The organism is Bacillus sp. 7_6_55CFAA_CT2 (assembly GCF_000238655.1).
In the GTDB taxonomy this organism is placed as follows: Bacteria; Bacillota; Bacilli; order Bacillales; family Bacillaceae_G; genus Bacillus_A; species Bacillus_A cereus.
Genome location: NZ_JH414708.1, coordinates 587629 through 642182 on the forward strand (window position 1 = coordinate 587629; position 54554 = coordinate 642182).

The window sequence follows — 54554 nt, forward strand, 5'->3', positions numbered from 1 at the left end:
AATTATTATTGGCTTCTTTTTATATGAGAAATTAAATTGTTAGTTTATAATTACAAGATTTACATCCATCTAATAGACTATCATTTCGAGTTAATTCCATGTTAGGGAATAGGATTTCAAAAATTCCTTTCATCATATCTCCGTGCATGTTACAAATTTCAGTTGGATGATGAACAGCAACTTCTTTAAATGGACAATTGTGTACATCATAGAAAATTTTTGTTCCATCTGCACTTAATTCAAATGCAGGTGATAAGCCAGCTGTTGAGAAAGCTTCTTTTGCAATTTGAACTTTTTGTTCCACTGTTAAAGCATCTTCACTCACATTTAAACGTTGCATATGTTGTTGCATTAATTCAGCTCCGAATTGTTTTCCTGTTTCGTATAGCGCTTTCTCACCAGCAGCGCCAAGGCTAAGTAAAGAATTAAATGCGATTCTTGCTAACAATTGATAATCACGGAATGGAAATTGTAATTGGATAACATCTTCAGATAAGACATACAATCTGCTCGGTCGTCCGCCTTTTCCAGTTTTCTTCGTTTCCGATTTTAGCATATGAACATCTTCTAATTTAGATAAATGTAAACGCGCTACGTTTGGATGAATGTCAAACTCATCTGCAATTTCTTGTACCGTTACGTAACTATGTTTTTGCGAAATATATTTATAAATGTAATAACGAGTTGGGTCAGATAATACACCTGTAATTTTTAAAGCTTGTTCCATGAGGATCTCCACCTTTATCACTTTATCCAAGATAATAACATTATAATACAGATAAACATGAGTATAGGTAATTTCAGACAATAATTCGGAAATTGTTCATAATTTCACAAACATATTTTTCCTTTTTCCTCTATTGAAAATACAAAAGTCCAAATTTTTATTGCGAATGTTTTCATGCTATATACATAGTGAGGAGGGAAAAGTAATGAATGGGATTGAAATTTTTGCGAATACAATTTTAAAAGAAGCGTGTAGGGTACAAGCGTCAGATTTACATATTGTGCCCCGGCAGAAGGATGTAGCAGTGCAACTACGTATAGGAAAAGATTTAATGACGAGACAGTGTATTGAAAAGGAGTTTGGAGAAAAACTTGTCTCACATTTCAAATTTTTAGCATCTATGGACATAGGAGAGAAACGGAAGCCACAGAATGGTTCGTTGTATTTGCAAATTGATGGACAAGAAGTGTATTTACGCCTTTCAACACTTCCAACAGTATATCAAGAAAGTCTCGTTATTCGCCTTCATTTACAAGCATCTGTTCAGCCCTTATCACATCTTTCGTTATTTCCAAGTACGGCAGCAAAACTACTCTCGTTTTTACGCTATTCACAGGGGCTACTCGTATTTACTGGACCGACTGGATCTGGGAAGACGACGACAATGTATGCATTATTAGAAGTAATTAGAAAAAAGAAAACACGTCGCATCATTACACTTGAAGATCCGGTTGAAAAAAGAAGTGACGATGTATTACAAATTCAAATAAATGAAAAAGCGGGTCTCACATATGAAATAGGATTAAAGGCTATTTTACGTCATGATCCAGATATTATTTTAGTCGGTGAAATCCGGGATGAGGAAACAGCAAAAATAGCTATAAGGGCAAGTTTGACAGGACATTTAGTAATGACAACGCTGCATACGAATGATGCGAAAGGAGCAATCATTCGTTTCATGGATTATGGTATAACGAGGCAAGAGATTGAACAGTCTTTATTGGCTGTAGCTGCACAGCGACTTGTCGAATTGAAGTGTCCGTTTTGCAGAGGAAAGTGCTCAACTTTATGTAAATCAATGAGGCAAGTAAGGCAAGCAAGCATTTATGAGCTACTATATGGACATGAGTTAAAACAAGCACTTAAAGAAGCAGATGGAGAATGTGTTACTTACAAACATGAGACTTTAGAATCGTCAATACGAAAAGGATATGCTTTAGGTTTTTTAGAAGAAGATGTTTATGTTTAAGAAAACTTGGAGTTTAAGTGATCAAGTAGTATTGTTGAAACGTTTAGGAGAATTATTAGAAAAAGGCTACTCTCTTTTACAAGCATTAGAATTTTTACAGTTTCAATTACCTGTAGAAAAGAAAGTACAATTGCAGCGCATGATTGAGGGGTTAAAAGATGGGAAAAGTCTACACGATTCTTTTCATCAGTTAAAGTTTCATCAGGACATGTTAAGTTATCTATTTTATGCCGAGCAACATGGTGATATTTCTTTTGCTTTGCAACAAGGAAGTGCACTTCTTTATAAGAAAGATAAGTATAGGAAAGACATGATGAAAATAATGCAGTATCCTATGTTCTTGATGTTTTTTCTACTAATCATGCTTTTTATTTTTAACCTCATTTTATTACCTCAGGTTGAAATGGTTTATAGTTCGTTCGGTTCTAATACACCACTACTTACAGAACAAATTTTAAGTGCAATAAAACTGCTACCATACATTATTTTAACCGCTATTTTAACTGTTATTATTGGATGTAGTTTATACATGTTGTATTTTAGGAAACTTCCACATATTAGACAGGTAAAAATCATGCTTCGTATTCCTCTCATCAAAACATTTCTTATTTTAAAGCATTCACATTATTTTGCTACTCAGTTGAGTGGTTTATTAAATGGTGGACTATCAGTATGCGAAGCTTTAACAATAATGATGGAGCAAAGATATCATCCGTTCTTTCAATATGAAGCGAATCGGATTGAAAGACAATTAATTGGAGGAGAACAGTTACAATCTATCATTGCTAAAAGTGGGTATTACGAGAAAGAACTTTCTTATGTTATTACGCATGGACAAGCAAATGGAAATTTAGGGATTGAATTAGGTGACTATAGCGATCTTATTATGGAAAAGATGGAACGAAAAATTAAACATATGTTAGTTATCATTCAGCCTATTTTATTTACATGTATTGGGGGAATCGTTGTCCTTATGTATTTAGCGATGATTATGCCGATGTTTCAAATGATGAATTCTATTTAGGGGGCATTTGTATGCAGAATGAGGAAGGATTTACTCTGTTAGAGATGCTATTAGTAATGGTTGTCATAACTATATTATTACTATTAATTATTCCAAATGTAGTTACACAGCGTTCATCGGTCCAAGGAAAAGGGTGTGCAGCTTACGTGAAATCTATAGAAGCGCAAATACAAGTATATCAATTACAACATAATAAAATTCCATCGTTAAAAGAACTGGCAGATGAAAAGTATATTACAACTGATAAGTGTCCGAATGGCGAATCTATTCATATATCAGATGATGGCACAGTATCAATTAGGGCATTGTGAAACAACAAGGGTTTACTTTTTTAGAAATGTTACTTGTTTTATTTGTTATTTCTGTATTAAGTATAGTTACGTATTTTAGTGTTCATTCCTTATACGAGCGACAAAAAGTTGAACAATTTTTGAGACAGTTTTCAAATGATATTTTGTATATGCAGCAATTAGCGATAAACCATCAAAAGCACTACACATTACGTTGGCATAAAGATAGAAATATGTATGCTATAAAAGAGTCAGGTACAAAGTATTATATCGTCAAGCGAGAGTATGAAGAAGATATACAAATTGATTTGCATACGTTTCCAAATCCGATGACATATAACCCAAGTGGAAATATTAATAGAGGTGGTACGATTATAATTTCGTATAGAAATTATAAATATGAAATTGTATTTCAGCTTGGAAGAGGGAGATTTACGTATCGTGAAATGTCAAAAAGGATCCATAATGGCTGAAATGATTGTATCGTTAAGTGTTTTAATGATGGCTGTATCGTTACTACTACCGCAAACAGTATTAGTTATGCAAGAAAGAAAAAATATACAAATTCGTTATAAGGCAACTGGATTATTAAAAAAAGAAGCAGCTATATATATGTATGGAAATGAAGAAAAGACGAATAATAGAAAAGAATATAAATGAAATTGTATATTACACATATTGGGGAGGCAATGAAGTTTGTACCATGTGGAAAGATGTGAAAGACAGAATGATGGAACAATGCTTTTATGTAGGAGAAAAAATAAATTAGAATTTGGTTTTTCATTAATAGAAATGATTGTATGTCTGTTTCTATTATCAATATTTTTTTTGCTCTTTCCCCGCCTACATTTCATTGAAATGGAAAATAAACAGTCGAAAGGGTTAAATGATTGGGAGTGGGATGTGTATTTAGGGCAAATGCAATTGGAGTTTCGTGAAGTATCATTTGGAGAACAGCTAGCATTTGAAAATGGAGGAAGTATTTTACAATTCCGATCGCGTAATGGGAGTGAAGTATCGTATGAAAAAGAGAATAGTCGTCTTATAAGAAAGGTAAATAGGCGCGGGAGGGAAGTTGTTTTACAAAATATTGGAACGGTTTCTTACAAACTAACACCTCATGTACTCATTATAAATGTGAAAGATACTAGTGGGAAAATATATGAAGGTGTAGTTATGCGATATAGCGAAATAGGAATAAACGTATGAGAAAGCAAAAGGGATTTACAATGCCTGGAACGATTATCTTTCTTATTTTATTAACTTCTTTTTTTATATACGAAACAAATATGTTGTTTACAGATAAAAATTTTTATATAGGAATAGAACAAAAATTTTTATTGGATGAATTACTTAACCGATCTATTACAGATATAAAAAAAGACTTACAGCAAAAAGAAAAAGAAGGTGCATTTTTCTTTCAGTATGAAAAGGGAGAAGCGAGTGGAAATTATGTCTTTGAAAATGATTTAATTCTCGTTGCTTTGCAGTGTACACTCAAACAGGAAGCTTTCTATACGGTGAGTTTTCGGTATAGAAAAAAGGATGGGAAAATAGTCGATTGGATAGAAGGATAATATGTAAAATATATATAGATAAACCAGGATTTCCTATTGTAAATTGAATTGATTTTTTAGAAGAAATGGATAAATATAATGATTAAAAGTTTAAATTTTCTCAAAAAAGAGAAAGGTAGAAAGAATATGATATATTCATGCTATCCAATCATTATTTTTAGGGAGAATAGGGAAATGACAAACAACAATCAAATAGGTGAAAATAAGGAACAAACTATTTTTGATCATAAAGGAAATACGATTATGACAGAAGATAGAGAAATACACATTATTTCAAAATTCGAAGAACCTCTTATTGTCGTATTAGCAAATGTACTAAGTGATGAAGAGTGTGATGAATTGATTGAAATGTCTAAAAATAAAATGGAGCGTTCTAAAATTGGTTCATCACGTGATGTAAATGATATTCGAACAAGTAGCGGTGCATTTTTGGAAGACAATGAACTTACTTCAAAGATTGAAAAACGAATTTCATCTATCATGAATGTTCCGGTGGCGCACGGAGAAGGATTGCACATTTTAAATTATGAAGTGGATCAACAATATAAAGCACACTATGATTATTTTGCGGAACATAGTAGATCAGCTGCTAACAATCGTATTAGTACGCTTGTAATGTATTTAAATGATGTAGAAGAAGGCGGGGAAACGTACTTCCCGAAATTAAATCTTTCTGTACACCCTAGAAAGGGAATGGCAGTATACTTTGAGTATTTTTATCAAGATCAATCACTAAACGAGCTTACGTTACACGGAGGGGCACCTGTAACGAAAGGCGAGAAATGGATTGCAACGCAGTGGGTGAGAAGAGGTACTTATAAGTAAAAGCGAGTGTTACGTTTTGTTCTTTATAGTATAAGAACAAAACGTTTTTTTATTAAACAAAGTAGCATCTTTCGTTATAATAACAATTAATAAATGACGATTGAGAGGACAAGAAATGAAATCTATATACATAACCGGCTACATGGGAGCTGGGAAAACAACAATTGGAAAAGCATTAAGTAAAGAACTTCATATGGATGTTGTAGATACTGATCAAAAAATCGAAGAGAAGCAAGAGAAGGCAATTCGTGATATTTTTGCCGAAGAAGGTGAAATGGCTTTTCGCGAATATGAAAGTGAAATGTTACGTTCACTACCGAGTCGTAATGTAATCATTACAACTGGTGGCGGCATCATTGAACGAGAGGAAAACCGAAAGTGGATGAAGGAAAATGGCACCATCGTGTATTTATATTGTGATCCACATGTAATTGCAGAAAGGCTTCGTGAAGATACGACACGTCCACTATTTCAAAAGAAAGATATAGATGCATTCGTAAAGAAATTTGAATCACGCCGAGCTTATTATGAAGAGGCTCACATTCATATCGATACGACAAATAAGTCTGTAAGGCAAATTATGAATGAATTAAAGGAAAAGATTAATGTATAAAAAAGTGGACATACTAATCAAGTAGAGGTGATGATAATATGTCTACTAATGATTATGTTCGCTTTGTGACGCAGCAGTTTGTGTCGTATATGGATGCTCCAAAAGAAGATCGAAAACAAAAGAAAGAACAACGCCGTGCTGAAAAAGAGCCATTTATGAATAAGTGGTTTGGTGTTATGCCGCTGAGTGCTGCTTTGTTTTACCGAAATGTAAAAAGTAAAAGAAAAAAATCAAGTTAAATTTTAGTCATATGTTTAGCAAACCAAAAATCCCCTAGTGTCGTATTACACTAGGGGATTTTTATTTACTGCACGGATTCTTGTTCTTCCGTAACGGCATGTATTTTATTGTTCACCCATACGAACCCTATTCCGATACAAATAGAAATGCCCCAGCCGACAGCGGTCATAATCGCTCTCATTTCACCATAGCCATCTACACCAAAAACAGAGATGAAATAAATTTTTAAAAAGCTTTTTAATATAAATTGCAGCCCGAAAAATAGCGTTAAATATTGCAGTGCTGGATATATACGACTATCACGATAAAGCTCACGACTTTTATCGCGATCATGGCCTTGCAGTGCGGCAATATCCGCAGCGAAATATAACATAAGTGGTTTCTTTATAAAAATTGTACATATGACGATAATACCGAGTACGATGTGATAATATGCATCATTCCACAACATTCGTTCAGCTGACCCAGATAATAAATCTACCGTTGTATTAGAAATGAGTGTAATTAAAATAAAGAACCCTGTCACGTTAAACTGTTTTTCTTTTTTAAAGGTATACAGTGTATAAATAATCCCCGGAACAGAGGAAAGTAACATCGCGTAATAAGGATCGATATAAGGTTTTGCAAATTTCCAAATGAGGAATGGGATTACGAGATAAAAGACAAGATCTAATATAGCTTTTTTATTTTGATTCATACAAAGCCTCCTTAAGTCATACATATATTTTATAATATAATTTCTGAAAATTGTATAAGGTTTAATGGGAAAAGAAAAAATATATCAATTTTCGAGGGGGGAGTAGATTGAAAAAAATTGCCCCTAGCGTAGTAAGTTTTTTTAGTATATAATAAAGGAAACGCTTTCATTTTTAATTTGTTCACAAAATGGACGGAAAATCACATATTTACTATCGATATGTTGCTTTATAATGAAACTAATTAAATATACATGCATACAATATTGTGAAATAAATAACATAAATAATCTATATAAATGTAAACGTTATCAAAAGAGAGAGGTGGAGACAATGAGTAAATTTTTCTTCAATCATAATCCAGCAACAGTAGAGGATGGAAGGCTTGTTAAATATGCTGAAATTATTTATGGAGAAGGTGGCCGTTCTGTATTAGAAAATTTAATGGTGAAGGCATCTATCAGATTGCGTGATCGTTATCCGAATAAATCTGACGAGCAGATCTCGAACCTAGTAAATAAAGGCATCCATGATATGTTTCAAAAATATGTGAGCGAGTAAGAGTGGCCAATGGCTGCTCTTATTTTTTTGTATAAGGATTGTAACTCTAGCTGAAAATAAACATGTATTCTGAAAAACGTAAAAAGGAGTGGGAAAGATGAGCAATGGAATTGGACGTTCGAAAGAAAATCTTCCAACTGATGCAAATCATGTGAGCGCGAAGGATCGTGCGTATCAAAAACGCATGGCAAAGCAAAAACAACAAGAGCGTAATGAGGATAGAGAATAACTCGAAATAAAGCTCCTTCTAAAGCAGAAGGAGCTTTATTTTGATAGAAAATGATTCGCGGTAACATAAAAGAGTCCACCGTTAATAATTTGCACTGTAATACGTGGTTCATACTGTTCTTGCAGAGCTTGTTTTTCAATTTCATAGCTCTCAGGAAGTTCGTCACTTTCTTCATAAAAACGGTTTAAAAGGTCTAAATCATGATTCCAACGCACTCTTGCTTCTTTTGCCCACGTATGGTCATCTTCTGCAATTATATTTTTTAAAGCGTCTTCTATGCGTTGTAAACCACTTTGAGGTTTAATGATAGGCGAGAGCGTAAAACAAAAATCAGGTATTTTTGGTGTAAGTTTAATGTTTGTTAATGTTTCATGAAAGTTTGCCATCATTGTTCCAGAAATGAGATGAATACCAATCGAGTGAAGGATGTCTTTTTTTCGATCACATTGATAGGAAACTTTTATATTAATACCGAGCCAAGGGTGGAGCGGTGTATGTGTTGTCCCATTATGTCTTACATCCTCATATAAACGTATGTATGAGCCTAATTCTTTTGTCGTTTGGAAAATTTGATGTAGACGTGGTGAACCGTAGTGAATAAGCTCACCATCATTTTCTTCATTTTCTGGATTTGTAATAAGAGTAAGGCGCATCGGATTCGGTACGCCTCCTGTTTTCTCAAGATAGTGCCAATAAAAAGGGCGATTCATTAATAATTTATCCATCTCAATTGTTAACTGTACATCTAATAAATGAGGAGAACGTTCTAAAATTTCACAGTTATTCGCCTCAAAGAAATTGTATAAGTAATTATGAATTTCATGTTGCTGCATAGCCTTGCACCTCAGCTTCATTTCGTTTCGCAAAGTCGATAATAGATGTTAAGTTTTCCATCTTAATTCTAATTTCACCTTCGCTTTTTGATTGCGCGAAAATTTCTTGAATGTGCGCGTCGATGTTTTTCATATTAATTCTCGTTAAAATTTCATCGAGTTCACCAATAACACGCTCGAATAAGTTGATTTTTTCATATAACAGTTTCAGAATATGTTCTTCAACAGTATGCTTTGTAGCTAAGTTATAAATATGAACATCATTTTTTTGACCGAGACGGTGAATACGTCCGATTCTTTGCTCAAGACGCATTGGATTCCATGGCAAATCATAATTGATCATATGGCTACAAAACTGTAAGTTAATCCCTTCACCACCAGCTTCAGTTGCAATTAATACTTGTGCGTGGTTTTGGAAAAGCTCCTTCATCCAATCTTTCTTCCCGCGTTTAAATCCGCCGCGGAATGGGACAGAAGAAATACCGTGTTGTTGTAAAAACCATTGTAAGTACATCTGTGATGCTCGGTATTCCGTGAAAATGACGACTTTATCGTCAATTTCTTTTATAAGCTCAAGAGCTTTATTTGCTTTTGAGTTGAAAGGAATATGATTAATTTTGTCCATTAGCACATCGATATGTGGATCTTTTATATAATGTTCATTTTCTTTCTGTCTTTTTTCTACATGCTTTTTCAATGAATAGTAAACAGCCTCACGACTACTACACGCTTCCCGTTTTAAAGTTAACGATGAGAAAGCAGATGTGAAGGCGTCTTGTCCTCGCCAATTTTCGATATCATTATATAGAGCTTGTTCTTGTTCATTAAACTCAACAAAAATTGTACGTACATGTCTCTTCGGCCAATCGATACCGGTATTATGTCGTCTATTTCGCACCATTACTTTGTTAATGAGAGCTTTTAAGTCTTCATCTGATTCGGCTGAACGATTTTTGGAAGCGTAATATTCTTCAAAGTTGGATTGATTGCCTAGATGTCCTGGCTTTAATAAAGAAACAAGGTTAAAAATTTCATCAATCTTATTTTGAACAGGAGTAGCGGTTAGTAATAAACAAAACTTCTTTTTTAATCGTTGTGCAAATTCATAGTTTTTTGTTTTATTATTTTTCAGTTTATGTGCTTCATCGATAATAATAAGGTCATATTCTAAGTTCAACACGATATCGCGATGTGGTGAACGTTTCGCAGTATCAATTGACGATACGATTACGTCAGCTTGTTCCCATGAGTAGCTTTTCTTTTGTGCTACAGCGGGAATGAAAAACTTTGTATTCAGTTCGTATGCCCATTGTGATACGAGAGAAGCTGGGACAAGTATAAGTACCTTTTTCACAAGCCCGCGGACCATGTATTCTTTCAAAATAAGTCCAGCTTCGATTGTTTTTCCAAGGCCTACTTCATCTGCTAGAATCGCTTTACCGTTCATTTGTTCAATCACATTTTGAGCGACTTCTAATTGATGCGGAAGCGGTGTGAAATGGGATAAATGTTTCGGTGCTTGTAGTCCATCAAAAGTAGGAACAAGTAACGATTTTTCTGTTTCATAAGCTAAGTGATATAAATCCCAGTTTGTCCAAGGACCATCTTCGTCAATTCTATTTAAAAAATTGTTTTGCCATGTCCGATCTACGGAAATATCGACATTCATTACAACTCTCCCACCTTTTATAAACTAAAGTAATTATTTTTTAATGTATGATGATTTGCCTTAAAAGAAGGCATAATTATCGTTATTAAAGGCTATATGATAGACAATAATAAAGTATTAAATCTCAAAAGCTGTATTTATTGTGTTTTAACATAAAAAATTCTAAATTATTTTTTATGCTAGAATATTGATGAAATATAGCGAATGATGTTAGGATAATGGTGTGAAATGTGTGGAATCTTTCGTATTTTATCCAAGAAAGTGATTTTTTATTTACGCTTTCATAAAAAAATATAATGAGATTCCGTATATCCTATCTTTTCAGAATGAAAATGTTTAGAAAAGGGAAGCAACTTTTATTGATTTGTCAAAGCATAAGGGGGAGAGAGCATGATTACATTACAACGTACACCGTTATTTGATGTATACGCGAAGTATGGTGGAAAAACAATCGACTTCGGTGGTTGGGAATTACCAGTTCAATTTTCAAGCATTAAAGAAGAACACGAAGCTGTACGTACAGCTGCAGGTTTGTTCGATGTGTCTCATATGGGAGAAGTTGAAGTAAAAGGTGTAGATAGTTTAGCATTTTTACAACGTGTTGTTACAAATGACGTATCTACCTTAAAGGTAGGGGGCGCACAATATACAGCTATGTGCTACGAAAATGGTGGTACAGTAGATGATTTATTAATCTACAAACGTGGTGAAGAAGACTATTTATTAGTAATCAATGCATCAAATATCGAGAAAGATTACGAATGGTTAGCAAGTCATGTAATTGGCGATGCGACAGTAGTCAATGTTTCTAGTGAAGTTGCACAGCTTGCAATTCAAGGACCAAAAGCAGAAGGCATTTTACAAAAAGTTGTGTCAGAAGATTTGAAAGAAATTAAGTTCTTTAAATTTAAAAACGATATTCTTGTAGATGGAATTCCAGCACTTGTATCTCGTACAGGTTACACAGGTGAAGATGGATTCGAAATTTACTGTAAGAGTGAAGATGCTGCAAAACTTTGGGAGAAACTTCTTGAAGTTGGAGCAGAAGAGGGCTTAAAAGCATGTGGTTTAGGTGCTCGTGATACACTTCGATTCGAAGCAACATTACCACTTTATGGACAAGAATTATCAAAAGATATTACACCGATTGAGGCTGGAATTGGCTTTGCGGTAAAAACAAATAAAGAAGCAGACTTCTTTGGAAAAGCAACGTTAAAAGAGCAAAAAGAAAACGGTGCGCCTCGTAAATTAGTCGGCATCGAAGTAATCGAACGTGGAATTCCTCGTACGCATTACCCTGTATTTATTGGTGAAGAAAAAATTGGGGAAGTAACGAGTGGTACACAATCTCCAACGTTAAAGAAAAGCATTGGTTTAGCACTAATTGATGTAAAATACGCAGCAGTTGATACAGAAGTAGAAATTGAAATTCGTAATAAACGCGTCAAAGCAGTAGTTGTTCCAACACCATTTTACAAACGTTCAAAGTAACGGGGAGAGGGGTAGATTTCATGTTGCATCGTTATCTTCCAATGACAGAAGAAGACAAAAAAGAAATGTTACAAACGATCGGCGTTCAAACGATCGATGAATTATTCTCTGATATTCCAGAGAGTGTTCGTTTTAAAGGGGATTTAAAAATTAAAGAAGCAAAATCAGAGCCAGAGCTTTTAAAAGAGCTATCTCAAATGGCTAGTAAAAATGCTAACTTAAAAGAATACGCTTCTTTCTTAGGAGCAGGCGTATACGATCATTATGCTCCAGTAATTGTAGATCATGTTATTTCTCGCTCAGAATTTTATACAGCTTACACACCATACCAACCGGAAATTTCACAAGGGGAATTACAAGCAATCTTTGAATTCCAAACAATGATTTGTGAATTAACAGGAATGGATGTAGCAAACTCTTCTATGTATGACGGGGGTACAGCTTTAGCTGAAGCGGCAATGTTAGCAGCTGGTCATACTCGCAAAAAGAAAATTCTTGTATCTAGCGCGGTTCATCCAGAATCAAGAGCAGTACTTGAAACGTATGCAAAAGGACAAAATCTTGAAGTTGTTGAAATTAATCATAAAGATGGTGTAACAGATTTAGACGTATTACAAAGTGAAGTAGATGATACAGTTGCTTGTGTAATCGTTCAATATCCAAACTTCTTCGGACAAGTTGAAAAATTAGCTGATATTGAAAAAATCGTTCATCAACAAAAATCATTATTTATCGTTTCTTCAAATCCATTATCATTAGGCGCATTAACACCACCAGGGAAATTTGGTGCTGATATTGTAATCGGTGATGCACAACCATTCGGTATTCCAACGCAGTTTGGTGGACCGCACTGTGGTTACTTTGCAACAACGAAAGCATTTATGCGTAAAATTCCAGGACGTCTTGTTGGACAAACTGTAGACTCAGATGGTAAACGTGGATTTGTATTAACGTTACAAGCACGTGAACAGCATATTCGTCGTGATAAAGCGACATCTAACATTTGTTCAAACCAAGCGTTAAATGCATTAGCAGCTTCTGTTGCAATGACGGCACTTGGCAAACAAGGTGTGAAAGAAATGGCACGTCAAAACATTTCTAAAGCACAATATGCAAAACGTCAATTTGAAGCGAAAGGCTTCACTGTAACATTTGCTGGACCATTCTTCAATGAGTTTGTTGTAGATTGCAAGCGTCCAGTGAAAGAAGTAAACGATGCATTATTACAAAAGAATATTATCGGCGGTTACGACCTAGGCCGTGATTATAAAGAGCATGAAAACCATATGCTTGTAGCAGTAACTGAGCTTCGTACAAAAGAGGAAATTGACACACTTGTAAACGAAATGGGGGCTATCCAATGAAGAACCAAGACCAAGCACTTATCTTTGAAGTGAGTAAAGAAGGACGCATAGGATATAGCTTACCCAAATTAGATGTAGAAGAAGTGAAACTAGAAGATGTGTTTGAGAGCGATTATATTCGAGTAGAAGATGCAGAGCTACCAGAAGTATCTGAACTTGATATTATGCGCCACTATACAGCACTTTCAAACCGTAACCACGGTGTGGATTCTGGATTCTATCCACTTGGATCTTGTACGATGAAATATAATCCGAAAATTAATGAGAGTGTAGCTCGTTTCGCAGGATTTGCAAATATTCATCCGTTGCAAGATGAAAAGACAGTACAAGGTGCAATGGAATTAATGTACGACTTACAAGAGCATTTAATTGAAATTACAGGTATGGATACTGTTACTTTACAACCAGCAGCTGGTGCACACGGAGAATGGACAGGTTTAATGTTAATTCGTGCATACCATGAAGCGAATGGTGACTTTAACCGTACGAAAGTAATTGTTCCTGACTCTGCTCACGGAACGAACCCAGCATCTGCAACTGTAGCTGGTTTTGAAACAATTACAGTAAAATCAAATGAAAATGGCCTTGTTGACTTAGAAGACTTAAAACGTGTTGTAAACGAAGAAACAGCAGCACTTATGTTAACAAATCCTAATACATTAGGTCTATTCGAAGAAAATATTTTAGAAATGGCAGAAATCGTCCATAATGCAGGCGGTAAATTATACTATGATGGTGCAAACTTAAATGCGGTATTAAGCCAAGCACGCCCAGGAGATATGGGATTTGACGTTGTGCATTTAAACCTTCATAAAACATTTACAGGTCCTCACGGCGGTGGTGGCCCAGGTTCTGGTCCAGTAGGTGTGAAAGCTGATTTAATTCCGTACTTACCAAAACCGATTTTAGAGAAAACGGAAAATGGTTATCACTTCAACTACGACCGTCCAGAAGCAATTGGTCGTGTGAAACCATTCTATGGTAACTTCGGAATTAACGTTCGTGCATACACGTATATTCGCTCTATGGGTCCAGATGGATTGCGTGCAGTAACTGAGTATGCAGTATTAAATGCGAACTATATGATGAGAAGATTAGCGCCATTCTACGATCTTCCATTCGATAGACATTGTAAGCATGAATTTGTATTATCAGGTCGTCGTCAAAAGAAACTTGGTGTACGTACATTAGATATTGCAAAACGTCTGCTTGATTTCGGTTATCATCCACCAACAATTTACTTCCCATTAAATGTGGAAGAATGTATTATGATTGAGCCGACAGAAACAGAATCAAAAGAAACATTAGATGGTTTCATTGATAAGATGATTCAAATCGCTAAAGAAGTAGAAGAAAATCCAGAAGTTGTACAAGAAGCACCGCATACGACAGTCATTAAACGTTTAGACGAAACGATGGCTGCACGTAAACCAGTTTTACGTTATGCGAAGCCAGCTCCTGTACAAGTTTGATTAAAATAACAAAAGAAGAACTCGCTGAGGCGGGTTCTTTTTTTGTATGGATAATTTGTCCCGGATTAACGGACAGTAAACTCTCAACTCAAAACTTAGCTGGTGCAAAGAAGCCAGGTGGGAGATAAACTGTCCGTAAATGCCCGATTGGTTCAACTAATAATCAGTGGGGATGAACAAAAATCCCCGCTGATTAAAGTTTCACTTTATGCAGAAATAGTGAAGAAAATGTTAAAAAAATATGTTTTTTGTTTCCTAATGGTGTAAAGGTGTAGTTTTATAGGTAGTTTTGTTGAAAAAGTCGGTTTGATAAAAGTATTTATTTTTGTTAGAATTTTATTGAAATTAAGAAGATGTGATGAGGCAAAGATTACTCATTTTTATGTATATGTGAAAAAACGAACAAGACGGGGGTGAAATTTTGGGATATCGATGTTATAGAATGGTATACCATTTAGAAAATGGAGAAACAATTAAAGATGTAAAAGAATTTTGCTATCGGGACCAAGGAAAAGTGTTAGAAAGAGTAGCAAATCGTGTAATGGATAATAGAGAAGTGACGGCGATTGATAAACAAGGAACAATCATTTCAATAGCATGTGAGGACATTGTAAAGGTAGAACTTGATTACATAACAGAAAGTTAACCTTGAGTCATATCGAATTATTCGATAAAATAAACTGTTGAATGGTGAAGTGAGAAGAGAGGAGTTTATCATGGGTAGTACAAGACACTTTTATATGTTTATCTTAGCGTTTGTTCTTGTTGTGGCATTAACGATTTACTTAATTGTTGACAGCAGCTGGTACAATACAGTTCATCCGGCATTCCTTCTGTTTATGTATATAGGAATTGCAGTAGTAAGTTTCGGAATGAGAGACGAGATGTTAGATCGCTTTGAAAAGTGATACATATACGAAAGACCAACAGGAAAATGTTGGTCTTTTTTTCTTGCCAAAAATAGGATGCTGTGTATATACTGTATATATAAGGTATACACAGTATATACACACACTGGAGGAAAACATGAATATTATTATTTCGAATTCTTCCCAAGACCCTATTTATGTGCAAATAAGAAAACAATTAAGCCAGCTTATTTTAAATGGCGGTTTAAAGGGTGGAGATCAATTACCGTCTATTCGTAGCTTAGCGAAGGAATTACAAATTAGTGTCATTACAACGAAGCGTGCATACGAGGAGCTTGAAAAAGAAGGATATATAGAAACTGTTGCTGGGAAGGGGACTTATGTTTCACGTAAAAATAATGAACTATTAAAAGAACAAAGGTTTCGCCTATTGGAAAGTAAAGCGAAAGAGATTGTGAATGAAAGTAAAGCGTTGCAGCTTTCACTTGAAGAATTACAGCAGATGATTGCGTTTTTATATAAGGGGGAATGAGAGAGATGTTAGAGTTAAAAAATGTTTGTAAAAGTTATGAAGGTTTCGCAGTGAAAAATATAAGTTTTACGTTACCACGCGGATATATTATGGGGTTTGTCGGACCGAATGGGGCCGGGAAAAGTACGACAATCAAAATGATTATGAATTTAATTAAAAAAGATAACGGAGATATAAAAATTTTTGGCAAGGACAATAAGAAAGCTGAAAAGGAAATAAAACAAAATATCGGCTTTGTATATGATGAAAATCATTATTACGAAGATTTAACGTGTGAACAAATGAAGCGTATTATTGCACCGTTATATAAAAAGTGGGACGAAGAGCAGTATCAATCGTATATGCATAGATTGCAAGTTCCAAAGTATAAAAAAATTAAAGAATTATCAAAAGGAATGAAAATGAAATTTGCGATTGCCATCGCACTTTCGCACCACGCAGGGTTTATTATTATGGACGAACCGACAGCAGGGTTAGATCCAGTTGTTCGAAGTGAATTACTTGATATGTTGCAAGAAATTGTAATGGAAGATGAAGTATCCGTATTATTCTCAACGCACATTACAACAGATTTAGAGCGCATTGCAGATTATGTTACGTTCATCAATGATGGAGAAATTATATTTACTGGTGAAAAAGAAGACTTAATGGAGAACTACGTAATCGTAAAAGGAAGTAATGATTTATTAGACCAAGAAGGAAAAGAACTATTTGTTGGATTACGAAAAAATAAATTTGGTTTCGAAGGTTTAGCGAAGGATAAACAAGGAATTATCGATTGGTTTGGAAATGAGGTTGTACTAGAAAAGCCTACATTAGATGACATTATCGTTTACACTGCGAAAGGGAGAGGTGTCTATGCGTCAGCTTGTATATAAAGATTTGTTCTTTTTTCGGGTAATGTGGTTAGTGAATTTTGTTATGCCTCTTTTGTTTTTTATGTTAGAGCCAAGTGGTGAATTTTTATTTCCGATGAGTTGTCTATTTATAACCCTCTCCTCCGTTATGACGTTAACCTTTATGGATGAAAGAAATAAAAGTGACATTATTATAAATAGTTTACCAGTAAGTCGGAAGGATATCATTATTGCTAGATATATTTCCTGTGCAATATTTATTGTCGGTGCCATGGTTTCAACTATGATAATTGTATTCCTTTTAAGAGGTATTGCTGTTATTGATGATATTGGTGTATACCATCCTAATTTTTATATTGAAATTCCATGGTATGTAGTGGTAAGTGGAGTGATTTATTCTGTAGTATTTGTGGCGACATTTTTTCCTAGTTATTATGGTACAAAATCAAAGGGCATGAGAAGTATAGTATCAGCCGCAGCAATGGGGATTGGTGTACTTCTTTGGATATTTATTAGTGATGGGCTGAATGAAACAACATCTTCATTCAGTGAGTGGATTATGAATCCAGTACATATTGGTGTATTTACAGTTGGAGGAATGATATTAGCTAGTGCCTATATCGCTTCTATGTTTCTTACAATTAAAATTTATAAAACGCGTGATTTATAGAGAGGGGAATTCATATGCAACAGTTGATTTTGAAGGAGTTTTTTTTACAGAAGAAGATGTTTCCTTTCTATTTTTTAATCCCTATTTTATCTATTTTTAAGAATTCCGTCGAACCAATGGGGATTGCAATAGGATTATTTATAACATGTAGTACGATTATATATATTTCTTTTTATTATGACGAGAAAAGTAAAGCGGAAAAAGTATTAGTGAGTTTACCTATAACGAGAAAAGAGATAATTATAGCTAAATATATTTCAAGCACATTATTTATTATGGCTGGTTTGAGTGTAACTTTTATAGTCGTAATATTAGGAAATATTTTATTGGACAGGGATATAGTCATGCCTGGATATGCAGTGTTTTCAGCGATAGTAGCAACTTTGATTTATTGTGTAGTAACGATACCGACTAATTACATTGGGGGATATAAAGTTATTACAGTCTTGAATTTGATTATGCTGTTTCCTTTAATGGGTATGATTGGTCTTATGTGCAATATTTTTGGTGATAAAACAATTATGTTAAAAGTACTTCACTCTCAAGAGGCTACACTAGCAATGGGTGTTCTTAGTATTGGAGTATTAGTGAGTATATTCATATCAATGTTCCTCTCAATGAAAATGTTTCAGCAGGCAGAGTTATAGAAGGGACATTTTCATATTAGGAGGTGCAATACATGATTAAGCAACTAATTTTAAAAGATTTCATTATTCAATGGAAATTTTTAATTTGGTACATACTGTATCCTGTTTTCTTTTATATGGCCTTAACAGATACGGAAAATCTGTTCATAATTATGTCAGTAATTATTACAATTGGGGCAACAGTAAAAACGTTTGAAGCAGATAGTAAAAATAAGAGTGAAGTTATAGTAAATAGTTTACCAATATTGAGAAAACAAATTGTATTTGCAAAATATATAGTAGCAATTATTATTCTTTTTATAAGTGTAATGGTCGGTTGTTTTACGATGGGAATGAAGAATGGGGTTAACCTATTTGAATTTATTGAAACGACAATGGTTGCTAGTATTAGCTTTATTTTAGTGTATTTAAGCTTTGTTTTACCGATATCGTTTTGGTTGGCCTATAAAAAAACTATTTTTATTGCGATTTTTATACTAATAGCACCTATGGCCGTTTCTTCTATTTTCTTTGGAATCAACCTAGAACAAATTCAACTATATAACAGCTTGTTATTCATTAGTTCAATATGCATGTTCATAATATCTATCTTTGTTTCAGTAAAAATATATAAAAAAAGAGAATTTTAAAAGGTGCCTTAAAAAAAGGCACCTTCTTCAATAACGACAATACGAGAGCAGTAGTTTATAAAAAGAAACGCTATTTGGTACATCTTTTGGAGTATGTAATATAAAGCTGAAAACGATGATGAGAATAAGAAATAGGAAAAATAAAAATAGGATTTGCTTATGTATAGAATTTTGCATATTATCCACTCCTTTTTTAGGGTAGTATGTCCAAAAGAAAGGAGTGTATGAAAAATTTTAGGAGGGGAGAATGATGAACAAAAGAAAATGGTTATATAGAATAGGAATATTTTTATTTTCAATCGGTCTCATATTAGCAAATGTTTACTCGAATATACCACCGTTATTTCCAAGTTTACATAAAGGGGGTGGTATAAATATTTCCATAGTTGGTCTGTTTTGTCTTATCACATCTAACTTCTACAGAAAGTCTGAATGAATATAAAAAAGGACAGTTACTCTTTTTCAGAAATACTGTCCTTTTTAAATAACTTATTCCATAGTTTGGTGATACTCCATATAATGACGATTGCAATGGAGGCGATAATGGACCAAACAATCGATATAATTTCAAGTGTCATGTTAGGAAGGAATGTGAGAATGGATAATACTTTATGAAACAATGATTCTATTATATGAAAACTTATTTGTAATAGAATGACGATACAAAGTGTGATCCATGCTAATATTTTCTTTCCTTGTTCTTTCCACATGACATTCACCTCACGTTAGCTTAATAGTTTTAAGCCAACAGCGCCGCATAAAATGCAGCTTAAGAAAGCAAGACGACGCCAATCCGCTGATTCTCGGAAAATGAGAATGCCTAGAAGTGCACTTCCAGCAGTTCCGATTCCAGTCCAAATCGCGTAAGCAGTTCCCATCGGTAATGTGTTCATCGCAAGAGATAAGAAGAAGAAGCTTACGCCGAAGTTAGCGATTAAAATAACTTTTGGTGCCCAGCCTTTCTTTTCAGTGGCTACTTTCATAAAGAGTACACCAATAATTTCACAAATACCAGCTAGAATTAAAAATACCCAAGCCATTTTATGCAGCCTCCTTCGCTTCTTTTTCTTCTGTTACTCGTTTTAAACCAATTACTCCGAAGAAGATTAAACCGATTAATAAAACTTTTACGATAGAGAAAGGTTCTCCGAAAATGAAAATCTCTGTAAGAACGATTCCACCAGCTCCGATTCCTGTAAAGACTGCGTATACAGTGCCGACAGGTAAATCTTTATAAGCTCTAAATAATAAGACGAAACTAATTGTAATTAATAGAGCAACACCAGCCCATTCAAGTGGTGCCTCTGCTTTTTTTAGTCCAATCACCCAAAAGATTTCAATAATACCAGCGATGATTACATAAATCCATGCCATATGTCATTTCTCCTTCCTACCAGTCGTTAGGTAAAGGGCTTAAAAACGACGCATTGCAAAGGGCAATCCGTCAGTTTGAAAGTCCGCGCCAAAATACTTTCCAAGAAGCGTCTAAACGTGTCTCAAAACGATTTAAACCTGCGTATAATAGTTCAACCATAAGACCGTCGAGTAAGCATAGAAAAGCCTCTAAGGCATCTTTTACTTCAATGTTATGCAGCTCATCTTGTTCGCTTGCTCTTTTAAATACAGGGAATAAAAGTTTTCCGACGTTTTCAATGTGTACATTTGCTTTATTAATAATTTGTTCGCGAAATGCATCAGGCGGAAAATAAGAAGTTCGTAACCAAAACATTGATTCTTCACTTTCACCAAATCGTTTTGCATACCCTTTTAATAATTTTAAAAGCAATTCTTCAGTGGACGAATTGGAAAAGCTTTCGATATCGCCTGTGAAGCTCTGCAAATCTTTTTGAAGAGCAGATTCTAAGCATATGAAATATAGCTCTTCTTTTCCTTTAAAGTGTGCGTAAATCGATGGTTTTTTAATCCCAACTTCTTGAGCAATATTTGCCAATGAAGTTCCTTCATAGCCGTAGCGTGCGAAATGAGAAAGTGCTACAGCTTTAATGCGGTTTGCTGTCATTTTCATCCCCTACCTACCGTTCGTTAGGTTCATTATATGAGATGGGAAATATAAAGTCAATAGGTGAAGAGCTGAGAAAGAGCGTTATAAGTAACGCTCTTTTTAGACAGTCTCTCGCTCAATTAAATGGAATGAAAGTTCTTTTGCACTGCCGACAATTTGCTCGCTTTGGATCTGCTTATGGAATAAAGAAAAAGCATGTGAGCCCATTGCGAGACCGGGATGTTCAATTGTGGAAATTTCTAATGCCTTTGAAATTTCATGATTATCAAATCCAAGGATAGCAAGGTCTTCAGGTACTCGAATACCATGTTTTCGAGCCTCTGTTAATAAACCAGCTGCAACTTGATCGTTCGCTGTGAAAATAGCAGTTGGACGATTTTTCATATTTAAAATACGATGGAGTATTTGTGCTCCGTCCTGCATTGTATAGCATTGGTGGAAAATCCATTCAGGATGCAACGTTTTCCCTTCGTTACGAAGTGTATCGGCGAACGCTTTTTCGCGCTCCATGGAATTTACACTTGTTTTTCTTGCTAAACAAATTCCGATTTTTTCATGGCCTCTACTTAGTAAATAGGCAGTACCGAGACGGAAACCTTCATAATGATCTACGTAGATGGATGAAATGAGGGGATGCTTCATTTTTTCACATGAAATAATAGGGGCAAATTTTGCAAAAGGTTCGATTTGTTCCCAAGAGCTCGTTCGGGAGCAAATAATCATCCCATCAAATTGTTTCATTTTCATCATTTCAAGAACACGAATTTCTTCAATACTATCGTAATTCGTTTGACATAAATTAATGTGATATCCGGCAGCTAACGCTTCGTTTCCGATTCCTTCAATAATCGTACTGAAGTAGGGGAGGTTAATGAAAGGAAGCATAACGCCAATTGTATATGTTTTCCCTCTTATTAAATGGACAGCATTTATATTTTTTGCGTAGTTTAATTCTTCAACAGCATCTAGAACACGCTTACGCTTTTCTTCTTTTACGTAAGGGTGATTATTCAGGACACGAGAAACAGTTGATATCGATACACCAGCAGTTTTAGCAATTTGTTTTATATTGGCCATATGTATCACCTCTTTCCCTTATTATAAAGGGAAAATAATAAGAAAGAAAAAATCTTGACCTGAAAAGCTTTTCACAAACTATGGTATTAATAAGACTTCTTTTTATTCGCGTAACCTTTTCACTTGGGCGTAAGAATGATAGGGGTCTTTTTTGTTTGCAAAAAGTGTTGTCAAAATGTGTGAGAATAACGTGGAAAGTTTTCAAAGGTGGAGTTTGGTGACAAAGCGAATATGAAGAGAATATCAACGCTTCGTTCGTTAAGAGAGCGGTATGAAAGGGCGGAAACAAATTGAAAAAAAGAATCATTTGTTTCGTGTTTTCTAGTTTCATGCTTAGTTCGTGTTCGTTTCAGCAAACGATGCAAGAAGAAAAACACTTTGTGGGAACAACAGGAGGAGTTATGGATCGTGTTACGGATCCTATTCCGCTAAAGGAACTTCCAAAATATTTTCCGGTGAAGTTTAAAGTTCCAACGTTTTTACCGTACGACATTACAAGTGATGTGAAGGGGGAAGTAAGAACGCTTGGGAAAAAGAACACTGTCTTAACGATTAAATATAAACAGAAGGAGTCAGGTAGAAATGAGTATATTGAGTTAAATGTCGCGAACTTTCCCTATAGTTTTCCGGATCTTGTGGAAGAGAAGCGATTTCAAGAACAAATGAAACTGAATAATGGAACGTCTGCTTATTTTAAAAATAAAGATGATTATGAACGTGGTGACGAATTTGCTACGCTTATATGGAAAGAGAAAGGAATTGAATATCAACTGCTGTATCGGAATGTAGAAGAGAACGATGAAAAGGTAATCAAGCAGAATTTATTATACATTGCGAATAAGATGAAATGAAAAAACTAGCTGATTTATTCAGCTAGTTTTTTGTATGTTATTATTTCTTTTTAATTTTGCCTGTCCAAGATTTAAATCCACCTTGTAATTGGTAGAAATCTTTGTAGCCTTGTTTTTTTAAGTATTGCGCTGCACGACCTGTACGGAATCCGCTTTGGCAATATAAGTAAACAGGTTGATCTTGACGAAGTTCTTTATGACGAAGGCGAATTTGTGATAACGGAATGTTACGTGCACCTAAAATATGCCCTGCGTTATATTCGTCTGCTTCACGAATATCGATAAGCTGTGCTTTACGGTAGCCAGCGCGAAATTCTTCTTCTGTAAGAGTTTTAATTAATTTTTTCTGATAGAAGTACATCCATACAGTGTAGCCGATAAATGCTACGATTACGGCTAATAAAATAATCCAAGTTGTTGACACGATTCTATCGCTCCCTTTTTTCTTATCCTACTTTCAATATTATAATGCCCTTATGTATTTATGCAACAGATTCATTTGCATATAAGAAGAAATTTCGTATTCTTTCACAAATTTTGTCGAATTTGGTAGACTAGAGAATGTGAAAAATAATTGGTTATATGAGGTGCAGGATGGGAAAAGAAAAATGGTGTTATATTAACTCTGGTCAATGTTCACCGGCATTTAATATGGCGTTAGATGAATGTTTATTAAATTGGCAAAGTGACAAGAAAATGCCACCAACAATTCGTTTTTATGAATGGGAAGTACCAACATTAACAGTTGGATATTTTCAACGTGTTGAAAAAGATATTAATATGGATGTAGTGAACGAAAAGAAATATGGATTCGTTCGTCGTCAAACAGGCGGCAGGGGTGTACTACATGACAAAGAGTTAACGTATAGTGTTATTGTGTCTGAAGATCATCCGAACATGCCGAAAACAGTTACAGAAGCGTATCGTGTTATTTCGCAAGGTTTATTAGATGGTTTTAAGGCATTAGGGTTAGAAGCCTATTATGCAGTTCCAAAAACAGAAGCAGATCGTGAAAATTTAAAAAATCCACGTTCAGGCGTATGTTTTGATGCACCATCTTGGTATGAAATTGTAGTGGAAGGACGAAAAATTGCTGGTAGTGCTCAAACACGTCAAAAAGGTGTTATTTTACAGCATGGATCGATTCCATTAGAAATTGATTTAGATGAACTATATGATCTATTTTTATTCCCAAATGAACGTGTGAAGGAACGTATGAAGAGTATGTTCTCTTCTAAAGCAGTAGCAATTAATGAATTAACAGACCGTACATTTACGATAGAGCAGTTAATTAAAGCGTTTGAAGTTGGTTTTGAAAAAGGATTAGATGTAGAACTTGTTCCATATGAATTAACAGAAGAACAGTTACATGAAGTTCAAACGTTAGCGAAAGAAAAGTATGAAAGTAATGAGTGGAATTATAAAAAATAAGAGATGGCGATAGCCACCTCTTATTTTTTTATAGTAAATTAAGTACTTTTTCTACTTTGATTCCTTTATCTTGTAAAGAACGAAGGCGACTTACAACGTCCATAATTTCTTTGTCAAATGTAACGCTAATACCTTGGCTTTGTAGTTCTTCTTTTAAGCTTTCAATAGAATCATCTATGTCGATGCCAAGCTCGTAATCTTGACAAACTTCAATTGTCTTTTTCACGAGTTTAACATAATTTTCTTGTAGTTTTGAATTTGTTTCAGTCAAAGCAGGCTGCTTCGGTTTTGCAGGAGCAACCGGTGCTGTCTCTTGCTTTGTAACTGGAGTAGGGACTGCTTTTTTCACAGGCGCTGGAGTAACTAGTTCTACAGCTGCTTCTACGCTTACTGGCTTCGGTGTCGGTACCGGAGTAGGCTTAGGTGCCATAGCAGGTGTTTCCACACGCGTAACAGGCTTAGGAGCAGGTGTAATTGTTTTTGGAGCTTCTACAACTACTTCTTTTTTCGGTGCTACTTCTACCTGTGTTTCTTCTTGCTCGGCAGCTTCTTTATTTTCTTTACTCCACATAACGCGTTCAATTTCTAGAGAAACATTGTTTTTGTTCATCGCTGTTAATGTAACTTTACCAACTTCAGCGTTTCCAGTGAAATCAACAATTTTATAAATAACACTCTTGTTCCAATCCACGTTTCCGCTCAAAAATAATTCTTCGTTACATTTCGGCGTTAAGCCCTCGATTTTAATTTCTGCGTTTACACCGTTTTCACTATATACCATAATTAGCGAAGCATTTACATCTTCGTCTGCTAACATTAGTTCACGTACCATTTTGCCGGTGCGTACTTGCGTTTTCTTCTTAACTGACATCTAATTTCTCCTCTCAAAAATTCAGTAATAATAAAAAAATCGTATAACGAAAAATAATTGCTCACGAAGATTTATGATACCGATAATAAAAGCATCACGTCAACAATTAACTTTAATTATTTTGCATTTTTCTTATTTTCTTTATGAAATTTTTCAATTTGTAAAATTAGACAGAAGAAAAAACAGCCTTTTGAAGGGCTGTTAAAAATTTGATTTTTTATATAGTAATTTATATAAAACGTAAAATAGGATAGCGATTAAAGCATTTTGCCAAAAGGTTAGATGATAAATGAGATAAGGTTGCTTTTGGAAATAAATATTTAAGAATACAGCGGAACAAAATGGAGTAGCAAATGCGAATCCAAATAGAATTCTTCTTTTCCAATTCATTTTCTGATCAAAGGAGTAACGCTTTAATAAATATAAAATAAATAGTATACCTAGTATAATTATTGAAACAGACAAAGTAGTTCCAAGGATGCTAAAAGGCGGACTTGATAATGTATTATTTTTTTCAAAGAGAAACATAAAAAATGAAATAATTGCATTTATGCCAAACTGTATAGCAAGAAGTAAGCTAACAGAAAATCCAATTAAAGAAGTTTTTTCTAACTTTGTTTGGGTTGGTAAAGCTGATATAAGTTCATCACAATAAGATTTTAAGTCATCACCAAAAATGTCATAAGCATTTTTATTTTCTACTTGTGCTTCGATAAGATGATCTAATATTTCTAACAAAAGTTCTTCCACTTGATGTTCGGGTACATTAGATAACCGAAGATATACTAACATATCACCATAAGCAATTTCGTTTTCGGAAGTTAGAAGCTCACGTTTTTTATTATTCAATTCAATCATGTCTTGTGCATTCATCTCTATCACTCCCCCTGTAATAAGTTATTTACCGTAGTAGAAACCATTCCCCAGCTTTTTTTAAATTCTTCAAGTTGTTCTAGCCCTTTATCGGTTACGTGATAATATTTTCGCTTTGGACCGAGTGAGGAAGCTTTTAATGTTCCTTCAATCAATTTTTCTTTTTGCATACGTAACAATAATGGATATATGCTTCCTTCGCTTACAAATGTAAATCCGTGTTTATTTAATTTTGTACTCAGTTCATATCCGTACACTTCTTCTTGTGAAATGATGTATAGGATGCAACCTTCTAGTACACCTTTTAACATTTGGCTGTGCATGATTTCACCACCTTTTATTCAGGTAACTTGCGTTGCAAGGTAGCTGGTATCCAAATTATAACATTCAGTAACTTGCAACGCAAGTTACTGGGGTGGAAAACTTTAATGTCCCCCATACTAACGAGAGGGCGAAAAGCATATGAGACCATTTATGCCAAAGCTCGTTTACTTTGAACGAAAGGCACTTGAATATCCACTTGGTTTTATAGTTGCGCCAATTTAAATGCATGAAGAATGGGAAGAAGGATACCGTAAACTATTTGAGCGACAAAGATATGACGATACCAAATTTAACGTTTGAATTGATTCAGCATTGTTTTCCGAAACCATCGGAAAATATGTATATAAAAAAGATGATGCAGCAGTATTAAAAGAAACGATAAGAGGTTATAGAAATGAGTTTTTTCTTAATGCAGAAATACAATATTTTACTTAAGGGGAGTCTGTATGCAAATACAGATTCTTTTTTGTTTTATATATTTAGGCTCGTTTTCAACTTGTCACGTTATTCTTTCTGGTGTATCATTTTATTGATTGCTTCGTACGGAATAAGCAAAATGAACTTGGATGGAGGAAACCGATGCCTACCCCTAGTATGGAAGATTATATTGAACAAATTTATTTGTTGATTGATGAAAAGGGTTACGCCCGCGTATCTGATATTGCTGAAGCGCTTAGTGTACATCCATCCTCTGTAACAAAAATGGTGCAAAAATTAGACAAAGATGAATATCTAATTTATGAAAAATATAGAGGGCTTGTATTAACAACAAAAGGTAAAAAAATCGGAGAACGTCTCGTATATCGTCATGACTTGCTAGAGCAATTTATGCGTATTATCGGTGTGGATGAAAGTAAAATTTACAATGATGTAGAAGGAATTGAACATCATTTAAGTTGGGAAGCAATTGATCGCATTGGTGATTTAGTGGAATACTTTGAACAAGATGCAGTCCGAGTGGAAACACTTCGTGGTGTTCAAAGAGCAAATGAAGAGAAAAGTAATTAAGGGGAACGTATGGCGTTTCCTTTTTTATTTCAATTCGAAAAGGATGGGAGAATTATGAAAGCAATTATTTTTGATTTTGATGGATTAATTGTGGACACAGAAACGATATGGTTTCACTCTTTCAGAGATGCTGTTCGTGAATACGGCGGGGAACTACCTTTAGAGGAATTTGCGAAATGCATTGGAACAACAGATGAGGTACTTTATACATATTTAAATGATCAATTAAAAGAGAAGTTTAACAAAAGTGCATTAAAAGAAAAAGTGGCAACTTTACATAAAGAGAAAATGAGAATACCAGAAGCTCGTGACGGGGTAAAAGAATATTTAGAAGAAGCGAAAGAAATGGGATTAAAAATCGCACTAGCTTCTAGTTCTTCTAGAGAATGGGTTATTCATTTTTTAGAAGAGCTACAAATTCGAGAATATTTTGAAGTAATTAAAACGAGAGAAGATGTTGAGAAGGTAAAACCAGATCCAGCTCTTTATCGAGTTGCAATAGAAGAATTAGGAATTAAGCCGTCTGAAGCTGTTGTATTTGAAGATTCATTAAATGGATTGAGAGCAGCAGTTGCAGCGGGATTAACGTGCGTTGTTGTACCTAATGATGTGACACGGAATTTACCATTTGAAAATCATCATCTTCGAATTGAAAGTATGAGAGAGAAAAGTTTAAAAGAAGTGCTTCAAAGTATAAAAAAAGACCGTATTTCCTAAAAGGAAGCACGGTCTTTCTTTTTGCTTTTTTTGCCTTCAATGACAGTTAAATGAGACTGTTTTCTTTTTCGTTTCAAAGTGGAAGAATTCCCTTTTTTACTTTTGTCATTAGAAGTATTTGACTTAAAGAAAGAATTGCCTAGGGGTGCTACATTTTGTTTCCCATGTTTGCGGTTCGATTGTTTTGCCGCACGCTTATATGAGCTTTGTGAATTTGCAGAACCACTGGAATTTGTAAACATCTTGTATAGCAAGTAAAAGATACCAACAACAAGTAACATGTACCCGATATTTCTTAATACACCCATGGGATTTGTAATAACAGATGAAACAAGGCCGAATATTGCCAATCCGATAATAAGCACAAATATAGCGAAAGTAAACGAACGACCGTTCATAAGGGACACCTCCTAAAAACGTATATTAAAATTAGTATATTAACGATGAGGAAAGGAGTTGAACACCATTTTTAAATAATTATTGTTTGTTCTCTAAACGTAATAATTCTTCAAACGATGCAATTGCTACTTCCACTTGATCATCTGTTGGTTCTTTCGTTGTTAATAGTTGTAGCCATAATCCAGGATATCCAAGTACGCGTAATACGGGAATATCTCGTAATCGATTTGTAAATTGTAGTACTTCAAAAGAAATACCAAGTACAACTGGAATTAATAAAATTCGGTTTATAACTCGTGCCCAAAGAGGATCTGTAGGGACTAGGAAATAAACGAACATTCCAATAATGACTGTAAATATAATAAAGCTACTGCCACATCTATAATGGAGACGAGTTTGCTTTTGAACGTTTTCTACAGTCAGAGGAAGGTTATTCTCGTAAGCATTGATTACCTTATGCTCTGCACCGTGATACTGAAATACCCGCTTAATAAGTGGGGTTAAAGAAATAAAGTATATATAGCTCAATAATAGCATGAGCTTAATGACACTTTCGACAATAATTTGCCCAGTATGAGACGGGAAAATCGGTCTTGTTAATTCAGCTAATAGTGCAGGAACTGCTGTGAAAATGACTTTACCGAATATAAAAGATAAAACGCCAACAGCTGCAACTCCTAATACCATCGTTAATTTTGATTGTTCTTCTTTTTTATTTGCAATTTGTTCATCATCTTCTGGGTGGACGTCAAATCGTTCTGAAGCGAAGTTTAAATGCTTTGCTCCATTCGCACTTGCATCCACAATAGCGGCAATCCCTCGTAAAAATGGAATTTTTTTAGGGTAGATAGTACTTTATTACGAACGCGTGGTAATCGATAAAATTCAATCGATTTATCTTTACGACGAACCGCTGTAACAGTATATTCTCTACCGCCAAACATAACTCCTTCTATGACCGCTTGCCCGCCATATATTTGTTTTGACTCTTCTGCCATGTTAACACCAACCTGTATTTGTTTCTCTCTTATGTAGAAAAAGAGGCAATTGTCATACTGGGTTCTGTCGTTTTGAAATAAGACAATCACCGAGTTTCCTTTATTTTATCGGCAAATACAAGTAGATGACAAGGGAAAATGTTATGAGAGTCGGACATTTCTTATTCTTTTTATAGACAAATTTCGCAGGATTTAAACATGCTTCAAAATAGTTTCGGGCATACTATTGAGCGGAGGTGTCGATGTGAGTCAAGAACAATTAGGAACAAGGAATTTTGTGCAGATTGGTTTGTTTGGTGGAATCTTTTGGGGCGGGATATGGTATTTCCTTCATATATTTTCATTCACGGAGGCGGGCCCGAATTATTTCCTTTTACCATTTGCGTTTGGAAGTTGGAAAGAGGGTGTATGGGGCAATGTGTTCGGAATAGTGTGTATGGGACTTCTTTCAATTTTGATTGTCTTTTTGTATAAAGCATTTTTTGCAAAGTTTGAAGGGATTATAGCGGGAATTATTTATGGGCTATTTTGGTGGGCACTACTGTTTTTGGGGATGGGTTTAATGGCTCCTGTTATTAAAAGTGCGCTCCATTTACCAAAAGAGACAATTGTGACGACAATATGTATTTTTATATTGTATGGTGTGTTTATAGCATATTCTGTTTCTTACGCAGTAAATAGCAATAAAGCAGAACAAGAAGGGTAAGAGAAGACGAACTATTCAAATAAGTAACTCCTATGTTAAAATATTGTATAGATATTTAATATTAAGGAGTTTTAAGAATATGAAAAAGTTACTCCTCGTAAACGGTCCTAACCTAAATCGCCTCGGTGTTCGTGAGGTAAATGTATATGGAAAGGGCACGCTAACGACACTTGAAGCAGATATGAAGCAAGAAGCAGAAACAATGGGAGTGGAGTTAGAATGTTTCCAATCGAATCATGAAGGTGCCATTATCGACATTATTCATGAAGCGGAAGATATATATGAAGGGATCATTTTAAATCCGGGAGCATTTACGCATTATAGCTATGCGATTCGTGATGCCATTGCGAGCATTTCGATTCCTGTTATTGAAGTACATATTTCTAACATTCATCAGCGTGAATCGTTCCGTCATGAATCTGTGACGGCAGCTGTTTGTGCAGGTCAAATTGTAGGATTTGGTTTTTATGGCTATAAGTTAGCGTTATTTGCATTAATGGAGAAATTGAGGGAGGCATAAAGTAATGGAGAAAATTGAAAGATTACGAAGTGCATTTGATGAGGCTGGTATTGACGGTATTTTGTTAACAAATGAACATAGTCGTAGATATATGGCTAACTTCACAGGAACAGCAGGCGTTGTTCTTATTTCAAAAGATCGTGCTCAATTTATTACAGATTTCCGTTACGTCGAGCAGGCAAGTAAACAAGCGGTTGGATATGAGGTTGTACAGCACGCAGGATTAATCATTGATGAAGTGGCAAAGCAAGTGAAAGAGCTTGGAATTCAAAAACTTGGTTTTGAGCAAGATACTCTTACATATAGTTCTTATTCAGTGCATAAGGAAGCGATTGATGCTGAATTTATCCCGACTTCTGGACTTGTAGAAAAGTTACGCTTGATAAAGACTGATTCAGAGATTAAGATATTAAAGGAAGCTGCACAGATTGCAGATGCTGCCTTTGAGCATATTCTATCATTCATTCGCCCGGGAGTATCTGAAATTGAAGTGTCAAATGAACTTGAATTTTTCATGAGAAAACAAGGAGCAACATCTTCTTCGTTTGATATTATCGTTGCTTCAGGTCTTCGTTCGGCATTACCGCACGGCGTGGCATCTGAAAAAGTGATAGAAACAGGAGATTTCGTTACATTAGACTTCGGCGCTTATTACAAAGGATATTGCTCTGATATTACTCGTACGATTGCAGTCGGTGAACCATCTGATAAATTAAAAGAAATTTATAATATCGTTTTAGAAGCACAACTACGTGGTGTGAACGGTATTAAAGCTGGTTTAACAGGTCGCGAGGCTGATGCGCTAACGCGTGACTACATAACGGAAAAAGGATATGGTGAATACTTTGGACACTCTACTGGTCATGGAATAGGTCTTGAAATCCATGAAGCACCAGGTTTAGCGTTCCGTTCTCATACAGTACTTGAACCAGGTATGGCTGTAACAGTAGAACCAGGTATTTATATTCCAGGTATTGGCGGCGTACGTATTGAAGATGATATCATTGTGACAAGTGAAGGTAATGAAGTAATTACGAAATCACCAAAAGAACTTATTATTTTGTAATACACAGGAGGATTTTTTTACATGATTTCAGTAAACGATTTTCGTACAGGTTTAACAATTTCAGTGGACAATGCCCTTTGGCAAGTACTTGATTTCCAACACGTAAAGCCAGGTAAAGGTGCTGCATTCGTTCGTTCTAAACTACGTAATCTTCGCACAGGTTCTGTTCAAGAGAAAACATTCCGTGCAGGTGAGAAAGTAGAAAAAGCACACATCGAAAACCGTCGTATGCAATACTTATACGCAAGCGGTGAGGCTCACGTATTTATGGATAACGGAACTTATGAGCAAATCGAACTTGGTGAAAAACAAATCGAGCGCGAGCTTAAATTCCTAAAAGAAAACATGGAAGTAGCAATCATGACTTACCAAGGCGAAGTACTTGGTGTTGAACTTCCAAACACAGTTGAATTACAAGTTACAGAAACAGAGCCTGGTATTAAAGGTGATACTGCTTCTAACGTAACAAAACCAGCTACATTAGAAACTGGTCTTGTTGTACAAGTACCAATCTTCATTAACGAAGGCGAAATGCTTATCATCAACACTGGTGAAGGTAAATACGTTTCTCGTGCATAGTAGAAAAGCACTCGTGATAATTCACGAGTGCTTTTTTTATAGGAAATAGGGTAGATAGTAAATAGCTGTTATTATAAAACTGACTAAAACAAGTGAAAGAGTACCCATAATAGATGGAGTCAAAACAATTTGAAATGGTTTTATTTCGCCAGTCTCAACGCCAGTTAATGTTTTACTTATTGCGTGATCTGTAATGTTATTTCTATGGTTACTCATAATAATTAACCACATAATTGCAAATATTGCTAAACTACCAAGGAAAAAGGTCTCTATAAATGACCAACCGACCAATAATGAAAAAAGATAAATAAGAGCTAATTCTACTACAACGGTTAAACTAACTTTCAATGCCTTCATATTTTTCCCCCTCATTCTGTAATTTCAACCAGTTTAAAAAATTTTCACGTGACACGACATGCAGAGAGCAAGGTGACTTTACTTCTTTCTCTAGTGCAGCGTGTTCGTCTGGAAACTTGTTTTCCACATGCAATGAAATATAAGGTAGTTTTTCTTGTGCTTTTAAAGAGCGGATATTATTCGTTTTAGCACCAGCAAATACGTAGGAAAGTTGTAAGTCTAAAAAGGCGATTTTAAAGATTTCTTTTTTAGCAGCCTCGTTATAGCCTTTTCCCCAGTACGGATAGCCGAGCCAACTACCAATGTGAGATTGCTTTTTCTCATTATTAATATGTTTAAGTGTGGTGAGGCCAATTATTTCATTTTCTTCATTCACAATCATTCTCGATAAGGACTTCTTTTGACGCTCTTCGTCTATTGCGAAAAGAAGAAATGTTTTCGTGTCTTCGATGTTTTCTACCGTTATCCCCAATGCATTTTTTATATGTGGATCACTTGATAGCTCGAAAATCACATTTGTATAGCATAAATCTAGTGGTAATAAAGTGACGTGCTGCATGGTTTAAACCTCTTTTAAACTAAATATACCATAATATACCATGAAATAATATGAATATTCAGATTGTAATTCGGGATTTAGAGAAAAATTATGTTTTTACTTCTGAAATAGACAACCTCTGCATATGGTTGTACAAATATATTCTTTTTTAGAATACGAAGTTAGTAACTGTTACGGGAGAAGGTGGAAGAATGAAACAGTGGCTAGCGGCAATGGAAACATCCGTGCTTGTTATGGGGGCACTTCGATTATTTTCAGGTAGTGCGGAGATATTTGCTGCTTTGCTTATGCTTTATGTGAATGATGCGAAGAAAGCGTTGTTTATAAATGGTATGTTGGCGTTTGTTGGACCTACCGTATTAATTTTAACAATGACAATTGGGATAGCGAGTGTAGCAAGTGAAATTTCTTTCTTGAAGCTCTTTTTTCTAGCGCTTGGAATTTGCTGTATTTTTATCGCATTACTGAAATAGTAAGTCGAGTATAGTGGGGAGAAGCCGATGAAAGAGGTATTAGAAGTTTTACCAAAAACGATGAAGTACTTAATTGAAGAATGTAAGCAATACGATGCTTTAGAGGAAATTCGTGTTCGAATTGGAAGGCCGCTAGAGTGTATTGCACACGGAAAGGTGTTTTTTTATGACTATATCACTACTGCAGAGGATGCTATTTACTTATTGAATAAGTTAAGTCAATTCTCAATTTATACGATGGAAGAGGAATTAAAACGTGGGTATGTGACGCTTCGCGGGGGGCATAGAATCGGGTTAGCAGGAAAAGTTATTACAGAAAAAAGCGCAGTGAAAATGATTCGTGATGTCTCTTCCTTTAATATTCGTATTGCTCGTCAAAAAATAGGGATTGCTGAACCGCTTTTGCCATATTTGTATGAAAAAAGGTGGTTAAACACGATGGTAATTGGCCCTCCCCAAACGGGTAAAACGACACTTTTAAGAGATGTAGCACGTTGCATGAGTCAAGGGGTAAGTGCTTCGGAAATTCCTTCCTGTAAAGTGGGGATCGTTGATGAACGGTCAGAAATTGCTGGTTGTGTGAAAGGGATCCCGCAATATGATTTTGGTACCCGAGTCGATGTGTTAGACGCATGTCCAAAGGCAGAAGGAATGATGATGATGATTCGTTCTATGAGTCCTGATATTTTGATCGTAGATGAAATTGGCCGTAAAGAAGATAGTGAAGCAATTATGGAGGCAGTGCATGCAGGTGTCCAGCTTTTTATAAGCGCACACGGATTTTCCTATGAGGATGTTGTGAGACGTCCATCGCTCAAGGTAGTGCTAGAGCTTGGTATATTTGATAGGTTTGTGGAGTTGTCAAAAGCGAGGGGTCCAGGAACGGTTATGCAGGTGAAAGATAAATATGGAAAACCAGTGTTATCAAATAGAAAGGCTGAGGGCGTATGGTGAAAATATTTGGTGCAGTGTTAATCGTTGCGGTCAGCACCTTTTTCGGGTTTTCGTACGCTAAAAGATACAGTGAGAGACCGAGGCAACTTAGGTTATTAAAATCAGCACTTCAATCATTAGAGGCAGAAATTATGTATGGACACACACCTTTATCTGAGGCTGCCGAGCGATTAGTTAAACAAATGCCAAAGCCATTAAATTGGATATTTCAAAGTTTCGCTAAAAAACTAGAAAGTGGAGAACAAACAGTAAGGGAAGCTTGGATAGATAGTTTGAAAGAGAATTGGAAGTTGACAGCTTTTCAACAAACCGAGTATGAAATACTGCAGCAATTTGGTGAAACGCTCGGGCAACATGATCGTGAATCACAACAAAAACATATTCGCTTATGTATTACACATTTGGAGAGAGAAGAAGAGGAAGCGAAAGCTTTACAACTGCAATACGAAAAAATGATTAAGAGCTTAGGGGTACTAGCAGGGCTACTTATTGTAATTTTACTGCTATAGGGGGGAGAAAGGCGATGTCCATTGATGTTGGATTAATATTTCAAATCGCCGGAATCGGCATTGTTTTAGCTTTCATTCATACTGTACTAAAAGAATTGAAGCGTGAGGATATTGCAAATTGGGTTATCCTTGTCGGTTTTGTCGTCATTTTATTTCATGTTGCATTTTTAATTAATACGCTATTCGACAAGATTAAAAGTGTCTTTCTCTTCCAGTAAAGGAGGCGGTTCGAATCGAAATTATACAAATTGTCGGATTAGGCCTCGTTGCTACGTTTTTAGCTGCTGTTTTGAACCAGCATAAATCTAGTATTACATCTTTATTTATTGTGTTCGTAGGTAGCGTGATGTTTCTTATTTTAATCGATCAAATTCATTCTATTTTACAAATGATTGAGAGAGTAGCGAGTGAAGCGAAAGTTAGCAACGTCTACGTGGAAACGTTACTAAAGATTATTGGAATTGCTTATATTGCTGAGTTTGGAGCTCAAATTACAAAAGATGCTGGTCAAGGTGCCATCGCTTCGAAAATTGAACTTGCTGGGAAAATCTTAATTCTCGTTATGGCAATTCCTATTTTGACGGTTGTAATTGAAACTATTCTCGGATTTTTACCGACGGGATAAGGGGGAGTGAATGTTGAGGAGGTTTGGAGCTAAGCTGCTATTTGCTTGCTTCCTTTTCTTTTCTTTACCGGTTGTTGTACAAGCTTCTCCTGTAGAAACAAACGTCGTTGATCAACAATTGGATAAGCTCGGAATTGAAGATGTGAAGCAATTTTGGGACGGGCTTGTTACAAAATATGGTGGCTATTTGCCAGAGAGTCAAAAAGGAAGTTTTATGGAGTTTGTAAAGGGAGAAAAAGAATTCTCTCTAAAAGAGTGGATGATAGGGTTATTAAAATATTTATTTCATGAGCTTGCAGCTAATGGAAAACTGCTTGGCACACTCATTATGCTCACAATCTTTAGTGCATTGTTGCAATCACTGCAATCCGCTTTTTCAAAAAGTAGTGTAAGTAAAATTGCTGATGCTGTTGTATATATGGTACTTATTATTTTTGCTTTAAATAGTTTTTATGTCGTTATGACATATGCAAGAGAAACGATACAAACAATGGTAGATTTCATATTAGCGCTATTGCCAATTTTATTGGCGCTTATAGCGACTGGTGGCGGGGTTGTATCTGTATCTTTCTTTCATCCGATTATCATTTTCTTAATGAATACAAGCGGGCTTCTTATGAATTATATCGTTCTACCGCTTTTATTACTGGCAACGATATTAAGTATTGTAAGTACAATGAGTGATCAATATAAAGTTACAAAATTGTCCAAGCTTCTGCAAAACGTTAGCGTTGGGATTATCGGTATCTTCTTAACGATTTTTTTAGGGGTATTATCTGTACAAGGAACAGCGACAGCCGTTGCTGATGGCATAGCTGTGAAAACTGCTAAATTTGTAACAGGAAACTTCATTCCAGTAGTTGGAAGGATGTTTACGGAAGCGGCAGATACTGTTATTAGCGCATCAGGATTATTGAAAAACACAGTCGGAATTATTGGGCTCGTCATTTTATGCTTAATTGTTGCTTTTCCTGCGATTCAAATTTTCTGTATTGCATTTATTTATAAATTCGCAGCAGCAGTATTACAACCGGTTGGCGGCGGAGCAATTATTCAATGTTTAGACATTATTGGAAGAAGCATCATTTACGTATTTGCTTGCTTAGCTATCGTATCATTTATGTTCTTTTTAAGTATTACAATTATTATTGCTGCGGGGAATATTACACTTATGATGCGGTAGGAGGTGAAGAGTATGCAATTTGTTACAGAGTGGATCAGAAATATTATCGTTTTTTTGCTCTTAGCGACAATGCTTCATCTTATTCTTCCAAATTCGAATTTGCAAAAATACGTTAAATTTGTTGTAAGTCTTTTGTTAGTCGTATTAATTTTAACACCCCTTTTTAAACTATTGCAGACAGATGTAAATGAAGTAATTGCAAATTTTAATGAAGAAAAGTACGTAGCAGAAGGATCTGTAAAAAATTCAATAGATTCGAAGAAAAAAGAAATACAAGCTCTAACACGTGCATATAGTTTAGAAGAGATGGCTACCAAAATGAAAAAAGAAGTAGGAAAAGAGTTTGAGAAAAAGTATGGTATGGCTGTCTCTGAAATACAAATAGTCGCAGCAGAAAATATAGAAGAAGTAAAGTCAGCGAAAGATATTCAATCTGTTGTTGTGACGTTGAAAGAAAAAGAACGTAGTAAAAATGATGCAATCGAAACAGTAAAGCCAATTGAAATTAACACGAAAGAGCCTCCAAAAAAAGTGGAAGAAACGAATGGAGAAATGAAAGATTTCTTTTCAAGCAGGTGGCAACTAGAGGGTAAACAAATCCAAGTTCAAATGGAAGGGAGGACAGGTAGAGTAAATGGACAATAAAGATAAAAATTCGAAGTTCTCATTTTTTCGAAACTTATTGAATGGGGATCAAAAAGAAAGCAACGAGAAGGGTAAAAAGGTAACACCTAAGTTTTTACTTGTCCTACTCATACTTGGAATTTTGCTTATGTTTTCTAGTAGTCTCTTTTCAAGTAAAAAAGAAGAAGTACCTGTATTTAAAGAACAAAAAACTCAAAACCAAGAAAAAGACGTACCAACTTTCGGACAAAAAAGTAATGATAGTATGTCAAATGTAGAAAAATATGAAAAAGCGTATGAACAAGAATTAAAAACTGCTTTAGAAGAAATAGCAGGAGTAAAAGACGTAACGATTAAAGTGAATTTAGATTCATCTGAAGAAAAAATTTTAGAAAAAAATACAGTGAAACGCTCACAAACAACAGGTGAAACAGATAAAACAGGCGGTAAGAGAGAAGTAGAGGACGAGTCTCTTGATGAAAAGACTGTCATTATACGTGAAGGGGATAAAGAAACTCCTGTTGTTTTACGAACAGAGAAGCCGAAAGTACGTGGTGTTCTTGTCGTAGCAAAGGGAGTGGATAATATACAAGTTAAAGCAATGGTAAAAGAAGCTGTGATAAGGCTGCTAGATGTACCGGCCCATCGCGTTTCAGTTTCACCGAAAAATTGATAGGGAGGAAATAAAGTGTTAAAAAAACAAACAGTTTGGTTATTAACGATGTTAAGTTTAGTTGTTGTACTATCTGTGTATTACGTGACAACTCCTGACAAAATGAATACAGCATCGCCAGCAACAGGTGAAAAGATTGGACAAGAAAAACAAGGTACTGATAAAGCAGTAACAAACGAAGCGCCTAAAGAAACTCCGAAAAAAGAAAATACAAGCAAAGAAACAACAAATAAAGAAACAGACAAAAAAGAAAATGCAAAAAAAGAAACAAGTAAAAAAGAGGGCAATGTATCAGTTCAATCAAGTGATGAGAATTTCACAGCTTTACGTATGCAAATGGAAGATCAGCGTAGTGAACAAAAAGCAAAATTACAAGAAGTGATGAGTTCAACAAAAGCTTCAGCAACAGAAAAGAATAAAGCGAAAGAAAATTTTGATGCCATTACGACAATGGAAACGAAGCAAGAATTACTTGAGACAGTAATTAAATCTCAAGGAGGATATCCAGATGCTCTTGTAAGAGCTGATGGTACTGATATTAGAGTAACGGTTAAAGCGGCAAAACATTCACAGAAAGAAGCAAATAAAATTATTCAACTTGTAAGAAGTGAAGGCGGATCAAAAGATGTAGGTGTGAAATTTGATCCACCAGCGAAATAAGTGAAACCTTAATCCGTAGGGATTTCCCTACGGATTATTATCTTTTACTAAGCAAAGGGTATGCAAATAGTAAAATAGAGTATGTAAGTAAACGTGTGTATAGAAAAAAGCTATCATTTTCGATAGCTTTTTTCTATTTCGTCTTTGTAATTATTTTTACTATGTTCAACTCGGAATGGAGAAACACGTTGTGAGTAAAAGATTAATGGTTCATGGTACTGATGATTACTTTTTCCAGATTTGACGTGGATGCAAAGAACGCATGCCCAAACGATTACGGCAGGTAAAAAGAGAATGAGCCATATCATATTTCCACACCTCGACACAATATATTTTCTACACTTTGAACATACTATTCTTATATGAAGGAATGATGAATGGCGTGTAAACAAAAAAATAATATTTGGTAAAAATATGTTGTTGACTATAGATGTGGTGAAGAGTGGATGGCATGTTTGCTGTGTAACGTTTTGAAAAAGTAGTGAATGTTTTTTAAGAAGTGGTCTTGCCAATTTCGTGTGAAACTTGGTATTATTACTAGGTATTAAATTTTTATTGGAATAATATTTTTACAGGAGTTTCGATTTATTATAAAGAAATATAAATTGGAATGTTTAAAAAATTTATCGTAAGATGGAAATAGTAAATATTTCTATTAGTTAATGAAATATATTTTCTAATAGAATACATCGTATTTTTACAGTCAATCTAGTTTTCGTGACGAGAATCTGTAAAAACGGGACAAACAAGAGTATGGGAGTGGATTTTACATGTTTAAAATTCAAGAAGTTCGCGAATTAATTAAATTAATTGATAGCTCTAATATTGATGAATTTGAATACAAAAAAGACGGTACAACAATCAAAATGAAAAAGCGTGGTAATGAAGTTGTTGCTGTGCAAGCACCTGCAGCAAAACAAGCTATGCAACCAGTAGCGCCTGTTGAAGTTGAAACGAAAGTAGCAGCAGCACAAGCAGAAGCGCCAAAACAAGAAGAGAAGAAGGCTGTTCAAAATGAAAACCTACATAAAATCACATCACCGATGGTAGGTACATTCTATTCTTCTTCTTCGCCTGATACACCTCCATATGTAAGTGTTGGGGATAGAGTATCGAAAGATTCTATCGTATGTATTGTCGAGGCTATGAAGTTATTTAACGAAATTGATGCTGATGTAGAGGGCGAAATTGTTGAAATTCTTGTTAATAACGGACAGCTTGTTGAGTATGGACAACCGCTATTTCTTGTAAAAGCGTAATAAGGGAGTCTTTGTGATGATAAAAAAAGTATTAATAGCCAATCGTGGGGAAATTGCTGTACGAATTATTCGTGCTTGTAAAGAAATGGATATTGAAACAGTTGCAATTTATTCAGAAGCAGATAAAGAGTCACTTCACGTACAGATTGCAGACGAGGCGTATTGTGTAGGACCAACGATTTCGAAAGAAAGCTATTTAAATTTGACAAACATTATTAGCGTTGCGAAGTTAACAGGCTGCGATGCTATTCATCCGGGATACGGATTTTTAGCAGAGAATGCAGATTTCGCAGAGTTATGCCGTGAATGTAACTTGATTTTTATCGGTCCAAGTCCAGAAGCTATTTCAAAGATGGGCACAAAAGACGTTGCTCGTGATACAATGAAAGAAGCAGGGGTTCCGATTGTACCAGGTTCACAAGGGATTATTAAAAATACCGAAGAAGCGATCGAGCTTGCTAATCAAATTGGATATCCAGTTATTATTAAAGCGACTGCAGGTGGCGGTGGAAAAGGTATTCGTGTTGCACGCCATGAAGAAGAGCTTATAAAAGGAATTCAAATTACACAGCAAGAAGCTAGTACCGCTTTTGGGAACCCTGGTGTATACTTAGAAAAGTACGTTGAAGATTTCCGCCATGTTGAGATTCAAATAATGGCAGATACACACGGAAATGCCATTCATTTAGGAGAGCGTGATTGTACAATTCAGCGCCGTTTGCAAAAACTATTAGAAGAAAGTCCATCACCTGCACTTGATGAAGATATTCGCAAGCAGATGGGTGAAGCGGCAGTTAAAGCGGCGGTAGCGGTTGATTATACAGGTGCTGGTACGGTTGAGTTTATTTATGAATATAAAACGAAAACCTTTTATTTCATGGAGATGAATACGAGAATTCAGGTTGAGCATCCGGTTACTGAAATGGTAACGGGAATGGACTTAATTAAAGAGCAAATTCTTGTTGCTTCAGGAGAAAAGTTATCGTTACAGCAAGAAGAAGTACAATTTAATGGTTGGGCAATTGAATGTCGAATTAATGCGGAAAACCCTGCCAAAAAATTTATGCCATCTCCAGGTAAAGTAGAAATGTACTTACCACCAGGAGGATTTGGTATTCGCGTCGATTCAGCTGTATATCCGGGATATTCAATCCCACCTTTCTATGATTCGATGGTTGCTAAATTAATTGTTCACGGAAAAACACGTGAAGAGGCAATTGCAAAAATGAAGCGCGCACTTAGTGAATTTGTCATTGAAGGCGTACATACAACAATCCCGTTCCATTTGCAATTGCTAGATCATCCTGATTTTGTAAAAGGTGAGTTTAATACGAAATTTTTGGAAGAGCATGAACTTGTGACGCAGTGATACATTAAAGGAGGTTTTTTTCATGGCTGAACATATGTTAGATATGGGTCAAGATACAACTCTTGGTAAAGTAGAAATTGCACCAGAAGTAATTGAAGTAATTGCAGGTATTGCAGCTGCTGAAGTAGAAGGTGTAGCGGCAATGCGCGGTAATTTTGCTACAGATGTTGTTGAGAAGTTAGGTAAGAAAAATCATGGTAAAGGTGTAAAGGTTGAATTAGCAAACGAAGATATTATCGTTGACCTTTATGTTGTAATGTATTTTGGTGTAGCAATTCCAGTTGTTGCACAAAAGATTCAAGACAATATTCGCCAAGCACTCTTTACAATGACAGGACTTGAGCCAAAAGAAGTGAATGTTCACATCGTTGGCGTAACATTCGAAACACAAAAAACAGAAATCGAACCAGTGTAAGAATGAAAAGGTGCCTAGTAACATAGGCATCTTTTTTATCGTTTCATTTCTTCACAAATTACAACCCTCTAATTATTATACTATTTCAAAAAATAAGAAATAAACAAGAAAATGTGTCGTTTTTCCAAAAAACGTACATTGTGATAAGATATGGAACTTGAAGTTAATCTTTTTATTATTTTTCAGCCTTGTAACCCGTGTGTGAAACGATAAATTGTGTTATTATCATTGTATTATAAGGTTGGAAAATCAATGAAAACTGTAAGAGTAAGTGAATTGACGGCTTATAAATTATAATAATATAACAAAGTATAAGGAAAGACTTGAAGCATAAAGGAGAGTTACAATGAAACGTAGGACGGCTAGAGAAAGAGCAATGCAAGCATTATACCAAATGGATATTACAGGTGAATTAGAACCGAAAGTAGCAGTGGAAAACACGCTGGATGAAGGCGAAGAAACAAATGAGTTTCTAGAGTCACTTGTAGTAGGTTTTGTAGAAAATAAAGAAGCAATCGATGAAGCGATTCGTCAAAACTTAAAAAAGTGGAAGCTTGAGCGTATTAGTATTGTTGATCGCAGTATTTTACGTGTAGCTGTGTATGAAATGAAGTACATGGAAGAAATTCCACACAACGTAACAATTAACGAAGCAATTGAAATTGCAAAAACATTTGGGGATGAGGAATCTCGTCGTTTTATTAACGGCGTTTTATCTAATATAAAAGATACACTGTAAATTCTTTAAGGGGGAATCTTAAAATGGTAGCAGTAATCATCAAAGGAAATGAAGTTGCGGAGAAAAAACGAGCACAATTAACAGAAGAAGTTGTGAAGTTGAAAGAGCAAGGTATTGTACCAGGATTAGCAGTTATTTTAGTTGGAGAAGATCCAGCATCTCGTTCTTATGTGAAAGGAAAAGAAAAAGGCTGTGAACAAGTAGGGATTTACTCAGAGCTAATTGAACTTCCTGAAACAATTACTGAGGAACGTTTGCTTGCTGAAATCGATCGCTTAAATGGCGATGACCGTATTAATGGCATATTAGTGCAATTACCTTTACCAAAACATATTGAAGAAAAAGCTATCATTGAAAGAATTTCACCAGAAAAGGATGTAGACGGATTTCACCCAATCAGCGTGGGACGTATGATGACGGGACAAGATACATTCCTTCCATGTACACCGCATGGTATTGTAGAATTAGTAAAAGAAACAAATCTTGATATTTCTGGAAAACATGTAGTAGTAATTGGAAGAAGTAATATTGTCGGTAAACCAGTGGGACAATTGTTTTTAAATGAAAATGCCACTGTAACATATTGTCATTCTAAGACGCAAAATATGAAAGAGTTATCGAAGTTAGCTGATATTTTAATCGTAGCTGTTGGACGACCTAAAATGATAACAGCGGATTATATTAAAGAAGGAGCGGTTGTAATTGACGTTGGTGTTAACCGTTTAGAAACAGGAAAACTTTGTGGTGATGTTGACTTTGACAACGTGTTAGATGTTGCGGGTTACATTACACCTGTGCCAAAGGGTGTTGGTCCAATGACAATCACAATGCTTCTTCATAATACTGTTGAATCTGCCAAACGTGCAGGTGTCGTTTGTAAATAATTTGAGTCGGCTATGAGGAGAGAGAAATGGAGAAGCAATATTTAACCGTTACAGCGTTAACACGCTATATAAAAACAAAAATAGAATATGATCCGCATTTGCAGTCTGTTTGGTTAAAAGGTGAAATTTCCAACTTTAAAAATCATAGCCGTGGCCACATGTATTTTACATTGAAAGATGAAAATGCAAGAATCGCAGCGGTTATGTTTGCGGGCCATAATCGTAATATTAAATTCAAACCTGAAAATGGGATGAAGGTACTCGTGAAAGGGAAAATCTCTGTTTACGAGGCGAGTGGTTCTTATCAAATTTATATTCAAGACATGCAGCCTGACGGAGTCGGGAATTTACATTTAGCGTACGAACAGTTAAAAGTTCGTTTAGAAGAAGAAGGACTTTTTTCTCAAGTTTATAAAAAAGCGATTCCTCCTTACGCTAAAACAATAGGTGTGATTACGTCGCCAACAGGAGCAGCGATTCGTGATATTATAACAACGATTAAACGTCGTTATCCAATTGGGAATGTTATTGTATTTCCGGTACTTGTACAAGGGGAGTCAGCGGCTCCCTCGATTGTACAAGCGATTCGTACAGCGAATGAAATGGGAGAGATAGATGTACTAATCGTTGGTCGTGGTGGAGGTTCTATTGAGGAATTATGGGCTTTCAATGAGGAAATGGTTGCAAGAGCAATCTTTAAGAGTGAAATTCCTATTATTTCGGCAGTAGGCCATGAAACGGATTTTACAATCGCAGATTTTGTTGCAGATTTACGCGCGCCAACACCGACTGCAGCAGCTGAGCTGGCAGCACCTAACATTATAGAGTTACAAGAAAAGGTATTACAAAGAACTCTGAGATTGCAAAGAGCAATGAGAGAGTTAGTACATAAAAAAGAAGAAAAACTACAAGTGTTGCAAAAATCGTATGCGTTCCGTTATCCAAGACAAGTATATGAGCAAAAGGAAGAGCAATTAGATAGAGCGCTAGAACAGCTTGTTTTAGCGAAAGAGCGCTATATTGATAAAAAGGTGAATCAGTTAAAGCAACTTTCATTTTATTTAGAGAAGCACCACCCATCTCAAAAAATTATGCAAACGAAGGTAGCTGTTGAAACGTTGCAAAAGCAATTACAACGTGAAATGCAAACGTTACTTCAAACGAAAGAATTTGCCTTTGTAAGAGCTGCTCAAAAACTTGAAGCGTTAAGTCCGCTTAAAGTAATGATGAGAGGGTACGGGCTTGTATATGATGAAGAGAAGCAAGTGTTAAAAAGTGTGAAAGATGTAAGCCTTGGAGATGCTGTTTCAGTTCAATTACAAGATGGAATACTAGATTGTAGCGTATCAGGCATAGAGGAGCGTGAATTGAATAATGGAAAATAAATTAAGCTTTGAAGAGGCAATTTCGCAACTTGAGCATCTTGTTTCTAAGCTAGAACAAGGTGACGTACCTTTAGAAGAAGCGATTTCTTATTTTAAAGAAGGTATGGAATTATCTAAGCTTTGTGATGAGAAGCTGAAGAATGTACAAGAACAAATGGCAGTTATTCTTGGGGAAGATGGAGAGCTTGAACCGTTTACTGCTTTAGGAGATGAAGCATAGTGACGATTGCTTTTGATACTTTTTTGAAAGAAAGTAAAACTTTCGTAGAAGAAAAACTTGTAAGCTATGCAAATGAATTACAATGTCCAAATGTACTTCGTGAAGCGATGGCATATTCTTTGGAAGCGGGTGGAAAACGTCTCCGCCCGTTACTTTTGTTTGCAACATTACAAGCGTTTGGGAAAGAAAGAAATCTTGGAGTAGGTGCAGCTTGTGCTCTTGAAATGATTCATACATATTCATTAGTTCATGATGATTTACCTTGTATGGATGATGATGATTTAAGAAGAGGAAAGCCCACAAATCACAAAGTATTTGGTGAAGCGATGGCAGTTTTAGCAGGAGATGGCTTATTGACGTATGCTTTTCAAGTTATTATGGCATATGAGCAAAAAGAAATTTCTGCCGAAAAAAAAGTAAGACTTGTACTTGAACTTGCAAAAGCAGCAGGACCAGAAGGAATGGTTGGCGGACAAGTGGCAGATATGGAAGCTGAAGGGAAACGCCTTACGATTGATGAATTGGAGTACATCCATAAACATAAGACCGGAAAACTGCTTGAATTTGCTGTACTTGCGGGTGCGATACTTTCTGATGCGACAGAAGAGCAAGAAGAAAAGTTGCTTACGTTTGCCAAATATATCGGTCTAGCTTTCCAAATTCGAGATGATATTTTAGATGTCGAAGGAACTGAAGAAGAGATTGGAAAACCGATTGGTAGCGATCTTTCTAATGAAAAGAGCACATATACAACGTTGTTTACTGTAGATAGAGCAAAGGATATTTTAGAAGAAACAATTGCAGAAGCAAAAGGTGCGATTAGTTCCTTGCAATTACAAGATGAATATTTACTATCTATTTGTGATTTGATTGCAAAACGTAATAACTAATATAACAGCGTTTTCATTTGTTGAGTCATTCATCATTTTATGATATAAATGTAGGAAAAGGTTTTTCTTTTCTTGTTATTGGCAAAAATATATGTAGATTACATTGCCGTTATCACTTCGTGTTAGCGGCTATTTTTTTCATCGCCTAAAGAAATATGGTTTATAATAGGATTAGGGCGCAATAGACTGGTTAATAGCGGGACAAGACGAAAAATAGAAAAGAGAATTTCTTGTTTTGTGTAAATGTTTTTTATAATATTTGACATGTTGACAGATTATGAAATGAAAGTGAGTGATCCATGTGGATCTAACGCAAATTCAAAACCCTAGTTTTTTGAAAGATATGTCTATCAGTGAACTAGAGGGATTGAGTGAGGATATTCGTAAGTTTTTAATTGAAGAGCTCTCTCAAACAGGTGGACATATTGCACCTAATTTAGGTGTAGTAGAACTCACAATTGCTCTGCACAAATTATTTGATAGCCCGCAAGATAAATTTTTATGGGATGTAGGACATCAATCCTATGTACATAAAATTTTAACTGGACGTGCGAAAGAGTTTGGTACATTAAGGCAATATCAAGGTCTATGTGGTTTCCCGAAACGTTGCGAGAGTGAGCACGATGTATGGGAAACTGGTCATAGCTCGACTTCGTTATCGGCTGCAATGGGAATGGCTCTGGCACGTGATTTAAAGAAAACGAAAGAATATGTTATACCAATTATTGGAGATGGTGCTTTAACAGGCGGAATGGCTTTAGAGGCATTGAACCATATTGGACATGAAAAAACAGACATGATTGTTATTTTGAATGATAATGAAATGTCAATTGCACCAAACGTTGGTGCGCTTCATAATGTGCTCGGTCGTTTACGTACCGCAGGAAAATATCACTGGGTAAAAGATGAATTAGAGTATATATTAAAGAAAATCCCAGCAGTTGGCGGGAAAGTGGCTGCGACAGCAGAGAAAATAAAAGATAGTCTTAAATATTTACTAGTATCTGGTGTCTTTTTCGAAGAGTTAGGCTTTACATATTTAGGTCCAGTCGATGGGCATGATTATGAAAAGTTATTCGAAACGTTGCAATATGCAAAGAAAACAAAAGGCCCAGTGCTTGTTCACGTTATTACGAAAAAAGGAAAAGGTTATAAACCGGCTGAGAGTGACGTTATTGGAACTTGGCATGGAACAGGACCTTATAAAATTGAATCAGGTGACTTCGTTAAGCCGAAAGAAGTTGCACCAGCATGGAGTGCTGTCGTTAGTGAAACAGTACTTAAGCTAGCGAGAGCGGATGAGCGTATCGTAGCAATTACACCTGCAATGCCTGTTGGATCAAAACTTGAGAAATTCCAAAAAGAATTCCCAGATCGTATGATTGATGTAGGTATTGCAGAACAGCATGCTACAACAATGGCAGCAGGTATGGCAACGCAAGGAATGAAGCCATTCTTAGCGATTTATTCAACATTTTTACAAAGAGCATATGACCAAGTTGTTCATGATATATGCCGCCAAAATTTAAATGTTTTCATCGGAATAGATCGCTCGGGATTAGTAGGAGCAGATGGTGAAACGCATCAAGGCGTATTTGATATCTCATTCTTACGTCACTTGCCGAATATGGTGCTTATGATGCCGAAAGATGAAAATGAAGGGCAACATTTAGTTTATACGGCGATGCAATATGAAGATGGACCAATCGCATTGCGTTATGCTCGCGGTAATGGACTTGGCGTTCATATGGATAAAGAATTAAAGGCGATTCCAATCGGTACGTGGGAGACGTTAAAAGAGGGGACACAAGCAGCTATTTTAACGTTTGGTACGACAATACCAATGGCAATGGAAGCAGCTGAGCGTCTTGAAAAAGCTGGGGTTTCAGTGAAAGTAGTGAATGCTCGCTTTATTAAACCAATGGATGAAGCATATTTACATGATCTTCTAGGAAAGAATATACCGATTTTAACGATTGAAGAAGCTTGTTTAATCGGTGGTTTTGGAACAGGAGTAGTTGAATTTGCATCTGAAAATGGTTACCATAGTGCATTAGTTGAACGAATGGGTATTCCAGACCGCTTCATAGAGCACGGAAGTGTAACAAAATTATTAGAAGAAATTGGTTTAACGACAGATGCTGTTGTAGACCGTATTCATACAATGATTCCATCAAAACAAAAAAGGGCGTAACAAATGAGCGTAAAAAAAGAAAGAGTAGATGTACTATTAGTAGAGCGAGGACTTATAGAAACGCGTGAGAAAGCAAAGCGCGCCATTATGGCCGGACTCGTATATGCAAATGAGATGAGACTTGATAAACCAGGAGAGAAAATCTCGCAAGATACTGAGATTACGGTGAAGGGACAAGTTATGCCGTATGTAAGTCGTGGTGGTTATAAACTTGAAAAGGCATTAGAGACATTTCATCTTGATTTACAAGATAAAGTTATGATAGATATTGGTTCATCAACTGGTGGCTTTACAGATTGCGCGCTTCAAAATGGAGCGAAATTATCTTATGCATTAGATGTAGGATACAATCAACTAGCGTGGAAATTACGTCAAGATGAGCGTGTTGTTGTAATGGAACGAACAAACTTCCGTTACGTGACACCAGCAGACTTAGAACGTGGTTTACCTCAATTTGCAAGTATTGATGTTTCATTTATATCATTAAAGCTTATACTGCCAGTTTTAAAAACAATGCTTATGCCTAACGGAGATGTAGCAGCGTTAATTAAACCGCAGTTTGAAGCTGGAAGAGAGCAAGTTGGGAAAAAAGGTATCGTTCGTGATAGAAAAGTACATGAAGCTGTTGTAGAAATGATTGTCGAGTTTGCTTTAAAAGAAGGCTATGATGTGGAAGGTTTAACATTCTCACCAATTACGGGTGGGGATGGTAATATTGAATTTTTAATTCATCTGAAATGGCATGGTGAACGTGAGAATGGCGAAAATCATTCTCCGATTTCTATAGAGCAAGTTGTTACAGAAGCGCATGACGTTCTAAAACAAAAAGGGAAAGGGGAATAACATATGTTGTTCCTCTTTTTGCTGTAATTGTATAATGATTGTAAAAACAATTGTGTACAAGAAACGAATTATAAGTTAACATAAATAAGTGAAGTATACCAATGTTTAAACTATGGTAAGAGATAGTGTGAGGTGCAAATGTATGAATAAAGGTCAGCGCCATATTAAAATCAGGGAAATTATTGCAAACAAAGAAATTGAAACACAAGATGAATTAGTTGATATTTTACGTAATGAGGGATTTAATGTAACGCAAGCAACAGTATCGCGCGATATTAAAGAACTGCACTTAGTGAAGGTGCCATTACATGATGGGCGCTATAAATATAGCTTGCCAGCAGATCAACGATTTAACCCGTTACAAAAATTAAAACGAAATCTAGTGGATTCATTTGTAAAATTAGACACGGCAGGACATATGCTTGTGCTAAAAACATTGCCTGGTAACGCTCATTCACTTGGAGCACTTATTGATCATTTAGAGTGGGATGAGATCATCGGAACCATCTGTGGTGATGATACTTGCTTAATTATTTGCCGTACACCTGACGATACAGGTGTTGTCTCTGATCGTTTCTTAAATATGTTGTAACAAAAAATCTTGTTTGCTTTCCATCGTAAAGTGGAAAGTGAACAAGATATTTTTATTGGTTAAAAATATGAATTTTCAATTGTAATATAATATTTTGTTTGCATAAAGTTAAAAAATAGATGGATTGACCCGTAAAACAAATGTTTGGTACAATGAAGCGGGTTAGAAGAGTATATACATACAAATATATAGCATGATTATTTGAATGAAGAACTGAGAAAATCCTTTAGTAAGGGATTATTTTATAACGAGGTGAATGGGGCATTGTTATCGGAATTATCGATTAGAAACTTTGCTATTATTGAAGCATTAAATATTTCTTTTCAAAAAGGTTTAACGGTTTTAAGCGGTGAAACAGGGGCCGGAAAATCGATTATTATTGATGCAATTAGTTTACTTGTAGGTGGCCGTGGGTCAGCAGAATTTGTTCGATATGGAACAGAAAAGGCTGAGATTGAAGGGCTATTTTATGTTGAAGATGAGAAGCATCCATGTATTGAAAAGGCAGAAGAGTTAGATATAGAAATAGAAGATGGTATGATTATTTTAAAGCGTGATATTGCTGCGAACGGGAAGAGTGTATGTCGTGTAAATGGGAAGCTTGTTACACTTAGCATATTAAAAGAAATTGGGAAAACACTTGTTGATATTCATGGACAACACGAAACGCAAGATTTAATGAATGAAGAACGACATCTGTTTATGCTTGATCACTTTGATGGGGATCGAATCGTTAAACAATTAGACATATATCAAAACGTATACGCTGACTATGAAAAATTAAAAAAACAATTGAAATCGTTAAGTGAAAATGAGCAACAAATGGCACATCGCTTAGATTTAATTCAATTTCAGCACGAGGAAATTCGCAAGGCGGATTTAAAGATGGATGAAGAAAATGAATTAACTGAGGAACGATTGCAAATTTCTAATTTTGAAAAGATTTATAAAGCGTTAGGTGATGCATATCGTTCTTTAAGTGCCGACGGACAAGGATTAGATAATGTAAGAAGTGCAATGGGGCAAATGGAAAGTATTACACATTTAGATGATGTGTATCAAGAGAATCATGATTCAATTGCAAATAGCTATTACTTATTAGAAGAGGTTGCCTATCAACTGAGGGAAAAGCTCGATATGATGGAATATGATCCAAATCGTTTAGATGAAATCGAAACACGTTTGAATGAAATTCGTATGCTAAAGAGAAAATATGGAAATAATGTAGAAGAGATTTTAGCGTATGCTGATAAAATTGAACAGGAAATTTTTACGATTGAAAATAAAGACGTTCATATTGAAACGACGAAGAAACAGTTGAAGGAATTAGAAAGTGTTATTATGAAAGAAGCAACGTTGTTAAGTAATATGCGTCATGAGCTTGCAGAACACCTTACAAATGCAATTCATCAGGAATTAAAAGAATTATATATGGAAAAAACGAAATTTGAAGTGAGAATTATGAAGAGAGAAGGAAATGCAGAAGAGCCCCTTGTGGAAGGTGCGCCGGTAAGACTTACGGCGGATGGTTACGATCATGTGGAATTTTATATTTCAACGAACCCAGGAGAGCCGCTAAAACCACTTTCAAAGGTTGCTTCTGGCGGAGAGTTATCTCGTATCATTTTAGCTTTAAAAAGCATTTTTTCTAAGCATCAAGGGGTTGCATCTGTTATTTTTGATGAAGTGGATACGGGTGTAAGTGGCCGGGTCGCACAGGCTATTGCGGAAAAAATTTATCGAGTATCAGTAAACTCGCAAGTACTTTGTATTACGCACTTACCTCAAGTAGCTTCAATGGCGGATTCACATTTATTTATTCGAAAACAAGTAGCGAATGATCGGACAATTACATCAGTTACTGTTTTAACTATGGAGGATAAAGTAACAGAAATAGCTCGAATGATTTCTGGTGTGGAAATCACAGATTTAACGACAGAGCATGCGAAAGAATTACTTACGCAAGCGCATCATTTTAAACAGACAGCAGAGGCTATCCAGTAATGGATAGCTTTTTTTCTCAAATGACGATTTCTTAATTCTTCCGGTTATAAATAAAGCACTGCAAGGAGAGATTAAAAAGTGAAGCCAAGAGGCTGAATGTGGGGTAGGAGCGAGGAGAGTGAACAAGTTGAAATTAGAAAAATTTCGAAAAATAATAGGTCTTTGTCTCCTTGTTTCTTTAGTTTTTATTGGATGTTTTAAACCGCTTCGAACGTTTATTTCATCACCGAAACAACTTGTTGTTTTTGAAGGGCAACAATCAGAAATATCATCATTACCAGTTTTCAAAGCTTCATCCACAAATCGTCATGTATTTACAGTGAGTTCGAATGAACAAAAACAAGGACTTATGGTAAATTCTCATCAAAATGGTGAAGCTGATATGGTATTTCAGCTTGCTGGTTTTCCAGTGAAAAAAGTAAATGTGAAAGTGTTAAAAGATTTTAAAGTGATTCCAGGTGGACAATCAATTGGTGTGAAATTAAATACAAAAGGTGTACTTGTTGTAGGCCATCATTTAATTCAAACTGAAAAAGGTAAAATATCTCCTGGTGAAACAGCAGGTGTACAAATTGGAGATATGATTACTGAAATTAATGGTAAAACAATTGAAAGAATGAGTGATGTAGCACCGTTTATTCATAATAGTGGAGAAACAGGTGAACCGCTTAATCTTGTATTGTTAAGAGATGGAAAATATATTCGTACGAAGCTAACTCCACAAAAAGACAACGGTGAATCGTCTTATCGAATTGGCTTGTATATCCGTGATTCGGCAGCTGGAATTGGAACGATGACATTTGTTCATCCAGATTCTATGAAATATGGGGCACTTGGTCATGTTATTTCTGATAATGATACGAAAAAGCCGATTCAAGTCGAAGATGGACAAATTATGCGCTCGACAGTTACATCAATTGAAAGAGGTAGTCATGGGAATCCAGGGGAGAAATTAGCAAGATTCTCACCAGACCGTGAAGTGATTGGCAATATTACAATTAATAGTCCATATGGTATTTTTGGAAAATTAAATACGAATATGAAAAACGGTATAATGGATAAAGCAATGCCTATCGCATTATCTCATCAAGTAAAAGAAGGACCGGCAAAAATATTAACAGTTATTGATCAAGATAAAGTAGAAGCGTTTGATATTGAAGTTGTTAGTACAGTGCAGCAAAAATTCCCAGCTACAAAGGGTATGGTAATAAAAGTAACAGATAAACGTCTATTAGAGAAAACGGGCGGTATCGTACAAGGAATGAGCGGAAGTCCAATTGTACAAAATGGAAAAGTAATTGGTGCTGTTACACATGTATTTGTAAATGATCCAACATCAGGATATGGTGTTCATATTGAATGGATGTTACATCAAGCTGGAATTAATATTTATGATCAAGAGAAAAAAGCGAGCTAATATATATTATTAGCTCGCTTTTTCTGTTGAAAAATTCGTTGAAATTTTGTAAAAGCTCCGCAAGAGGTGTTTTTTGTTGTAAAATAAAAGGAAAGGGTTGAACGTTTCGTTGTATTTCTATGATGGAATGTGTTGCGAAAGGGAATAAATGAACGATAAACATATTTTTTTGTGATTTTATCGGAAAGTAAGAAACTTTAAAAGGGAATTTTCACACAATTGTCGAACAATTCATGTAGCCTAGAAGGATACACATGTCGGAGAATCGATTCGGTAAGGGAGGAAAAGCTGTGGAGAAAATTAAAGTATGTCTTGTGGATGATAATAAAGAACTAGTATCAATGTTAGAGAGCTATGTAGCCGCTCAAGATGATATGGAAGTAATCGGTACTGCTTATAATGGTCAAGAGTGTTTAAACTTATTAACAGATAAGCAACCTGATGTACTCGTTTTAGACATTATTATGCCACACTTAGATGGTTTAGCTGTATTGGAGAAAATGCGACATATTGAAAGGTTAAAACAGCCTAGCGTAATTATGTTGACAGCATTTGGCCAAGAAGATGTGACGAAAAAAGCAGTTGACTTAGGTGCCTCATATTTCATATTAAAACCATTTGATATGGAGAATTTAACGAGTCATATTCGTCAAGTGAGTGGTAAAGCAAACACTATGATTAAGCGTCCACTACCATCATTCCGATCAGCCACAACAGTAGATGGAAAACCGAAAAACTTAGATGCGAGTATTACGAGTATCATTCATGAAATTGGTGTACCCGCTCATATTAAAGGATATATGTATTTACGAGAAGCAATCTCCATGGTATACAATGATATCGAATTATTAGGATCGATTACGAAAGTATTGTATCCAGATATCGCAAAGAAATATAATACAACAGCAAGCCGTGTTGAGCGCGCAATTCGTCACGCAATTGAAGTAGCTTGGAGCCGTGGGAATATTGATTCTATTTCGTCCTTATTCGGTTATACAGTATCCATGTCAAAAGCAAAACCTACGAATTCTGAGTTTATCGCAATGGTTGCGGATAAGCTGAGACTTGAACATAAAGCTAGTTGAGAGTAAAAGTAGTAAGGGATTTAAGCTTTAGTAAAGCTTAATAATTCTTGAAATTGATACTCGATATCAAATTTAAAGCCAATGAACTTTTTATTTAAAGACCAATGAATGTTATAATTCGTTGGTCTTTTTATT

General features: G+C 35.4%; 71 protein-coding genes and 3 pseudogenes. 55 read left to right on the forward strand and 19 right to left on the reverse strand.

Going from position 1 to position 54554, the window contains the following annotated elements; all coding sequences use genetic code 11:
- Positions 1 to 31: 31 nt before the first annotated feature.
- Positions 32 to 727 (reverse strand): helix-turn-helix transcriptional regulator, encoded by a 696-nt coding sequence (locus tag HMPREF1014_RS03190; protein WP_000434125.1) that lies wholly within the window; start codon positions 725 to 727, stop codon positions 32 to 34.
- Positions 728 to 932: 205 nt separating this feature from the next.
- Here HMPREF1014_RS03190 and comGA point away from each other — a divergent pair, with 205 nt between their 5' ends.
- From comGA to HMPREF1014_RS03240, 10 genes and pseudogenes are all read left to right on the forward strand, one after another.
- Complete coding sequence (gene comGA, locus HMPREF1014_RS03195; RefSeq protein WP_001013179.1) at positions 933 to 1976, forward strand: competence type IV pilus ATPase ComGA; 1044 nt, start codon at positions 933 to 935, stop codon at positions 1974 to 1976.
- A complete protein-coding gene (gene comGB / locus HMPREF1014_RS03200; RefSeq protein ID WP_000475184.1) occupies positions 1969 to 3000 on the forward strand; it encodes a competence type IV pilus assembly protein ComGB in 1032 nt (343 codons plus the stop codon). Before comGA ends, comGB begins: the two co-directional genes overlap by 8 nt.
- Before the next feature lie 11 nt (positions 3001 to 3011).
- Positions 3012 to 3311, forward strand: a complete 300-nt coding sequence (gene comGC, locus HMPREF1014_RS03205; RefSeq protein WP_001178686.1) for a competence type IV pilus major pilin ComGC — start codon at positions 3012 to 3014, stop codon at positions 3309 to 3311.
- Positions 3308 to 3763 (forward strand): competence type IV pilus minor pilin ComGD, encoded by a 456-nt coding sequence (gene comGD, locus HMPREF1014_RS03210; protein ID WP_000813142.1) that lies wholly within the window; start codon positions 3308 to 3310, stop codon positions 3761 to 3763. Before comGC ends, comGD begins: the two co-directional genes overlap by 4 nt.
- Positions 3756 to 4059: pseudogene (locus HMPREF1014_RS03215) on the forward strand (type II secretion system protein). Before comGD ends, HMPREF1014_RS03215 begins: the two are co-directional and overlap by 8 nt.
- Positions 4029 to 4499: a competence type IV pilus minor pilin ComGF gene (comGF, locus tag HMPREF1014_RS03220; RefSeq protein ID WP_025966338.1), complete on the forward strand. Its 471-nt coding sequence runs from the start codon at positions 4029 to 4031 to the stop codon at positions 4497 to 4499. The pseudogene HMPREF1014_RS03215 and the gene comGF overlap by 31 nt, the downstream one beginning before the upstream one ends.
- Positions 4496 to 4867 carry a competence type IV pilus minor pilin ComGG gene (comGG, locus tag HMPREF1014_RS03225; RefSeq protein WP_001231272.1) on the forward strand — a complete coding sequence of 124 codons (372 nt, stop codon included), beginning with the start codon at positions 4496 to 4498 and terminating at the stop codon, positions 4865 to 4867. The genes comGF and comGG overlap by 4 nt, the downstream gene beginning before the upstream one ends.
- Before the next feature lie 174 nt (positions 4868 to 5041).
- Positions 5042 to 5692, forward strand: coding sequence for a 2OG-Fe(II) oxygenase (locus HMPREF1014_RS03230; RefSeq protein ID WP_000183860.1), 651 nt, complete (start codon positions 5042 to 5044; stop codon positions 5690 to 5692).
- A 115-nt stretch (positions 5693 to 5807) separates the two neighbouring features.
- A complete protein-coding gene (aroK, locus tag HMPREF1014_RS03235; RefSeq protein ID WP_000836633.1) occupies positions 5808 to 6305 on the forward strand; it encodes a shikimate kinase AroK in 498 nt (165 codons plus the stop codon).
- A 38-nt stretch (positions 6306 to 6343) separates the two neighbouring features.
- Positions 6344 to 6544, forward strand: coding sequence for a YqzE family protein (locus HMPREF1014_RS03240; RefSeq protein WP_000106083.1), 201 nt, complete (start codon positions 6344 to 6346; stop codon positions 6542 to 6544).
- A 65-nt stretch (positions 6545 to 6609) separates the two neighbouring features.
- Here HMPREF1014_RS03240 and HMPREF1014_RS03245 read toward each other — a convergent pair whose 3' ends face one another.
- Together HMPREF1014_RS03245 and HMPREF1014_RS29460 are read right to left on the reverse strand one after the other, a co-directional pair.
- Positions 6610 to 7242 carry a VC0807 family protein gene (locus tag HMPREF1014_RS03245; RefSeq protein ID WP_001073111.1) on the reverse strand — a complete coding sequence of 211 codons (633 nt, stop codon included), beginning with the start codon at positions 7240 to 7242 and terminating at the stop codon, positions 6610 to 6612.
- Between the two features lie 141 nt (positions 7243 to 7383).
- On the reverse strand, positions 7384 to 7500 hold the full coding sequence (locus tag HMPREF1014_RS29460; RefSeq protein WP_001987222.1) for a hypothetical protein: 117 nt from the start codon (positions 7498 to 7500) through the stop codon (positions 7384 to 7386).
- Between the two features lie 73 nt (positions 7501 to 7573).
- Between HMPREF1014_RS29460 and HMPREF1014_RS03250 the strand changes: the two genes are divergently transcribed.
- Together HMPREF1014_RS03250 and HMPREF1014_RS31975 are read left to right on the forward strand one after the other, a co-directional pair.
- Positions 7574 to 7801, forward strand: a complete 228-nt coding sequence (locus tag HMPREF1014_RS03250) for a hypothetical protein (protein WP_000032702.1) — start codon at positions 7574 to 7576, stop codon at positions 7799 to 7801.
- A gap of 97 nt (positions 7802 to 7898) precedes the next feature.
- Positions 7899 to 8030 (forward strand): hypothetical protein, encoded by a 132-nt coding sequence (locus tag HMPREF1014_RS31975; RefSeq protein ID WP_000064668.1) that lies wholly within the window; start codon positions 7899 to 7901, stop codon positions 8028 to 8030.
- Between the two features lie 35 nt (positions 8031 to 8065).
- On the opposite strand, the gene HMPREF1014_RS03260 is transcribed toward HMPREF1014_RS31975, so the two are convergent.
- Both HMPREF1014_RS03260 and HMPREF1014_RS03265 read right to left on the reverse strand, forming a co-directional pair.
- Entirely contained in the window at positions 8066 to 8863 is a 798-nt protein-coding gene (locus HMPREF1014_RS03260; RefSeq protein ID WP_001183967.1) for a YqhG family protein, read from the reverse strand.
- Positions 8850 to 10532, reverse strand: coding sequence for a DEAD/DEAH box helicase (locus tag HMPREF1014_RS03265; RefSeq protein WP_001100037.1), 1683 nt, complete (start codon positions 10530 to 10532; stop codon positions 8850 to 8852). The genes HMPREF1014_RS03260 and HMPREF1014_RS03265 overlap by 14 nt, the downstream gene beginning before the upstream one ends.
- 390 nt (positions 10533 to 10922) lie before the next feature.
- Between HMPREF1014_RS03265 and gcvT the strand changes: the two genes are divergently transcribed.
- The 11 genes from gcvT to HMPREF1014_RS03325 all read left to right on the forward strand — a co-directional run bounded on the left by gcvT (position 10923) and on the right by HMPREF1014_RS03325 (position 19499).
- Positions 10923 to 12023 (forward strand): glycine cleavage system aminomethyltransferase GcvT, encoded by a 1101-nt coding sequence (gene gcvT / locus HMPREF1014_RS03270; protein ID WP_000631769.1) that lies wholly within the window; start codon positions 10923 to 10925, stop codon positions 12021 to 12023.
- Positions 12024 to 12043: 20 nt separating this feature from the next.
- Positions 12044 to 13387: an aminomethyl-transferring glycine dehydrogenase subunit 1 gene (gene gcvPA, locus HMPREF1014_RS03275; RefSeq protein WP_000903240.1), complete on the forward strand. Its 1344-nt coding sequence runs from the start codon at positions 12044 to 12046 to the stop codon at positions 13385 to 13387.
- Complete coding sequence (gene gcvPB, locus HMPREF1014_RS03280) at positions 13384 to 14859, forward strand: aminomethyl-transferring glycine dehydrogenase subunit 2 (RefSeq protein ID WP_000795702.1); 1476 nt, start codon at positions 13384 to 13386, stop codon at positions 14857 to 14859. The genes gcvPA and gcvPB overlap by 4 nt, the downstream gene beginning before the upstream one ends.
- A 442-nt stretch (positions 14860 to 15301) precedes the next feature.
- On the forward strand, positions 15302 to 15505 hold the full coding sequence (locus tag HMPREF1014_RS03285; RefSeq protein WP_000262496.1) for a DUF3929 family protein: 204 nt from the start codon (positions 15302 to 15304) through the stop codon (positions 15503 to 15505).
- 70 nt (positions 15506 to 15575) lie between these two features.
- Positions 15576 to 15767, forward strand: a complete 192-nt coding sequence (locus HMPREF1014_RS03290) for a hypothetical protein (RefSeq protein WP_000535933.1) — start codon at positions 15576 to 15578, stop codon at positions 15765 to 15767.
- A gap of 118 nt (positions 15768 to 15885) precedes the next feature.
- Positions 15886 to 16260, forward strand: coding sequence for a GntR family transcriptional regulator (locus HMPREF1014_RS03295; RefSeq protein WP_001021347.1), 375 nt, complete (start codon positions 15886 to 15888; stop codon positions 16258 to 16260).
- 5 nt (positions 16261 to 16265) lie between these two features.
- Entirely contained in the window at positions 16266 to 17138 is an 873-nt protein-coding gene (locus tag HMPREF1014_RS03300) for an ABC transporter ATP-binding protein (protein WP_000891309.1), read from the forward strand.
- Positions 17119 to 17787, forward strand: coding sequence for an ABC-2 transporter permease (locus tag HMPREF1014_RS03305; RefSeq protein WP_001249567.1), 669 nt, complete (start codon positions 17119 to 17121; stop codon positions 17785 to 17787). The genes HMPREF1014_RS03300 and HMPREF1014_RS03305 overlap by 20 nt, the downstream gene beginning before the upstream one ends.
- Positions 17788 to 17801: 14 nt before the next feature.
- Positions 17802 to 18434 carry an ABC-2 transporter permease gene (locus HMPREF1014_RS03310; protein WP_001186558.1) on the forward strand — a complete coding sequence of 211 codons (633 nt, stop codon included), beginning with the start codon at positions 17802 to 17804 and terminating at the stop codon, positions 18432 to 18434.
- Between the two features lie 32 nt (positions 18435 to 18466).
- Positions 18467 to 19063 carry an ABC-2 transporter permease gene (locus HMPREF1014_RS03315; RefSeq protein ID WP_000595347.1) on the forward strand — a complete coding sequence of 199 codons (597 nt, stop codon included), beginning with the start codon at positions 18467 to 18469 and terminating at the stop codon, positions 19061 to 19063.
- 247 nt (positions 19064 to 19310) lie between these two features.
- Positions 19311 to 19499: a hypothetical protein gene (locus HMPREF1014_RS03325; protein WP_009326528.1), complete on the forward strand. Its 189-nt coding sequence runs from the start codon at positions 19311 to 19313 to the stop codon at positions 19497 to 19499.
- A 16-nt stretch (positions 19500 to 19515) separates the two neighbouring features.
- On the opposite strand, the gene HMPREF1014_RS03330 is transcribed toward HMPREF1014_RS03325, so the two are convergent.
- The 5 genes from HMPREF1014_RS03330 to HMPREF1014_RS03350 form a co-directional block, all read right to left on the reverse strand.
- Complete coding sequence (locus tag HMPREF1014_RS03330) at positions 19516 to 19773, reverse strand: DUF3975 family protein (protein WP_000265428.1); 258 nt, start codon at positions 19771 to 19773, stop codon at positions 19516 to 19518.
- A gap of 15 nt (positions 19774 to 19788) precedes the next feature.
- A complete protein-coding gene (locus tag HMPREF1014_RS03335; protein ID WP_000312623.1) occupies positions 19789 to 20103 on the reverse strand; it encodes a DMT family transporter in 315 nt (104 codons plus the stop codon).
- 1 nt (position 20104) lies between these two features.
- Entirely contained in the window at positions 20105 to 20437 is a 333-nt protein-coding gene (locus tag HMPREF1014_RS03340; protein ID WP_000312339.1) for a DMT family transporter, read from the reverse strand.
- A 70-nt stretch (positions 20438 to 20507) separates the two neighbouring features.
- Positions 20508 to 21089: a TetR/AcrR family transcriptional regulator gene (locus HMPREF1014_RS03345; RefSeq protein ID WP_002005730.1), complete on the reverse strand. Its 582-nt coding sequence runs from the start codon at positions 21087 to 21089 to the stop codon at positions 20508 to 20510.
- 96 nt (positions 21090 to 21185) lie between these two features.
- Positions 21186 to 22163, reverse strand: coding sequence for a LacI family DNA-binding transcriptional regulator (locus HMPREF1014_RS03350; RefSeq protein ID WP_001273982.1), 978 nt, complete (start codon positions 22161 to 22163; stop codon positions 21186 to 21188).
- 314 nt (positions 22164 to 22477) lie between these two features.
- Between HMPREF1014_RS03350 and HMPREF1014_RS03355 the strand changes: the two genes are divergently transcribed.
- Positions 22478 to 23014 carry a hypothetical protein gene (locus HMPREF1014_RS03355; protein WP_043306362.1) on the forward strand — a complete coding sequence of 179 codons (537 nt, stop codon included), beginning with the start codon at positions 22478 to 22480 and terminating at the stop codon, positions 23012 to 23014.
- Between the two features lie 40 nt (positions 23015 to 23054).
- On the opposite strand, the gene HMPREF1014_RS03360 is transcribed toward HMPREF1014_RS03355, so the two are convergent.
- Entirely contained in the window at positions 23055 to 23438 is a 384-nt protein-coding gene (locus HMPREF1014_RS03360; protein WP_000108653.1) for a rhodanese-like domain-containing protein, read from the reverse strand.
- Positions 23439 to 23608: 170 nt separating this feature from the next.
- On the opposite strand from HMPREF1014_RS03360, the gene HMPREF1014_RS03365 reads away from it, so the two are divergent.
- Complete coding sequence (locus HMPREF1014_RS03365; RefSeq protein ID WP_000514067.1) at positions 23609 to 24445, forward strand: lipoate--protein ligase family protein; 837 nt, start codon at positions 23609 to 23611, stop codon at positions 24443 to 24445.
- A 28-nt stretch (positions 24446 to 24473) separates the two neighbouring features.
- Here the strand turns inward: HMPREF1014_RS03365 and HMPREF1014_RS03370 are convergent, their stop codons facing one another.
- The 3 genes from HMPREF1014_RS03370 to HMPREF1014_RS03380 form a co-directional block, all read right to left on the reverse strand.
- Positions 24474 to 25316 (reverse strand): hypothetical protein, encoded by an 843-nt coding sequence (locus tag HMPREF1014_RS03370; protein WP_000111901.1) that lies wholly within the window; start codon positions 25314 to 25316, stop codon positions 24474 to 24476.
- 201 nt (positions 25317 to 25517) lie between these two features.
- Positions 25518 to 26189 carry a DUF1129 family protein gene (locus tag HMPREF1014_RS03375; protein ID WP_000993590.1) on the reverse strand — a complete coding sequence of 224 codons (672 nt, stop codon included), beginning with the start codon at positions 26187 to 26189 and terminating at the stop codon, positions 25518 to 25520.
- Positions 26190 to 26194: 5 nt separating this feature from the next.
- Positions 26195 to 26512, reverse strand: coding sequence for a PadR family transcriptional regulator (locus HMPREF1014_RS03380; protein ID WP_000556081.1), 318 nt, complete (start codon positions 26510 to 26512; stop codon positions 26195 to 26197).
- A 190-nt stretch (positions 26513 to 26702) separates the two neighbouring features.
- On the opposite strand from HMPREF1014_RS03380, the pseudogene HMPREF1014_RS31980 reads away from it, so the two are divergent.
- The 3 genes and pseudogenes from HMPREF1014_RS31980 to HMPREF1014_RS03390 all read left to right on the forward strand — a co-directional run.
- Positions 26703 to 26948 (forward strand): annotated as a pseudogene (locus HMPREF1014_RS31980) (spore photoproduct lyase family protein); the annotation flags it as partial.
- A gap of 144 nt (positions 26949 to 27092) precedes the next feature.
- Positions 27093 to 27521 (forward strand): transcriptional regulator MntR, encoded by a 429-nt coding sequence (gene mntR, locus HMPREF1014_RS03385; protein WP_001143083.1) that lies wholly within the window; start codon positions 27093 to 27095, stop codon positions 27519 to 27521.
- A gap of 54 nt (positions 27522 to 27575) precedes the next feature.
- Complete coding sequence (locus HMPREF1014_RS03390) at positions 27576 to 28238, forward strand: HAD family hydrolase (protein ID WP_025966333.1); 663 nt, start codon at positions 27576 to 27578, stop codon at positions 28236 to 28238.
- Here HMPREF1014_RS03390 and HMPREF1014_RS03395 read toward each other — a convergent pair.
- Both HMPREF1014_RS03395 and HMPREF1014_RS03400 read right to left on the reverse strand, forming a co-directional pair.
- Positions 28235 to 28636, reverse strand: a complete 402-nt coding sequence (locus HMPREF1014_RS03395; protein ID WP_001014463.1) for an SA1362 family protein — start codon at positions 28634 to 28636, stop codon at positions 28235 to 28237. The genes HMPREF1014_RS03390 and HMPREF1014_RS03395 overlap by 4 nt on opposite strands.
- Before the next feature lie 79 nt (positions 28637 to 28715).
- Positions 28716 to 29635, reverse strand: a pseudogene (locus HMPREF1014_RS03400) (DUF1385 domain-containing protein).
- Positions 29636 to 29879: 244 nt separating this feature from the next.
- Between HMPREF1014_RS03400 and HMPREF1014_RS03405 the strand changes: the two are divergent.
- The 4 genes from HMPREF1014_RS03405 (at position 29880) to efp (ending at position 32506) form a co-directional block, all read left to right on the forward strand.
- Positions 29880 to 30341 (forward strand): YqhR family membrane protein, encoded by a 462-nt coding sequence (locus HMPREF1014_RS03405; protein WP_000076882.1) that lies wholly within the window; start codon positions 29880 to 29882, stop codon positions 30339 to 30341.
- A 79-nt stretch (positions 30342 to 30420) separates the two neighbouring features.
- The gene (gene aroQ, locus HMPREF1014_RS03410) at positions 30421 to 30861 is read left to right on the forward strand and encodes a type II 3-dehydroquinate dehydratase (RefSeq protein ID WP_000735147.1); all 441 of its coding nucleotides are present in this window, start codon (positions 30421 to 30423) and stop codon (positions 30859 to 30861) included.
- A 4-nt stretch (positions 30862 to 30865) separates the two neighbouring features.
- Positions 30866 to 31927 carry a Xaa-Pro dipeptidase gene (gene pepQ, locus HMPREF1014_RS03415; RefSeq protein WP_000411041.1) on the forward strand — a complete coding sequence of 354 codons (1062 nt, stop codon included), beginning with the start codon at positions 30866 to 30868 and terminating at the stop codon, positions 31925 to 31927.
- A 21-nt stretch (positions 31928 to 31948) separates the two neighbouring features.
- On the forward strand, positions 31949 to 32506 hold the full coding sequence (gene efp / locus HMPREF1014_RS03420; protein WP_000626516.1) for an elongation factor P: 558 nt from the start codon (positions 31949 to 31951) through the stop codon (positions 32504 to 32506).
- 36 nt (positions 32507 to 32542) lie between these two features.
- On the opposite strand, the gene HMPREF1014_RS03425 is transcribed toward efp, so the two are convergent.
- The gene (locus tag HMPREF1014_RS03425; RefSeq protein WP_000645695.1) at positions 32543 to 32863 is read right to left on the reverse strand and encodes a hypothetical protein; all 321 of its coding nucleotides are present in this window, start codon (positions 32861 to 32863) and stop codon (positions 32543 to 32545) included.
- On the reverse strand, positions 32844 to 33422 hold the full coding sequence (locus HMPREF1014_RS03430) for a GNAT family N-acetyltransferase (RefSeq protein ID WP_001164984.1): 579 nt from the start codon (positions 33420 to 33422) through the stop codon (positions 32844 to 32846). The genes HMPREF1014_RS03425 and HMPREF1014_RS03430 overlap by 20 nt, the downstream gene beginning before the upstream one ends.
- A 191-nt stretch (positions 33423 to 33613) precedes the next feature.
- Between HMPREF1014_RS03430 and HMPREF1014_RS03435 the strand changes: the two genes are divergently transcribed.
- The 9 genes from HMPREF1014_RS03435 to HMPREF1014_RS03475 are packed head-to-tail and all read left to right on the forward strand — an operon-like array spanning position 33614 to position 39123.
- Complete coding sequence (locus tag HMPREF1014_RS03435; protein ID WP_000816050.1) at positions 33614 to 33895, forward strand: YqhV family protein; 282 nt, start codon at positions 33614 to 33616, stop codon at positions 33893 to 33895.
- 27 nt (positions 33896 to 33922) lie between these two features.
- Positions 33923 to 34849: a stage III sporulation protein AA gene (gene spoIIIAA, locus HMPREF1014_RS03440; protein WP_000665908.1), complete on the forward strand. Its 927-nt coding sequence runs from the start codon at positions 33923 to 33925 to the stop codon at positions 34847 to 34849.
- Entirely contained in the window at positions 34843 to 35358 is a 516-nt protein-coding gene (gene spoIIIAB, locus HMPREF1014_RS03445; RefSeq protein WP_000238702.1) for a stage III sporulation protein SpoIIIAB, read from the forward strand. Before spoIIIAA ends, spoIIIAB begins: the two co-directional genes overlap by 7 nt.
- A gap of 14 nt (positions 35359 to 35372) precedes the next feature.
- Entirely contained in the window at positions 35373 to 35576 is a 204-nt protein-coding gene (spoIIIAC, locus tag HMPREF1014_RS03450) for a stage III sporulation protein AC (RefSeq protein ID WP_000020914.1), read from the forward strand.
- Between the two features lie 23 nt (positions 35577 to 35599).
- Positions 35600 to 35983, forward strand: coding sequence for a stage III sporulation protein AD (spoIIIAD, locus tag HMPREF1014_RS03455; protein WP_077393170.1), 384 nt, complete (start codon positions 35600 to 35602; stop codon positions 35981 to 35983).
- Between the two features lie 10 nt (positions 35984 to 35993).
- Positions 35994 to 37166, forward strand: a complete 1173-nt coding sequence (gene spoIIIAE / locus HMPREF1014_RS03460; protein WP_000946110.1) for a stage III sporulation protein AE — start codon at positions 35994 to 35996, stop codon at positions 37164 to 37166.
- Between the two features lie 12 nt (positions 37167 to 37178).
- Entirely contained in the window at positions 37179 to 37811 is a 633-nt protein-coding gene (gene spoIIIAF, locus HMPREF1014_RS03465; RefSeq protein ID WP_001161032.1) for a stage III sporulation protein AF, read from the forward strand.
- Positions 37801 to 38463: a stage III sporulation protein AG gene (spoIIIAG, locus tag HMPREF1014_RS03470; RefSeq protein WP_000368890.1), complete on the forward strand. Its 663-nt coding sequence runs from the start codon at positions 37801 to 37803 to the stop codon at positions 38461 to 38463. The genes spoIIIAF and spoIIIAG overlap by 11 nt, the downstream gene beginning before the upstream one ends.
- Before the next feature lie 15 nt (positions 38464 to 38478).
- The gene (locus HMPREF1014_RS03475; protein ID WP_000914710.1) at positions 38479 to 39123 is read left to right on the forward strand and encodes a SpoIIIAH-like family protein; all 645 of its coding nucleotides are present in this window, start codon (positions 38479 to 38481) and stop codon (positions 39121 to 39123) included.
- A gap of 113 nt (positions 39124 to 39236) precedes the next feature.
- Here HMPREF1014_RS03475 and HMPREF1014_RS03480 read toward each other — a convergent pair whose 3' ends face one another.
- Positions 39237 to 39431, reverse strand: a complete 195-nt coding sequence (locus HMPREF1014_RS03480) for a hypothetical protein (protein WP_002000935.1) — start codon at positions 39429 to 39431, stop codon at positions 39237 to 39239.
- A 462-nt stretch (positions 39432 to 39893) separates the two neighbouring features.
- Between HMPREF1014_RS03480 and accB the strand changes: the two genes are divergently transcribed.
- The 14 genes from accB (at position 39894) to spo0A (ending at position 54419) form a co-directional block, all read left to right on the forward strand.
- Positions 39894 to 40382: an acetyl-CoA carboxylase biotin carboxyl carrier protein gene (gene accB, locus HMPREF1014_RS03485; RefSeq protein WP_000472859.1), complete on the forward strand. Its 489-nt coding sequence runs from the start codon at positions 39894 to 39896 to the stop codon at positions 40380 to 40382.
- Between the two features lie 16 nt (positions 40383 to 40398).
- Positions 40399 to 41751, forward strand: coding sequence for an acetyl-CoA carboxylase biotin carboxylase subunit (accC, locus tag HMPREF1014_RS03490; protein WP_000592870.1), 1353 nt, complete (start codon positions 40399 to 40401; stop codon positions 41749 to 41751).
- Between the two features lie 22 nt (positions 41752 to 41773).
- Entirely contained in the window at positions 41774 to 42166 is a 393-nt protein-coding gene (locus HMPREF1014_RS03495; RefSeq protein WP_000807630.1) for an Asp23/Gls24 family envelope stress response protein, read from the forward strand.
- A gap of 346 nt (positions 42167 to 42512) precedes the next feature.
- Entirely contained in the window at positions 42513 to 42905 is a 393-nt protein-coding gene (nusB, locus tag HMPREF1014_RS03500; protein WP_000830247.1) for a N utilization substance protein NusB, read from the forward strand.
- Positions 42906 to 42928: 23 nt separating this feature from the next.
- Positions 42929 to 43789, forward strand: coding sequence for a bifunctional methylenetetrahydrofolate dehydrogenase/methenyltetrahydrofolate cyclohydrolase FolD (folD, locus tag HMPREF1014_RS03505; RefSeq protein WP_000226732.1), 861 nt, complete (start codon positions 42929 to 42931; stop codon positions 43787 to 43789).
- A gap of 26 nt (positions 43790 to 43815) precedes the next feature.
- The gene (xseA, locus tag HMPREF1014_RS03510; RefSeq protein WP_000415249.1) at positions 43816 to 45174 is read left to right on the forward strand and encodes an exodeoxyribonuclease VII large subunit; all 1359 of its coding nucleotides are present in this window, start codon (positions 43816 to 43818) and stop codon (positions 45172 to 45174) included.
- On the forward strand, positions 45164 to 45394 hold the full coding sequence (gene xseB, locus HMPREF1014_RS03515; RefSeq protein ID WP_000428423.1) for an exodeoxyribonuclease VII small subunit: 231 nt from the start codon (positions 45164 to 45166) through the stop codon (positions 45392 to 45394). Before xseA ends, xseB begins: the two co-directional genes overlap by 11 nt.
- Positions 45394 to 46284, forward strand: a complete 891-nt coding sequence (gene ispA, locus HMPREF1014_RS03520) for a (2E,6E)-farnesyl diphosphate synthase (RefSeq protein WP_000150374.1) — start codon at positions 45394 to 45396, stop codon at positions 46282 to 46284. Before xseB ends, ispA begins: the two co-directional genes overlap by 1 nt.
- A gap of 301 nt (positions 46285 to 46585) precedes the next feature.
- Positions 46586 to 48478, forward strand: a complete 1893-nt coding sequence (gene dxs, locus HMPREF1014_RS03525) for a 1-deoxy-D-xylulose-5-phosphate synthase (RefSeq protein WP_000366454.1) — start codon at positions 46586 to 46588, stop codon at positions 48476 to 48478.
- A gap of 3 nt (positions 48479 to 48481) precedes the next feature.
- A complete protein-coding gene (locus HMPREF1014_RS03530; protein ID WP_000111874.1) occupies positions 48482 to 49321 on the forward strand; it encodes a TlyA family RNA methyltransferase in 840 nt (279 codons plus the stop codon).
- A gap of 142 nt (positions 49322 to 49463) precedes the next feature.
- Positions 49464 to 49913 (forward strand): arginine repressor ArgR, encoded by a 450-nt coding sequence (argR, locus tag HMPREF1014_RS03535; RefSeq protein WP_001032580.1) that lies wholly within the window; start codon positions 49464 to 49466, stop codon positions 49911 to 49913.
- Positions 49914 to 50177: 264 nt separating this feature from the next.
- Positions 50178 to 51917: a DNA repair protein RecN gene (gene recN, locus HMPREF1014_RS03540; RefSeq protein WP_000947763.1), complete on the forward strand. Its 1740-nt coding sequence runs from the start codon at positions 50178 to 50180 to the stop codon at positions 51915 to 51917.
- 118 nt (positions 51918 to 52035) lie between these two features.
- On the forward strand, positions 52036 to 53334 hold the full coding sequence (gene spoIVB, locus HMPREF1014_RS03545; protein WP_002098091.1) for a SpoIVB peptidase: 1299 nt from the start codon (positions 52036 to 52038) through the stop codon (positions 53332 to 53334).
- Between the two features lie 290 nt (positions 53335 to 53624).
- Positions 53625 to 54419, forward strand: coding sequence for a sporulation transcription factor Spo0A (gene spo0A, locus HMPREF1014_RS03555; protein ID WP_021727703.1), 795 nt, complete (start codon positions 53625 to 53627; stop codon positions 54417 to 54419).
- The last annotated feature ends 135 nt before the right edge of the window (positions 54420 to 54554 follow it).

Bases quoted from the DNA above. Each gene is read 5' to 3' on its own strand.
- HMPREF1014_RS03190 (WP_000434125.1), bottom strand. From the start codon at position 727: ATGGAACAAGCTTTAAAAATTACAGGTGTATTATCTGACCCAACTCGT.
- comGA (WP_001013179.1), top strand. From the start codon at position 933: ATGAATGGGATTGAAATTTTTGCGAATACAATTTTAAAAGAAGCGTGT.
- comGB (WP_000475184.1), top strand. From the start codon at position 1,969: ATGTTTAAGAAAACTTGGAGTTTAAGTGATCAAGTAGTATTGTTGAAA.
- comGC (WP_001178686.1), top strand. From the start codon at position 3,012: ATGCAGAATGAGGAAGGATTTACTCTGTTAGAGATGCTATTAGTAATG.
- comGF (WP_025966338.1), top strand. From the start codon at position 4,029: ATGCTTTTATGTAGGAGAAAAAATAAATTAGAATTTGGTTTTTCATTA.
- comGG (WP_001231272.1), top strand. From the start codon at position 4,496: ATGAGAAAGCAAAAGGGATTTACAATGCCTGGAACGATTATCTTTCTT.
- HMPREF1014_RS03230 (WP_000183860.1), top strand. From the start codon at position 5,042: ATGACAAACAACAATCAAATAGGTGAAAATAAGGAACAAACTATTTTT.
- aroK (WP_000836633.1), top strand. From the start codon at position 5,808: ATGAAATCTATATACATAACCGGCTACATGGGAGCTGGGAAAACAACA.
- HMPREF1014_RS03240 (WP_000106083.1), top strand. From the start codon at position 6,344: ATGTCTACTAATGATTATGTTCGCTTTGTGACGCAGCAGTTTGTGTCG.
- HMPREF1014_RS03245 (WP_001073111.1), bottom strand. From the start codon at position 7,242: ATGAATCAAAATAAAAAAGCTATATTAGATCTTGTCTTTTATCTCGTA.
- HMPREF1014_RS29460 (WP_001987222.1), bottom strand. From the start codon at position 7,500: ATGCATGTATATTTAATTAGTTTCATTATAAAGCAACATATCGATAGT.
- HMPREF1014_RS03250 (WP_000032702.1), top strand. From the start codon at position 7,574: ATGAGTAAATTTTTCTTCAATCATAATCCAGCAACAGTAGAGGATGGA.
- HMPREF1014_RS31975 (WP_000064668.1), top strand. From the start codon at position 7,899: ATGAGCAATGGAATTGGACGTTCGAAAGAAAATCTTCCAACTGATGCA.
- HMPREF1014_RS03260 (WP_001183967.1), bottom strand. From the start codon at position 8,863: ATGCAGCAACATGAAATTCATAATTACTTATACAATTTCTTTGAGGCG.
- HMPREF1014_RS03265 (WP_001100037.1), bottom strand. From the start codon at position 10,532: ATGAATGTCGATATTTCCGTAGATCGGACATGGCAAAACAATTTTTTA.
- gcvT (WP_000631769.1), top strand. From the start codon at position 10,923: ATGATTACATTACAACGTACACCGTTATTTGATGTATACGCGAAGTAT.
- gcvPA (WP_000903240.1), top strand. From the start codon at position 12,044: ATGTTGCATCGTTATCTTCCAATGACAGAAGAAGACAAAAAAGAAATG.
- gcvPB (WP_000795702.1), top strand. From the start codon at position 13,384: ATGAAGAACCAAGACCAAGCACTTATCTTTGAAGTGAGTAAAGAAGGA.
- HMPREF1014_RS03285 (WP_000262496.1), top strand. From the start codon at position 15,302: ATGGTATACCATTTAGAAAATGGAGAAACAATTAAAGATGTAAAAGAA.
- HMPREF1014_RS03290 (WP_000535933.1), top strand. From the start codon at position 15,576: ATGGGTAGTACAAGACACTTTTATATGTTTATCTTAGCGTTTGTTCTT.
- HMPREF1014_RS03295 (WP_001021347.1), top strand. From the start codon at position 15,886: ATGAATATTATTATTTCGAATTCTTCCCAAGACCCTATTTATGTGCAA.
- HMPREF1014_RS03300 (WP_000891309.1), top strand. From the start codon at position 16,266: ATGTTAGAGTTAAAAAATGTTTGTAAAAGTTATGAAGGTTTCGCAGTG.
- HMPREF1014_RS03305 (WP_001249567.1), top strand. From the start codon at position 17,119: ATGCGTCAGCTTGTATATAAAGATTTGTTCTTTTTTCGGGTAATGTGG.
- HMPREF1014_RS03310 (WP_001186558.1), top strand. From the start codon at position 17,802: ATGCAACAGTTGATTTTGAAGGAGTTTTTTTTACAGAAGAAGATGTTT.
- HMPREF1014_RS03315 (WP_000595347.1), top strand. From the start codon at position 18,467: ATGATTAAGCAACTAATTTTAAAAGATTTCATTATTCAATGGAAATTT.
- HMPREF1014_RS03325 (WP_009326528.1), top strand. From the start codon at position 19,311: ATGATGAACAAAAGAAAATGGTTATATAGAATAGGAATATTTTTATTT.
- HMPREF1014_RS03330 (WP_000265428.1), bottom strand. From the start codon at position 19,773: ATGTGGAAAGAACAAGGAAAGAAAATATTAGCATGGATCACACTTTGT.
- HMPREF1014_RS03335 (WP_000312623.1), bottom strand. From the start codon at position 20,103: ATGGCTTGGGTATTTTTAATTCTAGCTGGTATTTGTGAAATTATTGGT.
- HMPREF1014_RS03340 (WP_000312339.1), bottom strand. From the start codon at position 20,437: ATGGCATGGATTTATGTAATCATCGCTGGTATTATTGAAATCTTTTGG.
- HMPREF1014_RS03345 (WP_002005730.1), bottom strand. From the start codon at position 21,089: ATGAAAATGACAGCAAACCGCATTAAAGCTGTAGCACTTTCTCATTTC.
- HMPREF1014_RS03350 (WP_001273982.1), bottom strand. From the start codon at position 22,163: ATGGCCAATATAAAACAAATTGCTAAAACTGCTGGTGTATCGATATCA.
- HMPREF1014_RS03365 (WP_000514067.1), top strand. From the start codon at position 23,609: ATGGGAAAAGAAAAATGGTGTTATATTAACTCTGGTCAATGTTCACCG.
- HMPREF1014_RS03370 (WP_000111901.1), bottom strand. From the start codon at position 25,316: ATGTCAGTTAAGAAGAAAACGCAAGTACGCACCGGCAAAATGGTACGT.
- HMPREF1014_RS03375 (WP_000993590.1), bottom strand. From the start codon at position 26,189: ATGAATGCACAAGACATGATTGAATTGAATAATAAAAAACGTGAGCTT.
- HMPREF1014_RS03380 (WP_000556081.1), bottom strand. From the start codon at position 26,512: ATGCACAGCCAAATGTTAAAAGGTGTACTAGAAGGTTGCATCCTATAC.
- mntR (WP_001143083.1), top strand. From the start codon at position 27,093: ATGCCTACCCCTAGTATGGAAGATTATATTGAACAAATTTATTTGTTG.
- HMPREF1014_RS03390 (WP_025966333.1), top strand. From the start codon at position 27,576: ATGAAAGCAATTATTTTTGATTTTGATGGATTAATTGTGGACACAGAA.
- HMPREF1014_RS03395 (WP_001014463.1), bottom strand. From the start codon at position 28,636: ATGAACGGTCGTTCGTTTACTTTCGCTATATTTGTGCTTATTATCGGA.
- aroQ (WP_000735147.1), top strand. From the start codon at position 30,421: ATGAAAAAGTTACTCCTCGTAAACGGTCCTAACCTAAATCGCCTCGGT.
- pepQ (WP_000411041.1), top strand. From the start codon at position 30,866: ATGGAGAAAATTGAAAGATTACGAAGTGCATTTGATGAGGCTGGTATT.
- efp (WP_000626516.1), top strand. From the start codon at position 31,949: ATGATTTCAGTAAACGATTTTCGTACAGGTTTAACAATTTCAGTGGAC.
- HMPREF1014_RS03425 (WP_000645695.1), bottom strand. From the start codon at position 32,863: ATGAAGGCATTGAAAGTTAGTTTAACCGTTGTAGTAGAATTAGCTCTT.
- HMPREF1014_RS03430 (WP_001164984.1), bottom strand. From the start codon at position 33,422: ATGCAGCACGTCACTTTATTACCACTAGATTTATGCTATACAAATGTG.
- HMPREF1014_RS03435 (WP_000816050.1), top strand. From the start codon at position 33,614: ATGAAACAGTGGCTAGCGGCAATGGAAACATCCGTGCTTGTTATGGGG.
- spoIIIAA (WP_000665908.1), top strand. From the start codon at position 33,923: ATGAAAGAGGTATTAGAAGTTTTACCAAAAACGATGAAGTACTTAATT.
- spoIIIAB (WP_000238702.1), top strand. From the start codon at position 34,843: ATGGTGAAAATATTTGGTGCAGTGTTAATCGTTGCGGTCAGCACCTTT.
- spoIIIAC (WP_000020914.1), top strand. From the start codon at position 35,373: ATGTCCATTGATGTTGGATTAATATTTCAAATCGCCGGAATCGGCATT.
- spoIIIAE (WP_000946110.1), top strand. From the start codon at position 35,994: ATGTTGAGGAGGTTTGGAGCTAAGCTGCTATTTGCTTGCTTCCTTTTC.
- spoIIIAF (WP_001161032.1), top strand. From the start codon at position 37,179: ATGCAATTTGTTACAGAGTGGATCAGAAATATTATCGTTTTTTTGCTC.
- spoIIIAG (WP_000368890.1), top strand. From the start codon at position 37,801: ATGGACAATAAAGATAAAAATTCGAAGTTCTCATTTTTTCGAAACTTA.
- HMPREF1014_RS03480 (WP_002000935.1), bottom strand. From the start codon at position 39,431: ATGATATGGCTCATTCTCTTTTTACCTGCCGTAATCGTTTGGGCATGC.
- accB (WP_000472859.1), top strand. From the start codon at position 39,894: ATGTTTAAAATTCAAGAAGTTCGCGAATTAATTAAATTAATTGATAGC.
- accC (WP_000592870.1), top strand. From the start codon at position 40,399: ATGATAAAAAAAGTATTAATAGCCAATCGTGGGGAAATTGCTGTACGA.
- HMPREF1014_RS03495 (WP_000807630.1), top strand. From the start codon at position 41,774: ATGGCTGAACATATGTTAGATATGGGTCAAGATACAACTCTTGGTAAA.
- nusB (WP_000830247.1), top strand. From the start codon at position 42,513: ATGAAACGTAGGACGGCTAGAGAAAGAGCAATGCAAGCATTATACCAA.
- folD (WP_000226732.1), top strand. From the start codon at position 42,929: ATGGTAGCAGTAATCATCAAAGGAAATGAAGTTGCGGAGAAAAAACGA.
- xseA (WP_000415249.1), top strand. From the start codon at position 43,816: ATGGAGAAGCAATATTTAACCGTTACAGCGTTAACACGCTATATAAAA.
- xseB (WP_000428423.1), top strand. From the start codon at position 45,164: ATGGAAAATAAATTAAGCTTTGAAGAGGCAATTTCGCAACTTGAGCAT.
- HMPREF1014_RS03530 (WP_000111874.1), top strand. From the start codon at position 48,482: ATGAGCGTAAAAAAAGAAAGAGTAGATGTACTATTAGTAGAGCGAGGA.
- argR (WP_001032580.1), top strand. From the start codon at position 49,464: ATGAATAAAGGTCAGCGCCATATTAAAATCAGGGAAATTATTGCAAAC.